We start from the raw sequence: 55,322 nt of genomic DNA, 5'->3' as shown, positions 1-55,322 counted from the left end.
CACCGCGTCGGGATCGGGTCGCTCGCCGGCGACCTCGGCGTACCCGTCGAGCAGCTCGTCGAGCGTCCCGAGGCCCGCGACCGGCAGCGGCGCGCCGAACCGCCAGCACTTCACGCACAGCCAGCCGAGGTCCTCGCGCGGGTCGCCCCGGTGCACCAGCTCCCAGTCGAGCACGGCCGCCAGCCCGGTCTCGTCGACGATGAGGTTGCCGAGCCGGAAGTCGCCGTGCACGAGGGCGTCGGCGACCGGGGCGGGCCGGTGGCGGTCGAGCCACCGCAGGGCGATGTCCACGGTCGGCAGCGGCTCGTCGAGGGCGTCGTAGGTCGTGCGGAGGTCCTCGACCGGGTCGGCGTGCGGCAGGCCCGGGACGGCGTCGAGCGGGACGGCGTGGATCCGGGCCAGCGTGCGCCCCAGCTCGGCGGCGAGGCCCGCGCGGGCCCCGGCGTACCGCTCCTCGCGCAGGATCCGCGGGCCCAGGGTCTCGCCGGCGACGTGCGCGGTGACGAGGTAGGGCGTTCCGACCGTCGCGGGGTCGCTGCCGCTGTCGACCAGCGGCGGGACACGGACGCCGGCCTGCGCCGCGGCCGCGATCGCCGCGGCCTCGAGCGCCATGCCGTCCGGCCGGTCGGCGCCGGGCGGGTCGCGGCGCAGCACGAGGTCGCGGCGGCCGCCGGCGTCGGTCGCGGTGAACGACCACGTCTCGCGGCTGGCGCCGGCGGTGAGGCGGCGCAGGCCCTCCACCGCGACGTCCCGGCCGGTGACCTCGGTGAGACGGCGCGCGAGCCGGTCGCGCAGGTCGTCGGCACTCACCGCTTGTTCGGGCCCGCGAAGCCGAAGAGGTACCCGGCGACCTTGCGCATCTGGATCTCCTCAGCGCCCTCGGTGATCCGGTAGCGGCGGTGGTGGCGGTAGATGTGCTCGAACGGGGTGTGCCGCGAGTAGCCGAGCCCGCCGTGCACCTGCATGGCACGGTCGGCGGCCTCGCAGACGAAGCGGTTGGCGCGGTAGTTGCACATCGAGACGCGGTCGCTGATCTCCATGTGCGGGCGGCGGTCGAGCTCCCAGGCCGTCTTGCGGACCAGGCCGCGGAGCATCTCGGCCTCGGTCGCCAGCTCGACCAGCGGCCACTGGATCGCCTGGCGCGTCGCCAGCGGGGCGCCGAACGTGTGCCGCTCGCGGGCGAAGTCGACGCTGCGGTCGACGCAGTACTGGCCGGCGCCGACGCCCGAGGCGGCCTGGCGGATGCGGTTCTCGTGGACGAACGTCTGCGCGACGGCGAGCCCGGCGCCCTCCTCGCCGAAGATCGCGTCGTCGGGGACCCGGACGTCGCGCAGGCTCACCTCGGCGTGGTCGGTGGGCATGTTCAGCGTCCACCAGTGGAAGTCGACCGAGAAGCCGGGCGTGTCGGTGGGGACGAAGAACGCCGTGATGCCGCGCGCGGCGCCGTCCTGCCCCGACGTGCGCGCGAATACCACGTCGTGGGTCGCCGAGTGCATCCCGGAGTTCCAGCGCTTCGCGCCGTTGATCACCCAGTCGCCGCCGTCGCGGACCGCCCGGGTCTCCATCCAGGTGGCGTCGCTGCCGTGGTCGGGCTCGGAGAGACCGAATCCGAGGCGCGCGGTGCGGGTGAGCATCGGCTCGAGGAACTCCTCGCGCTGCGCCGGGCTCCCGAACTCCAGGAGCATGTGCGCGAACGGGAAGTTGCCCACCACCGACGACTCGTTCTGCAGGTCGTTGTGCAGGCCGAGCCCGCGGTGGGCGAGGTGCTCGCGGATCACCGCCATGTCCAGGTTGGTGCCGTCGGACCCGCCCACCTCCGCCGGCAGCCCGTAGCGCAGCCAGCCCGCGGCGTCGGCGCGGCGGAACATCTCGCCGAGCAGCTCCTCCCACTCCGCGCGCGGGACGCCGCCGTTCTCGAAGTCGGTGCGGGCGTACTCGCGCCGGTGGTCGAAGAACCGCTGGTTGTCGTCCTGCTCCTCCAGCGGGCGGATCTCGGTCTCGATGAAGTCGTCGAGCGCCGCGAGCCGCCGGGTCAGCTCCGCCGGGAGTGCGAAGTCCACACCGACCTCCTCCTGAACGACCGTTCAGCGAGCATGCCAGCGGGGCGCGGCTCGCGGGAAGGACCGGCGCCCGGTGACCGGGACCGCCGGCGTCATCGGCGGCCGCCCGCCCCGGCGTGTCGCGCCGGCGAGGATGTGGCGATCCTGGCGTCAGATGCCAGCGATGCCGCATCGCTGGTACACCCCGTGCCATGAGCAACGAGGAGCGCGTGCGGGTCGAGGTCGTCGACGGGGTCGCCGACGTGCGGCTCGCGCGCCCCGACAAGCGCAACGCGCTCGATCCCGCGATGTTCGAGGGCCTCGTCGGCGCCGGCGAGCGACTGAAGGCCGACCCCGCCGTGCGGGTCGTCGTGCTCTCGGGCGAGGGTCCCGACTTCTGCGCCGGGCTGGACTTCGGCTCCTTCCGCGCGATGGCGGACGGGGAGCGGCTGTCGGCGTCGGCGCAGCTCCCGCCCTCGGACGGGCCGGCGCGCGCCACGGGGCAGCGGGCGGCGTGGGTGTGGGCGGAGCAGGAGGTCCCGGTGATCGCCGCGATCCAGGGCAACGCGCTGGGCGGCGGGCTGCAGATCGCGCTCGGCGCCGACATCCGTATCGTCGCCCCGGACGCGAGGCTCTCGGTCATGGAGGTCAAGTGGGGCCTGATCCCCGACATGACCGGCACCCAGGTGCTCCCCGAGCTCGTCGGCCGCGACGTCGCCAAGGAGCTCACGCTGACCGCGCGGATCGTCAGCGGCACCGAGGCCGCCGCGCTGGGGCTCTGCACACGCACCGACCCCGCGCCCCGCGACGCGGCGCTCGCCCTCGCCCGCGAGATCGCCGGGCGCAGCCCGCACGCCGTCCGGGCGGCCAAGCGCCTGCTCGACGTCGCCGGCCGGGTCGACCTCGCGACCGGCTTCGCCGCCGAGCAGACCGAGATCGGCGCGCTGATCGGGAGCCCGAACCAGGTCGAGGCGGTCACCTCGGGCTTCGAGAAGCGCGCCCCGGTGTTCCGCGACGCGGAGTGAGCCCTCGTGAGCGAACGTCGGGGTCATAGCCCCGGAGTTCGCTCACATCAGGCGTCCAGGACCCCCAGCAGCACCGACGCGACGTCGTCGCCGAGCTCGCGGGGCGAGCGGGGGCCGGCGGGGTCGAACCACTTGTAGGTCCAGTTCGCGGCGCCGAGGCAGGTGCTGACGTAGGTGCCGACCGACATCGGCAGGCTCCGCCCGGTCTCGCGCAGGTGGGCCTCCACGGCGTCGCGCACGACGCGCTCGAACTCGCGGCGCCGCTCGAGGATCGGCTCGGCGAGCTCGGACGGCAGCGCCGACTCCTCGTGGAAGCAGATCGTCAGCAGGTCGCGGTGCTCGCAGGTGTAGCGGACGCGCTCGACGATGAGCCGGCGCACGGCCTCCCGCGTGGTCGGCGCCTCGGCGACGATCGTGCGGGCGCTCCGGAGGCTCTCGTCGAGGACCTCCTCGTAGACCGCCACGAGGAGGTCCTGCTTGGTCCGGACGTAGTGGTAGAGCGTCGGCTTGCGCAGGCCGACCTGGTCGGCGACCTCGTTCATCGAGGCCGCCCGGTACCCGCGCCTGCTGAAGACCGCGACGGCGCCGGCGAGGATCCGCTGCCGCTGCTCGTCGGCGCGACTGCCCCCGCCGCTCCCCCGTGTCGCCATCGCCTGCCGGTCCCCCTCGCACGCCTTGACCGCACGTCTGTGATGTGGGGTACTTTCGCCCGACCGGTCGGTCGAAGCAAGGAGCAGCGTGTCCCACGACCTCGACGAGGTGCACGAGGACTTCCGGGCGACGTGCCGGGCCTTCACCGACCAGCGCGTCCGCCCCGTCGTCGCGGAGGCCGAGCGCGAGGGACGCCCGCCCGAGCGCCTGTGGAAGGAGCTCGGCGACGCGGGCCTGCTCGGGCTGCTGACCCCCGAGGAGTTCGGCGGGTCCGCGGGCCAGGGCGGCGAGGCTGATGGTCGGGCGCTGGCGGTCGCCGTGCTGTCCGAGGAGCTCTCCCGCGCCTGCGGCGGCATCGCGGTCAGCGCGCTGGTCAGCGCGTACATGGCCGCCCCGCACCTCGTCCGTCACGGCACCCCCGAGCAGCGCGAGCGCTGGGTGGCGCCGCTGGCCGCCGGCGAGGCGATCGCCGCCATCGCCGTCACCGAGCCCGGCGCGGGCTCCGACGTCGCGGGCATCACCACCCGCGCCCGGCGCACCGACACCGGCTGGGTGCTCGACGGCCGGAAGATGTACATCACCAACGCGGGCCTCGCCGACGTGCTGGTGGTCGGCGCCAAGACCGACCCCGACGGCGGCCACCGCGGCATCACGACGTTCGTGGTGCCCGCCGGCACGCCCGGGCTGTCGATGGGCGCCCCGCTGGCCAAGATGGGCTGGCACTCGTCGGACACCCGCGAGGTCGTCCTCGACGGCGTCCAGCTCGGCGAGGACGCCGTGCTGGGCGTCGAGGGCCGCGGCTTCCACCAGATCATGTCGGCGTTCCAGCTCGAGCGGGTCGCGCTCGCCGCGATGGGGATCGGCCACGCTGCCGAGGCCCTCGACACGGTCACCGAGTACGTCCGCGGGCGCGAGGTGGCGGGCGAGCCGCTGACCGCGCGCCAGGCGATCCGCCACCGCCTCGCCGCGATGGAGATCGAGCTCGAGGCGGCCCGGGTGATGACCTACAAGGCGGCCGACCGCCTCGACCGCGGCCACCCCGAGGCCGACCGCTCGGTCGCCGCGGCCAAGTACTTCGCGGCCAAGGCGGCCGCCTGGATCGTCGACGAGGCCGTCCAGCTCTTCGGGGGCGCCGGCTACCTCGAGGAGACGCCGGTCGCGCGCCACCACCGCGACGTGCGCATCCTGCGCATCGGCGGCGGCACCGACGAGATCCAGCTCGAGATCCTCGGCAAGCGCCTCGCGCCGTGACCGAGACCGAGACCGCCCGCGGCACACCTCCCGCGTGGGAGGTGTCGGCGCCCCATCCCCCCGGGGCGCCGGCACCTCCCTCGGGGGAGGACGTGCTCGCGGCCGCGCAGCGGGCCCGGCGGGGCGGGGACACCGGCCGGTGGCCGGACAAGCTGCCGGTGCGCGACCGGCTCGACGTGCTCCTCGACCCGGGCAGCTTCGTCGAGGACGGCGTGCTGGCCTCGGCAAGCACGCCGGGGATGCCCGCCGACGGCGTCGTCACCGGCGTCGGCACCGTGGACGGGCGCCCGGTCGCCGTGATCGCCCACGACTTCGGCGTCAAGGCCGGCTCGTGGGGCGAGCGGACGTGCGAGAAGCAGATCCGCATCCTCGAGCGCGCCGACCGCGACCTGCTCCCCGTCTTCTACCTCGTCGACTCCGCGGGCGGGCGGCTCACCGAGCAGATGGGCTTCTTCCCCGGCCGCCGCGGCGCCTCGAGGATCTTCCACCTGCAGGTCGCGCTGTCCGGGCGCGTGCCGCAGATCTGCTGCCTGCACGGGCCGTCGGCCGCCGGCGGGGCGTACATGCCCGCCTTCACCGACTGGGTCGGCATGGTCGACGGGCAGGCGTCGATGTACCTCGCGTCGCCGCGGGTGGCCGAGAAGGTGACCGGCGAGCGCACCACCGCCGAGGAGATGGGCGGCGCGCGCATGCACGCCGAGGTCTCCGGGTGCGGCGACGCCGTGTTCGACGAGGACTGGCAGGCGATCGCGGCGGCCCGGCTGCTGTTCTCGTACCTCCCCGCCCACTTCGACGCACCCCCGCCGAGCGCCCCGGCGCGCGAGCCCGAGGCCACCGGCTGGGACGGCCTCGTGCCCGAGGACCCGACGGTCGGCCACGACGTCACCGCGGTGATCGACCGGCTGGTCGACGGCGGCTCGTTCTTCGAGGTCAAGCCCGACTGGGCGCCCGAGATCGTCGTGGGGTTCGCGCGCCTCGAGGGGCGGGTCGTCGGGCTCGTCGCCAACCAGCCGCGGGTGCGCAGCGGCGCGATCCACGTCGACTCCGCCGACAAGGCCGCCCGGTTCATCAGCCTCTGCGACGCGTTCAACGTCCCGCTGGTGTTCCTCCAGGACGTGCCCGGCTTCATGGTCGGCGTCGACGTCGAGCGCCAGGGCATCATCCGCCACGGCGCCAAGATGATCACCGCGATGTCGTCGGCCGAGGTCCCGAAGTTCACGGTCGTGCTGCGCAAGGCCTACGCCGCGGGCTTCTACGCCATGTGTGCGCCCGGGTTCGAGCCGCGCGCGACGCTCGCGCTGCCCAGCGCGTTCATCGGCGCGATGGGCCCGGAGGCGTCGGTCAACGCGGTGTACGCGGGCAAGATCGCCGAGATCGCCGACCCGGAGGAGCGCGAGGCCTTCGTCGCCGCCCGCGTCGAGGAGCACCGCGGGGAGATCAACCTGCTGCGCATGGGCGACGAGCTCGTCGTCGACGCCGTCGTTCCCGGCGAGGAGCTGCGCGGCGAGCTGGTCACGCGCCTGCGGCACGCCGACGGCTGGACCCGCACCCGCGGGCGCCGTCACCACCCCGTCAGCCCCGTCTGATCCCGTCCCAGGAGCGACCATGGACGACCGCGACACCCTCGCCAGCCTGATCTCCGCGCCCCTGCAGCCCCTCGACGAGAGGTGGCGTTCCCCCGAGCGGGCCGCCGAGCTCGCGCAGGCCCGCGCTCTCCACGACCGCGACCCCGACGACTACTGGGTCTGGGTCGCCGAGAAGCACCGGTGGATCACCAAGTGGCAGAGCGTGCGCGCGGGCGAGCTCGGCGACTTCCGCTACTTCGAGGGCGGGCGCATCAACGTCGCCGACAACTGCGTCGACCGCTGGGCCGAGAACCCGGCGACCGCGGACCAGCCGGCCGTCGTCTGGGAGGGCGAGCCCGGCGACACGCGCACGCTGACCTACGCGGAGCTCTCCGACGAGGTCGGCCGCCTCGCCGGCGGGCTGCGCTCGCTCGGCATCGGGCACGGCGACGTGGTCGCGGTCTACATGCCCAACCTCGTCGAGGCCTTCACCGCGATCCACGCCTGCAACAAGATCGGCGCGATCTACACGGTGCTGTTCTCCGGGTTCGGGCGCGACGCCGTCGCCTCGCGGCTCGCGGCGGCGCGGGCGAAGGCCGTGGTCGTCGCCGACGCGATCTACCGGCGCGGCAGGCCGGTCGAGCTGCTCGAGACCCTGCGCGCCGCCCTGCCCGACGCGCCGACCGTCGAGAGCGTCGTGGTCGTCGACCGCACGCAGCGCGGGGTCGAGCTGGCGCCCGGCGAGGTCTCCTACGCCGCGCTGCTCGCCGAGCACCCCGACGGCGCGGCGACCGTGGCCCTCGACCCCAACGAGCCCGCGTTCCTGATCTTCACCAGCGGCACCGAGTCCCGCCCCAAGGGCGTCGTGCACTCGGTCGGCGGCTTCCTGCTCGGGACCTGGGCGAACGTGCACTGGCAGGCCGGACCCGTCGAGGGCGACGTGTACTGGGTGGCCGCCGACGTCGGCTGGCTGACCTTCCCGATCCAGGCCGTGATCGGCGGGCTGGCGCACGGCTCGACGATCGCCTGCTACGAGGGCGCGCTCGACACCCCGGGGCCGTCGCGGTTCTACGACATCTGCGAGCGGCACGGCGTCACCCAGGTGCTGTGCGCGCCGACGGTGCTGCGGATGCTGCGGAAGTTCGGTGACGACCTGGCCGCGGACCACCCGCTCCCCCGCCTGCAGCTGATCACCGTGCAGGGCGAGCCGCTCGACGGCGAGACGTTCGCCTGGGCCACCGAGACCTACGGCGTCCCGATCGTCAACGCCTACGGGCAGACCGAGACCGGGTCGACGTGGACCTATCCGGTGACCGGGGTCGACGACCTCAAGGCCGGCTCGGCAGGCACGCCGGTGCCCGGGCACGCGTTCGCGGTGGTCGACGAGGAGGGCCACGAGGTGCCGGCCGGGGTGAAGGGCAACCTCGTCATGACCCGCCCGTTCCCGACCCTCGCGCGCACCGTGTGGGACGACCACGAGCGCTACCTGTCGACCTACTTCGGGCGCTTCCCCGGCCGCTACGCCACCAACGACGAGGCCGTCGTCGACGCCGACGGGCACCTCTGGGTGCTCGGGCGCGCCGACGACGTCATCAACGTCGCCGCGCACCGGCTGTCGACGATGGAGATCGAGGCCGTCGTCACCACGCACCCGCGCGTGGTCGAGGCGGCCGTCGTCGGGATTCCGGACGCGACCAAGGGCACCGTGCCGGTCGCGTTCGTCACCGTCACCGGGGGGAGTGCCGACGAGGTCCCCGACGAGGTGCGCGCGCTGGTCGGCGACACCATCGGCGGCATCGCGCGACCCGACCGCGTGATCGTCACCGCAGCGATGCCCAAGACCCGCACCGGCAAGATCATGCGGCGGCTGATGCGCGAGGTCCTGCTGCACGGCGAGGCCCGCAGCGACACGAGCGCGCTGGAGGATCCGGGCAGTCTGGACACCCTGTCCGCCGCGGTGAAGGGATGAGCGGCGGGAGACGGAGCGAAGCGGAGCTCGACCCATGAGCGGACTGTGGTTCGAGGACCTCACCGAGGGCCTCGTCGTCGAGCACGCGACGCGGCGCACGGTCACCGAGACCGACAACGTCCTGTTCACCACGATGACCATGAACCCGGCCCCGCTGCACCTCGACCACGCGTACGCCGCGACCACCGAGTTCGGGCGGCCGCTGGTCAACAGCATGTTCACCCTGGCCCTGGTGGTCGGGCTGTCGGTGCCGGAGCTGACCCTCGGCACGATCGTCGCCCAGCTCGGGCTCGACGAGGTGGCGTTCCCGGCGCCGGTGTTCCACGGTGACACCGTGCGGGTGGAGACGGAGATCGTGTCGGCGCGGGAGTCCCGCAAGCGTCCGGACGCCGGGATCGTGGTGTTCGCCCACCGGGCGTACAACCAGCGCGACGAGCTGGTGTGCTCCTGCCGGCGGACCGGCCTGATGCACCGGAGGCCCACGTGAGGGTCCCGCGCAGCCTGCTCTTCGTGCCCGGCGCGCGGCCCGACATGGTCGCCAAGGTGCCGCGCTGGTCGCCCGACGCGGTCGCCGTCGACCTCGAGGACGCCGTCGCCGCCGCCGACAAGGAGACCGCCCGCGAGGCCACCGTGGCGGCGGTCGGCGAGCTGTCCGGCGGCGACGTCCTCGTCCTCGTCCGCGTCAACGGCCCGACGACGCCCTGGTACGCCGACGACGTCGCCGCGGTCGCGGAGTCGGCGGCGCACGGCGTCGTGCTGCCCAAGCTCGAGTCGCCCGAGCAGCTCGCCGACCTGCGCTCGCGCCTCGACCTCCCCGTGATCGGCGGGCTGGAGAGCGCGCGCGGCATCGCCCGGTGCCGCGAGATCCTCGCCGGCGGCGACCTGCTCGCCGCCTACTTCGGCGCCGAGGACTACATCGCCTCGGTCGGCGGGCGGCGCACCGCGGGGTCGCTCGAGGTGCTGCACGCGCGCAGCGAGGTCGTGCTCGCGGGCGCGCTGGGCGGGGTCGGGCTGCTCGACCAGGCCGTCGTCGCCGCGCACGACGCGGAGGCCTTCCGCGCCGACGCCGCCGCCGGCCGGGACCTCGGCTACGACGGCAAGATCTGCATCCACCCCTCGCAGGTGGCGCTGGCCCACGAGGCGTTCACGCCGACCGACGACGAGATCGCCCATGCCCGGCTCGTGATCGAGGCCGGCCGCAGCGGGGTCGGGGTCGTCGACGGCGAGATGGTCGACGACGTGCACTTGCGGATGGCGGCGGCGGTGCTCTCCCGGGCCGGGAGACGGAGCGAAGCGGAGCTCGACCCATCGACGGGACTGGAGGCGTGAGGGTCGGGCTGATGATGCCGCCCACGATGGAGCCGGGCGACGCGCAGCGGGCCGAGGAGCAGGGCTTCGACATCATCGCCGCCGGGGAGCACGTCCTGTTCGGCAGCCCGACGGCCAACGCGTTCGTCACCCTCGCCGCGGCCGCGTCGGTGACCCGCCGGGTGCGGCTGCTGTCGGCGGTCACCCTGCTGCCGCTCTACCCGCCGCCGCTGGCCGCGAAGATGGCGACGACCCTCGACCGGGTCTCGGGCGGGCGCCTCGAGCTCGGGATCGGCGTCGGCGGCGAGAACCCCGTGGAGTTCGCGGCCTGCGGCGTGCCGGTGCGCGAGCGCGGTCGGCGCACCGACGAGGGCCTCGACGTGCTCGGGCGCCTGTTCGCGGGCGAGGCGATCGACGTCGACGGCACCCCGGCGGCCCTCGACCCGCTCCCGGTGCAGCGCCCGCGCCCGCCGGTGTGGGTCGGCGGGCGCTCGGCGGCCTCGATGCGCCGCGCGGGCCGCGCCGGCGACCTCTGGATGCCCTACCTCGGCAGTCCCGACCGCGTGGCCCGCGGACTGCGCACCGCGCGCGAGGAGGCCGAGCGCCACGGCCGCGACCCCGCCGCGGTCACCGGCGCCTACTTGGCCTGGAGCTGCGTCGACACCGACGCCGCCGTCGCCCGGCGCCGCGCGCTCGACGCCCTCGCCGGGACCTACGGCCAGGACATGGAGCGGATCGTCGACACCTGCGTCCCCCACGGCACGCCCGAGCAGGTCGCCGCCCGGCTCGCCGAGTACCGCGACGCGGGCGCGGAGTCCGTCGTCGTCGCGCCCGCCGTCGCCGCCGACGACCGGGAGCGCATGCTCGACCTCCTCGCCGGCGAGGTCCTCCCCCGCCTGCGTCACGGCCGAGAGGAGCGTCCATGACCGCGGAGTTCGTCAGGGCGGACGAGACGCCCCGCAGCACGCTGCCGGGGCGCCCGGCCCCGTTCGTGCTCGCGGCCGGCGAGGGCGAGCGGGCGCACCTGTTCGACCAGCTCTTCACCGTCCTGCTCTCCGGCGACGAGACCGAGGGACAGTTCGGCGTGTTCACCATGGAGGCGCCGCGCGGCCGGGCCATCCCCGTGCACGCCCACGACGACGTCCACGAGATCTTCTACGTGCTCGACGGCCAGGTGCGGGTCGCCGTCGAGGACGCCGACGGCGCGGTCCTCGACCGGGTGCTGACAACCGGCGACTTCGGCTACGTCCCGGCCGGGCTCAAGCACTCCTTCCGCGTCGAGTCGCTGCGCGCCCGCACGCTGGGCGTCAGCACCGGCGGCTTCGAGCGCTTCTTCGCCGCGGCCGGCGAGCGCACCGAGGCGACGGCGCCGCCCGCGGTCCCGGTGATCCCGTCGGGCGGGCAGCTCGGCGAGGCGGCCCGCCGTTTCCGCAACGAGTTCCACCACGATGTCCGCCTCATCGACTGAGGTCCACGAGTACGCGGTCGTCCCGGGCTTCCGGCCGTTGCTGCTCGACCTGCACCGCCCCGCCGCGACCGGGGCGCCGCTCGTGGTGTTCCTGCACGGTGGCGGCTGGCGGGCGGGCACCCGGGCCGCGCTCGGGCCGATGTACGCGGACTGGTCGCCCTCGCCGTTCGCGCGCCTCACCGCGGCCGGGTTCGCCGTGGCCTCGCTGGACTACCGACTGTCCGGCGAGGCCCTCTTCCCCGCGCAGCTCGAGGACGTCACCGCGGGGCTGGCCTGGCTGCGCGCGCGGGCCGACGCGCTCGGCGTCGACGCGTCGCGGGTGGCCCTGTGGGGCGAGTCGGCGGGCGGGCACCTCGCGGCCCTGCTCGGGCTCGCCGACCCGGACGTACGCGCCGTCGTCGACTGGTACGGCCCCGCCGACCTCACCACGTTCGTCGCCGACGCCGCGGCCGGCGGGATCAGCGCGATCGATCCCGCCGCCCCGGACTCCCGCGAGGCCCTGCTGCTCGGCGCCACCGCGGCGGCGGACCCGGAACGTGCCCGCCGCGGGAGCCCCGTCGCCCACGTCCACGCCGGCGCGCCGCCGTTCCTCCTGCGCCACGGGACGGCCGACCGCCTGGTGCCCACCCGGCAGTCGCAGCGCCTCGCCGCGGCGCTGGAGGGCGTGGGTGCCGACGTGCGCCTGGACCTCGTGCCCGGCGCCGACCACCTCTGGCGCGGTGACCCCGACGACGCCCGCGCGGCGTTCGACGAGGCCGTCGCGTTCCTGCGCGCTCACCTCGGCGTCTGAGGCAGCGCCGGCCACCCGACGAGGACGCCGACGACGGCGAGCACCCCGAGCACCGGCCCGGACGGCCGTCGCCACGCCGCCGCCCCCGCCCCCGCCGCCATGGCCGACGAGCGTGCGCCGTCGGGGACGTGCTCTCCAGTCCGATCTCCCGGGAGAGCCGCCAGTGCTGTGCACTGACGGCTCCTTGGAGAGATCAGGATGGAGAGCTCCCCTCGACGGCGCGGGCGGGCCGGGCGAGGGTCGTGGCCTCGTCGTCGGTGATGAACGGGGCAGGACGACGCGGTCATCGCCGAGCGTTCCGGTGCACGTCCATCTAGAAGGTCTGCCCGACGCCGTCGATGTCGACCTGGCGGCGCGGCTCGGCGAGCCTTCGCTGGTGCGCTGCGGCCGCGTCTCGAGGGCCGGGTCTCACGAAGGGTGACAGCCCGGGGGGGCGAACCCACGGGAATCCGGTTCCGCTCGACGGAGTAGAGCGCACGCACTCGCCGTCAGTGCCGTGACGAGGGCCGTCGTCCCCCGACGGACCCCGCGACCGCGAGCCCACACACCGCGGCCGCCGCACCCTGGGTGAGGAAGGCGCGCGCGAAGTCGGTCGACGTGGCCGCGGCGCCGAGCACGACCGCGAGGGCGGCGACGGCGAGCGCGCCGGACACGTGGGTCGTGGTCTCGAAGACCCCGTAGGCCGCGCCGCGCTCGCCGTCGGCGCTGTCGAGGCCCGCCGCGACGTTGAGGGTCACCACCGCCAGGGCGAGCGCGGCGCCGAGGACGGTCAGCACGGGCAGCACGACCCCGGCGTACGGGGCGTCCGGCGCCAGCCCGAGCACCACGAGCGCCGCCGCCGCGACGAGCAGCCCGACGACCGCCCCGCCCCGCCAGCCACGGCGCGCGAGGACCACCATCGCGAGCCGGCTGCCCGTGATCGCGCCGATCCCGACGGGCGCGAACGCCAACCCCGCCTGCCAAGGCGAGAGGCCGCGGGCGACCTGGAACCACAGCAGGCCCACGTAGACGATCCCGTTGTAGGCGACGACCTGCCCCGGCATGCCGAGCAACGCGCCGCGCAGGCTGCGCTGCGCCACGAGTCCACGCGGGACCAGCGGCTGCGCGCGCCGCCGCTCGGTGACCACGAACCCGGCGAGGGCGAACGCCGCCACCGCGGCCGTGAGCCAGGAGCCCACGTCGCTGACGGTCAGCACCACCGACGCCGCGGTCACGACGAACCAGGCGCTCGAGGTCCACGGCAGCGACACCCCGCGGTCGCGGGCCTCGCCGGGCAGCATCGTCCACAGCCCCGCCGCGGTGGCCAGCGCGACCGGCACCGCGACCAGGAAGACCGACCGCCAGCCGAGGCCGTCGACCAGCAGGCCGCCGATCACCGCGGCGCCGGCACTGCCGCTGCTGCCCGCCACCGCGCTGGCCGCGAACACGGCGCGGCGGCGGCCCGGCGCGGGGATCGCGGCGGCGAGCGAGAACGTGTTCGGCAGGGCCAGCCCCGCGCCGAGCCCCTGGAGCACGCGGCCCGCGACCAGCACGGGGAACGTGCCCGCGAGCCCTGACGCGAGCAGACCGAGCGCGAACAGCGCCATCCCGCCGACGAAGCAAGGCCGCGGCCCGACGCGGTCACCGAGCCGGCCGCCGAGCAGCAGGGTCCCGCCCAGGGGGACCGCGAAGGCCGTGATCACCCACGACGTCGCCGACCCCGTCGTCCCGAGGGACTGCTGCAACGCCGGTAGCGCGACCGTGACGACGAGGCCGTCGAAGACGACGAGCAGGTTCAGCGCCGAGAGCGCCGTCGCGACCGTCACGAACGCGGCCGCGGACATCGTCGCCACGGCCCGTGCGGCGGCGCTGCGGGGCATGACGCGGGCTCGGCGGCGCGCCGATGCCGTCAAACCCGGATGTGGGGATGGCAGCATCGGCGCCCGTGGCGTCGACGCAGGTGCTCGTCCTCGGGCTCGATCCCCGCTCGGTGCCGGGGTACGCCCCCGAGCCGGTGGTCGCCCGGATCGAGCAGGGCCGGCGGCGCTTCGCCGAGCTCGGCCTCACCGAGCACCACGAGCTGCTGCCCTACGACGCGGACGACGCCGAGCAGGAGCGCCGGGTCGTCGCGGCCCTGGGTCGCGAGCCCTGGGCGTGCGTGGTGATCGGCGGCGGCCTGCGCACCGACGAGCCGCGCCTGGGGTTCTTCGAGCGCGTCGTCAACCTCGTCCGGCAGCACGCCCCGCAGGCCGCGATCGCCTTCAACGCCGGCGCGGGCGACAGCGCGGACGCCGCCCGGCGCTGGATCTGAGCGGCGGTCGGCGCCCGGCGAGGCGCCCCCGCGGTGTGCGCTCCGCCCGGTGACGCACCGTCGGTGTGGTGCTGACGGCCCACTCCTTTGACTGTTCCTTGGCGAGGCCTTGACCCTGGTCGGTCACCCACCGTCTCATGACGGTCACCCGACGACGCCATCGTCGACCGCCTCGACGAAGAGGAGCCCTCATGGCCAGCGCGTCCCTGCGCGTCCCCCGTCGTGTCGCCGCCGCGAGCCTGGTGGGGACGACGATCGAGTGGTTCGACTTCTTCATCTACGGGACCGCCGCGGCGCTGGTCTTCAACAAGGTCTTCTTCCCGTCGGTCGACCCGGCCGTCGGCACGATCGCCGCGCTCGGCACGTTCGCGACGGGCTTCATCGCCCGCCCGATCGGCGGCGCGGTGTTCGCGCACTTCGGCGACCGGGTCGGGCGCAAGCCGATGCTGGTGTACTCGCTGCTGCTCATGGGGGCGGCCACCGTCGGCATCGGCCTGCTCCCCGGCTACACGGCGATCGGCATCCTCGCCCCGGTGCTGCTGATCGTCCTGCGGTTCGCGCAGGGCTTCGGCGTCGGTGGTGAGTGGGGCGGCGCCGCACTCATGGCCGTCGAGAACGCCCCGGACGGCCGCCGCGGCTTCTACGGCAGCTGGCCGCAGGTCGGCGTCCCGCTGGGGCTGGTCCTGGGCACCGGGTCGTTCCTCGTGCTCGACCTGACCGTGTCCGAGGCGGCGTTCCTGTCCTGGGGCTGGCGCATCCCGTTCCTCGCGAGCGCGGTGCTCATCGCCGTCGGGATGTGGATCCGGCTGACCGTCGCCGAGAGCCCGGTGTTCAAGCGCGACCAGGAGAAGCGCGAGGCGAGCCGGATGCCCGTGCTGCAGGTGCTCCGCGAGCACCCGAAGCTGATCTTCCTGGCCGCCGGCTCGTTCGTCGCCACCAACGCGACCTTCTACATCAGCTCGGTCTGGCTGGTGTCCTACGCGACGACCCAGCTCGACTACGAGCGCAGCGCGATCCTCGGGGCGAACACGCTGCTCTCGGCGTCGGACATCCCGATGATCCTGCTGCTCGGCCTGCTCTCCGACAAGGTCGGCCGGCGCCCGATGTTCCTCGCCGGGATGGCGCTGCTGGCGCTGTTCTCGATCCCGTACTTCCTGCTCGTGCAGACCGGCGTCATCGGGCTGTTCATCCTCGGCGGGCTCGTCGTCCAGCTCTGCCGCAGCTCGGTGTACGGGCCGCAGTCCGCGTACTTCGCCGAGCTCTTCCCGACCCACCTGCGCTACAGCGGCGCGTCGCTCTCGTACCAGATCGCCTCGATCGTCGGCGGGGTCGCGCCCGCGATCTGCGGGCTGCTGGTGCTCTGGACGGGCAGCCTCATGGCCGTCGCCGGCTTCACCGTCCTGCTCGCGCTGATCTCGCTGGCCAGCAGCTGGGGCATGACCGAGACGCTGACCCGCGGCCTGGACGGGTCGATCGGGACCGAGCGGGTCACCGCCCAGGCGTGACGCCGGCCGACTTGATCGTCTTCATCGTGAGGTGCGAGTCGATCTTCGCGAGGCCGGTGGTCCGGCCGAGCCGGTCGGTCATGAACGCCTCGTAGGCCTCGAGGTCGCGGCAGGCGACCCGCATGAAGTAGTCGGGCAGGCCGAACATGCGCCTCAGCTCGATGACCTCGTCGAACGCCGCGACCTGCTCCTCGAAGGCCAGGAAGACGTCGCGGTGCTTGCTGGCGAGGTCGACGTTGACCAGGACCTCGAACGCCCGGCCCTCGAGCGCCGGGTCGATCTCGGCGCGGTAGCCGGTGATCACGCCCTCGTCCTCGAGCCGGCGCACCCGGCGCAGGCACGGTGCGGGCGTGAGCCCCACGCGGTCCGCGAGGTCGACGTTCGCGATGCGGGCGTCGACCCGCAGCACCTCGAGGATTGCGCGATCGATAGCGTCCACGCACTTATGATGCGTCACGACGCCCCTGGACGCCTTGATTCGCCATCGCGTGGCGCCCGGCCCGACCTAGCATTGCGGCGTGGACGACCAGGCGACCCTCACCGCCGACCTCCGGGACGCCGCGCGGGACGTCGGCCCGGTCGCGGCCGGCATGTTCCTGCTCGGCACCAGCTTCGGGCTGCTGGTCGTCGGGTCGGGGCTCGCGTGGTGGTGGGCGCCGGTCTTCAGCGGGATCGTCTTCGCCGGCTCGGCGGAGTTCCTGCTGGTGGCGCTCGCGGTGGTCGGCACCCCGCTGGCGACCGTCGCCGTCACCACGCTGCTGGTCAATGGCCGGCACGCGTTCTACGGGCTGTCGTTCCCGCTGCACCGGGTCCGCGGGCGGGCCGCCCGGGGCTACGCGGTGTTCGCGCTGATCGACGAGGCCTACGCGCTGGCCACGTCCCGCCCGACCGCCGACCTGACCGGGCGCCGCATCGTCACCGGCCAGGTGATCATGCACGTGTCCTGGGTCGCGGGTGGGCTCACCGGCGCGCTGGCGGGCGCGCGGTTCTCGCTGCAGGTCCCGGCGCTGGAGTTCGTGTTCACTGCGCTGTTCGTCGTGCTCGCCACCGAGGCCGTCCGCGCCGGGCGGGAGGCCACCGGTCCCCTGCTCGCCGTCGTGTGCGCGCTGGTCGCCCGCCTCGTCGCGCCCGGCGAGATGCTGCTGGTCGCGATGGGGCTGTTCCTCGGCGTGCTGCTGGTGCGCTACCGGTTCGCGATCCCGAAGGAGCCCGACCGTGCCCGGCACTAGCTACCTGGCCGCCGTCGTGGCCGTCGGCGCGGCCGTGACGTTCGCGCTGCGGGCCGCGCCGTTCGCGGTCATGCGCACGCTGCGGTCGTCGCCGCTGATGGCCTACCTCGGCCGCCACCTGCCGGCCGGCGTCATGCTCGTGCTCGTCGTCTACCTCCTGCGCGACCTGCCCGTCGACCGCCCGCTGCTCGCCGCGCGCGAGCTCGTGCCCGTCGCGGTCACCGCGGCCGTGCACCTGTGGCGGCGCAACGCGCTGCTCAGCATGGCCGCCGGCACCGCGGTGTACGCCGTCGCGCTGGCGGTGGCGCCGGGGTAGCGCCCACGCGGGCACCGGGCCCGGCAGCACCGGGGGTGCTGTCGAGAACCGGCGGTCGGCTCCGTCCCGGGGTGTCAGGCCACCGACGGCACAGGGAGCAGGTCATGGAACAGCACGAGATCGACGCGGAACTGGCGACACCCGGGGCGCAGGACCTGCTCACGACGACCGCCATGGCCCACCTCGCCTACACCGGCGCGGACGGCACGCCCCGGGTGGTGCCGGTCGGCTTCTACTGGACGGGCCGCGAGCTCGTCGTCTCGACGGCCGCCACCGCTCCGAAGGTCGCGGCGCTCAGGGCCCGCCCGGACGTCGCGGTGTCCATCGACGCCGGCGACACCCCGGACGGCGCCCGCGCCCTGTCGATCCGCGGGCGGGCCGACATCGGGATCGTCGACGGCGTCGTCGAGGAGTACCTCGCCGCGTCGAGGATCAGCATGGAGCCCGACGCCGCCGCCGCGTTCGAGCGCGACGTCCGCGGCTTCTACGACCGCATGGCGCGCATCGCGATCACCCCGACCTGGGCGCGCTTCTACGACTACGGCGCGGGCCGCGTGCCCCGCTTCCTCGCGGACCTCGCCGAGCGCGCGGGCTGGTGATCGTCTGCTCCGCTGGGGCGCGCCCCCTCAGGCGGCCGCGTCGGCCGGCGGCGCGAGGACGGCGGGCAACCGGACGACCTGCGCCGCGAACGTCAGCCCCGCACCGAACCCCATCAGCAGCGCGCCGTCGCCGGGCGCGGCGCGACCGGCGGTGAGCAGACCGTGCATGGCCAGCGGTACCGAGGCGGCCGAGGTGTTGCCGGTGTCGACGACGTTGTCGGCGACGGTCACGTGCTCGGGCAGCGCCAGCGCGCGGGCGAGCGCGTCGGTGATGCGGGCGTTGGCCTGGTGCGGGACGAACGCCGCGAGCTGCTCGACCTTGACCCCGGCGAGCTCCATCGCCTCCTGCGCGAGCGGCACCATCCTCGTCGTCGCCCACCGGAACACCGCCGGGCCCTGCATGCGCAGGCCGGGGAACGCGTCGTCCGCCCCGCGGTCGCGCCACGTCGGCTCCTGGACGATGAGGTCGGCCTGCGACCCGTCGGCGCCCCACGCCACCGGACCGATGCCCGGCTCGTCGGAGCGGCCCACGACCACCGCGCCGGCGCCGTCGCCGAAGATGAAGGCGGTCGAGCGGTCGGCGGGGTCGACGATGTCGCTCATGCGCTCGACGCCCACGACGAGGACGTGGTCGGCGGTGCCGGAGGCGATCAGCGAGGCGGCGAGCTCGAGGCAGTAGCAGAAGCCGGCGCACGCCGCGCCGACGTCCATCGCGGGGCCGTTCACCGCCCCGAGGGCGTGCGCGACCTGCGTCGCCACCTGCGGCGAGGTCGCGGTGTGGGACATGGTCGCCACGAGCGTCACGTCGACGGCGCCGGCGTCCACGTCGGCGGCTGCGAGGGCGTCGCGCCCGGCCGCGGCGGACATCGCCACCAGCGACTCGTCCTCGGCGGCGAACCGGCGGCTGCGGATGCCGGACCGGGCGAGCACCCAGTCCGGGTCCACGTCGAGCAGACGGCAGACCTCGGCGTTGCCGACCTCCCGTCGCGGCCGGTACGCGCCGAGCCCGAGCATGCGGGCTCCGCGCACGGTGTTGCGGGAGATCATCGGTGGGTGTTCCTCCGAGACATCGTGGGTGTCCTGACCACGGTGACCCCGACGTCCGGTTACTCGGAAGTCCTACTATTCGGTACGGACGTGGCTCCGATCACAGGGTCCCGACCTCCTCCCTGAGGCGGAGGCGGCCGGGCGGGATCGTCCCGCCGACCGACGCCGGGGACGGGCCGCGGTGCCACCGTGGTGTCACGGTGGGCGGACGGCTTGACCATGCCGCAACGGCACGGTGTCGACTGCTCCCCGGACATCGCCGGACAGACGGGTGGAGCAGGAGATGACTGGCGCAGGCACCGGCACGGACCGGGACGACCTCACCGGACCGGCGGACGACACGGGCCCCGAGACCACGGGTCCCGGGAAGAAGCGCTTCCGGTGGCGGAGCAAGGACTTCACGCCCGAGGAGCACGAGGAGGCGCGCGAGGCGCTGCGCAAGGTCAAGCCGTGGGACGGCCCGATGGCGCGGGCCGACAAGTTCATCGTCGTCGCGACGCTGGGGATCATCGCGCTGAACCTCGCGTCGATGCCGTTCCGGCCGTTCCTGCTCGCGTCGCACCCGATCGGTCTCGCGGCCGTGACCGGCAGCCTCTCGGCGGTCGGGGCCGGCGCCGCGTTCGCCGCCATCGGACAGGGCCCGCTCTGGCTCGTGATCGTCGCCGGGGTCTTCGGGATGATCAAGTTCGACTGGCTGTTCTGGCTGGCCGGGCGCCGGTGGGGCGCGAAGATCGTCCAGATGTGGGCGCCCGGTGACGTCGCGCAGCGCTTCGTGGGGTGGGTCCAGGGCGCTCCGCGCTGGGTGCTCGGCCTGGCCGTGATCCTCTCGGCACTGCCGGGGATCCCGGCGCCTGCGGTGTTCGCGCTGGCCGGGATGGGCCGGATGCGCCTGGTGCCGTTCCTCGTCCTCGACGCCATCGGCGCCGCGCTCATCGCGGGACTCGTCGCCGGGCTCGGCTACGGGGTCGGCCAGCACGCCGTCGACCTCGTGCTGACGATCGACAAGTACGCACTCTGGATCACCCTGGGCCTCATCGTCGTGGTGTCCGTCCGGGCGAGCATGAAGGCGCAGAAGGAGCAGAAGGCGAAGAAGGCCGGGCAGGCCGCCTCCTGAGTCATGCTCCGCGGGTGAGGCGCCCGCCGTCCCGGCGACGCACGCTGGGACCCGCGCTCCGGGGAGGTGGTCGACCGTGCTCGACGATCGCGAACGAGGCGAGCTCGAGGAGATCGAACGAGCCCTGCTCGCCGACCCCGAGCTGCAACGACGGTTGCGGGCACCCGGAGCGCGACTCCGGACGAAGCTCGCGACGCCGGCGCTGATCGCCCTCGTCGTCTTCCTCGCGGTGGCGGCGGCGGGCCTCCTCATCCTCGGCCTGCCGCTGCACGCGATCATCGTCGCGCTGATCGCGTGGTGGCCGTGGTGGGCCCTGCGCCGGCGCCTGCGTCGCGCGGGACACCGGGGCCCGGTCACGCCGTAGCCGCGACCAGCTCGTCGACACCCGCGAGGTGGTGGTCGAAGCGGTCGTCGGGCGCGGGCGGGTCGGCGCCCGGGCGGGGCAGGAACGCGGTGCGCATCCCCGCCGCCCGGGCCGCGCGCAGGTCCCACGCGTGGGCGGCGACCATGAGGATGCGCTCGGGCCGACGGCCCACACGCTCGACGGCCAGCCGGTAGACCGCCGGGTCGGGCTTGTAGCTGCGGACGGCCTCGGTGGAGATCGCGGCGTGCCAGCGCAGGCGGGCGTGGGCGCTGAGCCGCAGCAGGGTCGTGTGGTCCGCGTCGGAGAGCGCGACGACCTCGTGGCGGGCGGCAAGGCCTTCGAGCAGCCGCGCCGTGTCCGGCCAGGCGCGCAGGCGTCCGGTCACCGCGGAGGCGTCGTCGAGCGAGGCCGGCACGGGGCGGCCGGCGGCCGCGACGACCTCGCCGGCCGCCTCGCGGTCGAGCACGTCGGCGGGGACGTAGGCCCGCTCGCCGGCCACGACGCGACGGTGCTCGGCGCCCACGTACCGCTGCCAGCGCGCGACGGAGGCCTCGACGAGCTCCGGGGGCACCAGGGCAGTGAGCACCTCCCGCAGCCCGCCCTCTTGGTCCACGAGGGTGCCGAGGACGTCGAAGACCACGGTGTCGACGGTCATCGTCGGACCTCCCTTGCCGTCACCGGTCCAGGCGGTGATGGTGGACGACGCCAGCGTCACCGGTCAAGATGGTGACGTGGAGTTCGCGCTGGTGAGCGGCAACCTCGCCCTGGACCTCGCGGGGACCCTGCGCTGGCGGCGCACGGCGCCCGAGGAGGTGCTCGTCGACCCGGACACCCTGCGGTCGTGGCTCGTGGCGTCGGGCGCGGCCCCGGGGCCGGTGGACGTCGACGCGGCCGCGCTGACGAGGGCGCTCGCCCTGCGCGAGGCCGCCTACCGCCTCGCCCGCGACCGGCTCGAGGGCCGCGCGTTCGATCCGGACGCCCTCGACGTCGTGAACGCGGCGGCGGCCGGGCCCGCGATGGCGATCGCCCTGACCCCTGACGGTCTGGTGCGGCGCGGCGGCGTCGACGCGGCCCTCGGCGACGTGGCGCGCTCCCTGATCACGCTGCTCGGCGACCCGGCGGCGCCGCCGCTGAAGGAGTGCGGGCGGGACGCCTGCACCCGGCTCTACCTCGACCGTTCGCGCGGCGCGCGCCGGACCTGGTGCGGCATGGACGAGTGCGGCAACCGCGTCAAGGCCGCGGCGTACCGCGCGCGGCGGCGTGGGGCCGGCTGACGACCGTCGCCCGTCGCCGCGGGGGCTGACATCCTGGGGGCGTGGGACGGGTCGACGTCGAGAGCGCCATCACGATCCGGCGCCCCCGCGACGAGGTGGCCGCGTTCGCGAGCGACCCCGACAACGCCACGCAGTGGTACGAGAACATCGCATCCGTCGAGTGGGAGACACCTCGGCCCGTGCGGCCCGGCTCGCGGATCGCCTTCGTCGCCCACTTCCTGGGCCGGCGGCTCGCCTACGTCTACGAGGTCCGGGAGCTGGAGACGGCGCGCCGGTACGTCATGAGCACCGCCCACGGGCCGTTCCCCATGGAGACCACGTACTCCTGGGAGGACACCGCGGACGGCGGGACCCGGATGACCGTGCGCAACCGCGGGGAGCCGTCCGGGTTCGCCGGCCTCGGAGCGCCGCTCGTGTCGGCAGCGATGCGTCGAGCCACCGCGAGGGACCTGCGGGCACTCAAGGACCTCCTCGAGGCGAGGGCCACGAGGCAGGCCCGCTAGGAGCACCCGGCGACGCGCCGGGGCCGCGGTGGGGCAGGTCGGGCTCGAACCGACGACCTGACGGATGCTGCGTCAGCTCATCCGAGCCTTCACCGTCGGTACCGGACACCGCCGCTGAGCTGGGCACGAGGTCCACTCCGGACTCAGCCGCCATCCGACCACTCCTCCCCCGTTCCGGCTCTTCCGTGGGGGAATCGTGGGGGGATGATCATGCGCCCCGGCGAGCCCTACGCAGGCTGATCCCGGCGCACCCCGAGAGTGCGTCGAACCGCCACGGTGGAGTGATCGCGGCAGGCACGAAGGGTGTGCGAGACGCGGCCGGCCCTCCGCAACGCCCCCCTGAAAGCACCGGTGGTGCGCGCACGATGAGGAGAGCCGGACGCCCGGCAAGCATGGACCCCGCCGACGGGCCTGTCGATGGTCAACCCGCTCAGTGGCGACGGACCGGTCGGACGGAGAGGCGACACCCCCGCTGGTCAGGGGGGCCAAGCAGCGGAGGCGCCGCCTCAGGCGATCCGGCTCGACGCCGGACAACAACTGATTGTGCGCAAAGCCAAGTACTCGTCAAGCGGCCGGAACGACGAGTCAGGGAGCGGACAGCCCACGGTTCAGGAAGGGCGCGACCGCTACGACTCAGATCGCCTTACGGCATCGACTGCACGGTCGAGCAGGACGCGTGGATCGGGAGCGTCTGGAACATCCGAGGCGCGCAGGGTCTGGCTCGGAGAGCACCCGAAGACACGCTTGTACTCTCCGGCGAACCGCCCGGCGTTCGCGAAGTGCCATCGGCTGGCGATGTCGCCGACCGTGCACTGGTTGCTTCGGTGACCGGCGGAGAGGTCGCGACGGGCGCACTCCATGCGGACCTGGCGCAGGTAGCCCAGCGGTGTCTGCTGTCGTTGATCGCGGAACGCCTGCTGCAGCCCGCGAACGCCGATGTGAGCAGCTGCGGCGATCTCCTCGACGCCGATCTCGTGATGGGCGTTGGCGTGGATGAACGAGACCGCGCGAGTCACCGTGTGCGAGGCGGCGTTGGCGTGCTCCTCGCGTGGCCCTGTCACCAGCGCTTCGGCGAACTCCTTCACACCTCGGTCGTGGTCGCGCGCCATCGCCACCAACATCGTCGACGCCTGCTCGACGTCCCGGCGGTAGCGCTCCATGAGCACGCCGAGGGCCACGTCGATCGGATCATAGGAACCCGGCATCTCGCCCTCCTGACGTCATCCGGCCTGCACGCGCAGGAGCCGGTGACGCGAGAGCGCACAGCCGCGACACCGAAGACGAGCACCACCATCGCACGGACTACCCTCGGAACGCACGAGCTGTCGCGGCTGCGCACCGCGCTGCTGCTCCGAGCCTCCGCTCCAGGCGAGCCTCGGGTCACTCTCGTGACGTCCACTTTCACCACGCCTAGCCAGTGGCCCACCCGGTCTCCGAGGTGTCGAAGGTCCTCCGCGGGGGCGGCCTTGAACGCCGTCGTCGACAGCAGCGCGGCCGTAACGATTCGGTGGTGGCTCCATGATCCGCGCACCAACGTCGGGGCACAGCGACGAAAGGTGCCGGTCGGTGCCGCACCGGCCACCCAGGCAGGAGCAACCTCAGGCAATCTCGTGGTGGCCGTGTGCACGTTCCTCGCGACGGATCGCGAGCCACGGGCTAACGGTCGTCACGCTGGCTCTCGCTGCCTGAGGTGTGTTGACCTCGGCGGCGACGACGGCCTCGGTGCGACGCCGGAAGCCAGTGTCGGCACCGAGGCCGTTTCGCGAGGCTGCGGTGGTGAACCTCGGGCCAGCTCGGGTTGCGCACCGGCCGTCGGCTCCATGGGTGGACCGACCATCGAGGAGCCCGATTCGGGATGGTGCCCCCTTGATCAGCCTCTGCAAACGTGTTCCCCAAAGGTCGGCGAGCCGCGTCGTTCTGCGGCTCGACGCCCCAGTCGTCGTTTCGCTGAGCGACCGAACAACACCGGATCAGGAGAGGCCGGGTGCGGGCCGGGGCAGAAGCGTGCGGACGGAATCGCACAGCCCCTGCATCTCGACGATCGGCGCAGCGCCGAGCAGCTGCATGAAGTGCCGCCACTTCGCTCCGTCGACGGTGACCGCCATGCCTCCAGGTCCGGCAACCAGCGCGAGCAGGCCATCCAACCCCTCTCGGCCGCAGTGGGTGACAGCCGCCATGTTCAGATGCAGGTCCGTCTGGCCGCCCCGCTCGAGGTGCTCGCAGTAGTTGGCGAGACTGAGCATCTCGGATGCACCGATCGGACCAGCCAGGACGATCGTCCGCGGCGTGGTGGCGTCCACCGGCGGCCCCCGCTCGGGTTGGCGAAGGCTAAGCGTCCCGCTCACCCGAGGTATCCGCAAGTACACGGACTGTTTCTACTCACGCTTCTGCTGGCGATGGCGTTCGGACACCCGGGTCCGTGCGGCCGAGGTGCCCGCTGGCCAACCGTCACCCGAGCAGTGAGAAGCGGGGTCTCTCCCTCGGCGGCGCGAGCTCTGCCCTGCCAGGCCGCTCGTGCGGGTGCAAGCGCCCCGTCCATCGATGACCGGCGCTCACGCTGTCTGGTGGCGCTTGCGGCTGTGCGGGCGGTCTGGCAGCCCTCGGGCGCGTCGTCGTGGGTGAGGCCCTGCCCCGACCACCACCTCTGCCCCGAGCTCGTCGCACTCGGGGGCTCTCCTGAGGTCGGTGCCCTGGTCCAGGGCGGAGCGCCTGGCCGCCGGAGGCCGAGTCCCGTGCTGCTCCCGGTGCCCGCTGTGGTCGAGGTCGTCGCTGTCGCTGTCCGGCTGGTGGTCTGGCCCGCCCGGGTCCGCCGCCCCGCCCCCGACGCAGTCATTGGGGGTGCGGGGAGGCGTGGCCCGGCAGGGCCGGGCCACGCCGGCGCGCCAGCGCCGGCCCTGATCGCTGGTGGTGCCCGGTGAGCGAGCGGGTTCTCGGTAACTGGCGAACAGTTCTTCCGACCGGGCCGCAGGGCCACACCGCAGAGATGACCGCGGCCGTTGACCAGGCGGCGGAGTCGGTGCGGCGTGAGGGTCGCGCCTCCCGTTGGCGTCGTCGTTCGCAGGTGCAACGGATCAGCTCGATCGGCCGGGTCCGCCGGTGCGGGATGCAGCGCGACCCCGAGGCCGGGACGGTGCTGGCGATCTCGAACCGTGCGGAGGGTCGCCGTGCCGGGGTCGAGGGCATGGTCACGTGCGGGTCGGTGTGGTGTTGCCCGGTGTGCGCCGCGAAGGTCGCCGCCAAGAGGGCCGACGAGCTGGCGAGCGTGCTCGACGCGGTTCACGCCTCGGGCGGGTCGGCGTTCATGCTCACGCTGACGATCAGCCACCACGCCGGCGACCGGCTTGGGCTCTCGCGTGATGAGCGGGAGCGACGCGGTCAGCTCGACCAACGCCGGAAGTGGCGCAACCGCCTCGACAAGATCGACCAGCGCCGCATGAGCCGGGAGCTGGCCGAGGAGAAGGGCTGGGACGTCGACGAGCACCAGGCCGAGGCCGACGACATCGCCGAGACCAGCCTCCGCCGCGACATCGCCACCTCCGACCCCCAGTTCATCGCGGTCGGTCCGCAGGCCCGCGAGCAGCGCGACAGCGACACCCATGAACTCGAGGAGCTGAACGCCCGTCGAGGCTGCTGGGACGCGGTCACCGACTGCTGGCAGGCCACTACCGGCGGCCGCGACTGGGGACCCGACCAGGACGACGCCGGACTGCTCGGGTGGGCCAAGGTCACCGAGGTCACCGACGGCGGCACCCCCGCGAGCCTGGCCGGCCAGCCGGCCGGGCACGGCTACTCCGGCAATGGGTGGCACGTGCACGTCCACGTCCTGCTGTGCTTCGAGCGCGACGTGTCCGAGGAGTACGTGGCCGCGAAGATCGCGGGCGGGATGCACGCCCGGTGGGCCAGGAAGGCCCGCGCACTGGGATTCGACTCCTCCGATGAGCACGGCTGGGACCTGCGCAAGACCTACCGAGGCGCGGGCGACAACCTGCACTCGTACTTCGTCAAGCAGGCCCACGAGATCACCGGCGGCCACCGCAAGGAAGGCCGGCGACGCGGTGGCCGCACCCCGATGCAGCTCCTCGCCGAGGCGGTCGACACCTACCGCGTGGAGGACGTCGCCCGCTGGTGGGAGTGGGAAACCGCGTCCGAAGCACGCGGCCAGCTCACCTGGTCGACCGGGCGCCGATCCCTGCGCGGCTTCGCCCAGCTCGGCGTCGAGAAGGACGACCAGGAGGTCGCGGATGAGACCCTCGATGGTGAAGAGCGCCTCGGGCTCCCCGACGACACCGCCCGGTGGCTGGGCGCCAACGATCAGTACCCCACCCTGCTCGACGTCGCCGAGACAAGCGGCCTCGCCGCCGCCCGCCGCTGGCTAGCCGCTCATGACCTCGACTGGGACGACGATCCGCCGCCACGATCAGCCGCAGGCCGCGATGGCACGACCTGAGACACTCCTCTGCGGATGTCCAGATGGCCACTGTGATGAGGAAGCCTTGGGTGATCCCTCGACCCCTACGTCCTTGATGCAGTGCGCCGACTACGCTTCGGAGTTATGGCGAGCGACTCACCGAGCGAAGGGGCCGCCAGTGGACGATTTCAGCGGATGTGGCGACTCGCTCCGGGTCAGGTGACACTAGGAGCACTGTTCGTCGCTATGTGTGTTGCCATCTTCATCAGCGGTTATACCATAGCGAGCGTACGAAACTTCACGAATCTAGAGAATTTCTTCTTCCAGGTCTTCTTCGGACTGTTTGGAATCATTGGGGGATGGCTCATAGCCAGTGTTCTCTCTCGTTCTCAAGAGCGCGACAGAATGGAGCGCCAGTCCTCGTCGGCAGTTAGACGGAGCGTACACCTACTGAATGGGATGCGAGAGATACAAGAAGTCTCCGTGAGGTCGATTCAGGAACTGAAGGCCTCCGGTGCAAGTTTCGATAGAAGCTAGCAAAGTCGAGTCTTGGCTAACGGTGGTCGGCATTCACGCACAGGCACGCATCACGACCGCGGAGGACGCTATCAGCGATTGGCGCGACGTAGCACCAAGGGCTGTTGACGATGAGGTGAGTCGACTCCACGAGGAGCACGATCGAGCCAAGCGGCGAGCGAGGTAGAGACGATGATCGGTGATAGAAAGATCGAAGGGAAGGTTGCACGGGTTCTCAACGAGCGCGAGCTTGTCGTGAATCGTGGCGCCGATCACGGCGTGACCGAAGGCATGTTCCTTGAAGTAGTGGACCGTGACCCTGAAGATATCCTGGACCCCGAAACGGGAGAGGTTATCGGACAAGTTAGTCCAGTGAAGAACTACGTCAAGGTGACGGAGGTGCAGGCGAAGATGAGCGTCGCCGCCACCTACCTGTCATGGAAGACTGCGGGGGGCGCACTGAGCAGCCTGAGTGTCCTCCCGAACCTTTTCGCTCCGTCGCGAACTGAGTACGACGTGATCGAAACCGACGAACCGTCGCTCGGCGACGATCGGGATACGACCGTGCACGTTGGCGACGTTGTGCGTGAGTCGCGAGACCTCCCCAGCTAGAGGGCTGGCCCCGGTTCATGGGGACAAACCCTCCAGCTGTGGCATCGAGCTACCTAGCAGTTGACCAGCTCAGGCTTTTGATTCAGGAGCTGGGCACGGTTCGAGACGAACTCGGCGTGCTGCTCCTCGGCTCCGGGCTTGAAGACTCCGACCTTGCAGCAGTTCTGGAAGGCGAGCTTGATGCCGTAGTGCCGTTGGACGGCGCCGCGCATGGCGTCGCTACCGAGGAGGCGCAGCAGCTCGCCGCGCTCCTTCTCGGTCGGCGGCTCCTCCTCCAGTTCGGCGGTGAGGTCGTCGCCCAGGTCGCCGACGACTCGGCTCACGATTGACCAAGCGTAGGGCAGCGACGTGCGGACGCACTCGACCATCTCAGCGTCGGAGACCTCGCCGGCCTCGGCCTTGGCCTGCAGTTCAGGGGAAACGGTGAGCGACATGGCGACGACCCTGCTACCTCTGCCGTGCAGATTCAACACGATCACTCCGACGGGCTAACTATGGCCGGATGCGCATTCTTCGATGGCTATTCCGCAGGGGCGACAGTGGTGACGTTCCGCAACTTGTAGTGGCTGGAATCAAGTAGAATGTCAGCCGTTTCGAGGATTGTGCGCTCGCCGGCTCGCTCGCAGACGGTGTATCGCGTCATGACGATGACCGGCGTACCCGGCTTGATCTGTAGCTCCTCCAGCTCGGAGGGCCGGGGCATGCGAGAGGTCAGCTCCTCGATCACGGCGGTGGGCCGGCGGTTGATCGCAGTGAAGCGCTCGACGAGGCCGGCACCCATGAACGGGCCCCACTCGGGATTCTCGATCGGCGTTCCGCCCGTGATCGCTCGCGGCTCATAGGACCGGGTGATCATCATCGGGTCGTCGTTGGCGTACGACACGTAGTCGGTGTGCACGACCTCGGAGGCGGTCGGGATGTCGAGCCGGCGCGCGATGTCCTCGGAGGCCGGCTCCACCTTCGTGTCGTGGCTGTAGCGCGGGATGCGGTCCGCGGCCAGAGCCTCCTCGGCGAAGGGCAGACCAGGGTTGGAGCGGTAGTGCTTGGACGCGTCGCGCACGAGCGGCTGGTAGCGCCGGACGAACGCCCCGCCACCCTGCACACGGTCGATCAGCCCTTCGGCCTCCAAGAGGTCGAGCGCGCGGCGGACCACGATCCGTGACACGTCGAAGCGCTCGCAGAGCACGTCCTGGCTCGGCAGCCGGTCACCCCAGCCCAGGGCACCGTTCACGATCTGCTCGCGCAGCGATCCTGCGACTTCCTCGTACTTGTGCTGCTCAGCCACCGTCTTGACCTCTCCACCGCAACATCGAGTTGCGATCTGCGACGCGTCGGGCGCGAACCCTAGCGAAAGTTGGTATGGCAAATCTGGCATACCAAGTGCTAGACTTGGCATGCCAAGTCAAGCACTCGCAGTGAAGGAGCCAGTCATGGCAGAGCCGGTGTTCAGCTACAGCACCCAGGTCGTCCTCGATCACCCCGCCATCGGCACGGGTCACGTCGCAACCTGCATGGCATGGGAGGACGGACAGGACGGCAAGCGCCGCCCGGGCAGCACCCCCGAGCAGGACGAGCACGGGCGCTTCGGCCACGTGATCGACGTGCTGCTCCCCCTCGGCCGCGACGGCGCCCCGACCGTGTTCGGCGTGACGGTCTGGATGCGGGACTTCGAGGTCCCCCAGGTCACGCCCTATATGCCGGTGGAGTTCGACGGGCTGCGCGCCTTCGTGCGGGCGCACCGCTCCGGCAAGGGCGTGGACGTCACCTTCAGCGCCGACGGGATGCGGCAGGCCGACCAGTCCGGGAAGGGTCGCCGCGCCGCCGCTCCTGAGGGCGAGGCCGCGTGATGCGGCGGCGCGTGTTCGGTCTCGACTGGCAGGCACGAGCGGCGTGCCGAGATGTGGACCCGGAGCTGTTCTTCCCGGCATCGCAGGACTACACCGCGTCCCCCAACGTCCGCGCCCTGATCGCAGCCGGCGAAGTGTGCGGACGGTGCCCGGTCCGGCGGGAGTGCCTGACCTACGCGGTCGACTCCGGCCAGACCTTCGGCATCTGGGCAGGACGCTCCCCCGTCGAACTCCGCGCCATCCGCCGCGCTCGGATGGGCGGTGATCCTGACCCGGACGTCGACCGGGACCCTATGTGCCCGGGCTGCTCGCTGCTGTTCGCCCTGCCGGTAGTCGACGGCACCGCCTGTTGGCTCTGCCAGGAGCGGGGGGTCACCTGATGCCGCGTCCGCTGCGCGCCCACGGATTCCGCACCACCGGCGGCTACCACTGGTGCGCCGCCTGCCAGGGCTCCGGCCGCGCACGCTGCCCCAACTGGGGCCGACGCGGCTGGGAGTCCAGCTACGGCCGCTGCGCCATGTGTCGCGGCAAGGGCGGCCGGTTCCAGAACCACGACCCACTCGGACGCGGGAGGATGCGATGACCACCGACCACACCGGCGCGCTCGCCCCGCGCCGACCGATCTGCGACGGCGACGCCGGACGCCGCTCCGGGCTCGGCCGGCTGATCGACCGCCACCGCGCCCGGGTCGCCGAACGGCGCTACCTCGAGGAGTGCAGCCAGTACGCCGCGGCGGTCCGCTGGGAGTTCCGCGACGCCTGCGAAGCCCTCCGGGTCTGCCAGTGGATCGACACCCCCACCGGCATGTTCGTGCGTACGCCGCTGGTCAAGCACGTGACCGTCGGCCCGCCGGTGTCCTTCACCGTCGAGCTGATGCCCGGCCAGCGCTGCGCCGACATCGCCGAGCACGGCGCCCGCCTCGCTGAGTCCCTCGGCGGCGCCGGGCTGCGGGTCGAGCCCCTGGCGGGTCGCTTCGCTCGGGTGACGCTGCTCGACCGCGACCCGCTTGCCGACGGGTTCACCCTGCCCTCGATCTCTCTCGACTCCGCAGCGGACTTCCTGCTGCTGGGCCGCGACGAGGCGGCCACGACGCTCGGGCACGCACCAGGCGACGCGGTCCACATCGCGGTGCAGGGCATGACCCGCTCCGGGAAGTCCACCGCCTGCTACGGGTGGCTCTCTTCTCTCGCCGCCACACCGGACGTCCTGGTCGCCGGCGTCGACCACACTGACCTGCTGCTCGGGCGGCCGTGGGACGGCACCGTGCACCGCGCGTGGCAGTCCACCGGGACCACGCCCGACGACATAGCCGAGCACGCCGCGCACCTCGACGCCCTGGTGGCGGTCATGCGCGGGCGCCGCGACGGGATGGACAGGTACTCGGACAAGGTCGGCACCGGCCCTGGCTGCCCGGTGATCCTGTGTGTGCTGGAGGAGTACCCCCAGCTGCTCGACCTCGCCGACGCTCAGGCCAAGCAGCTCGGTCAGCGCATCCGGATGGCGGTCAAGGCGATGGTCGCCGAGGGCGGCAAGTACGGGCTGCGCGTGCTGATGCTGGCCCAGCGCTTCGAAGCCACCGCCGTCGGCGGCGGCTACGTCCGCGACCAGTTCGGGCTGCGAATCTCGTTCTCGGTGCCGACCGATTCGCTGGTGATGCTCCACGGCGACGACGCCCGCGAGCACGCCGGAACCCACGCCGTCGCCGACAAGGGCATTGCTCTGGTGTCCGGCCCCGGCCGTCCCCTCACGCGGATGCGGGTGCCCTACCTGGGTGGCTACCGCGAGTACGTCCAGCGCATCGAGACCACCGGACGGGCCGCCTGATGAGCCTCTTCGCCCTGGTCGTGATCGCAGGACTGGTCACCGCGCTGCTCGTCAAGTGCCACAAGACCGCGCCCGCCCTCGTGGCCGGCCTGGTCACCGCCGGGCTGGTGTTCGCCACCTTCCCGGCGCTCGGCCCAGCCGTCACCAGCGGCACAGCCGAGTTCGCCCACCAGCTCGGCGCCGCCACCGACCGCGCCGCTGACGTCCCGCCGGAGGTTGAGCGATGACCAACGTCGTCGCCCGCGACATCGAGCGCGCCGCCGATGCCGTCCGCAGCGCCAACCACGCGACCATGCGCGGCGCCCTCGACGGCCCCGAGACCTACGCCGTCGTCGGCAACCTCGCCGAGCTCATCCACCGGCTCCCGCAGCTCCTCGACTACCTCGCCCGAGGACTCCGGCGCGCCGCCCCCGCCCAGCACTACGACGACCGCGGCGCCGAACCGGCCGGCGCGCTCTGCCACGCCCAGGGCCACCTCACCGACGCCCGCGCCCTGGTCGACGCCCTCGGCGACCACCTCGACCACGCCCACAACCACCTCGGCCACCTCGGCCGGCTGACTCTCCGGAGGAGTGAGCCATGAACCCTCGGCTCGCGAAGCTGTGGACGGTCCAGGACCTCGCCGAGTACCTGGACGTGCCAGTGAAGACGATCTATCAGTGGCGCTGCGACGGCTACGGTCCACGCGGCCGCAAGGTGGGTCGCTGGGTGCGCTTCGACCCGGAGGACGTACGCATCTGGCTCGACTCGCTCCCCGACCGGGTGGCCTGAGCGATGGGTCGACCTCCACTGCCGGTCGGTTCGCACGGCAAGGTCCGCATCTACCCGTGGCCGGCTGGCGGGTTCCGCGCCAAGACCAAGGTCCGCGACTCGGACGGCGTCACCCGCGAGGTCGAGCGCTCGGGTCGCACCGGCGCGGCCGCCGAACGCGCCTTGAAGGCTGCTCTCCGCGAGCGCACAGCCCCGACCCGCGGCGCGGTCACCGCCGACACCACCGTCGCCGACGTGATGGCGCTGTTCCTCGAGGACGTACGCCGCCGACGCCGTGGCACCACGCACGACACGTACGCCCTGCACGCTCGCAATCACGTCGTCCCCGCCATGGGTGGTCTCCGGGTCCGTGAGGTGAATGTCGCTCGGGTCGATGCCTTCCTGCGGGCCTGCGAGGTCCGGCTGGCCGCCAACACCGTCCGCAGCGTGCGCACGGTGCTGTCCGGGGCGCTCGGCTTCGCTGCCCGCCTCGGGGCAATTCCGAGCAACCCGGTTCGGGACGCTGGCCACATCGAAGGCACGGCCTCCAACGTCCGCGCCCTGGTCCGTGCCGAGCGTGTCGACCTGCTCGCCAAGCTCGACGCCGACGAGGACGCGTACCGCCACGACATCCCGGACCTGACCCGATTCATGCTCGGGACCGGCTGCCGGATCGGCGAGGCCATCGCCGTCCAGGACGACGCGCTCGACTGGTCCGACCGCACCGTCTCGGTCGTCGCCAACATCGTCCGTGTCCGACGTGTCGGCCTGGTCCGCCACGAGGGCAAGACCTTCGCAGCGCAGCGGGTCCTGCCGCTGCCGGGCTTCCTGCTCGACTGCCTCTCCGAGCGCCGTCCCGACGACGTGATGCCTAGCTCGATGGTCTTCCCGAACTCGCGCGGTCACGCCCTCGGCCGCAAGTCCTGGCGCGACCCACAGAACACCGGAGCACGGCTCCGGGACGCTCTGGACGCAGCCGGCTACGAGTGGGTCACCAGCCACGTGTTCCGCAAGACGGCGGCCACCGTCCTCGACCAGGCGGGCCTCTCCGCCCGAGCCATCGCCGGGCACATCGGCCACGCCCGGCCCTCGATCACGCAGGACGTCTACATGGACAAGCGTGCGGACGGCCGCGACGCCGCCGACGCCTTCGACGCGGCCTTCGGATCAGCCGGCCCGACGGAAACTGTGCAATAAGTGGGGAAAGAGTGGGGATCGATCTTGCCTGAAATGATCGCGCGCGTCGCTGACCTGCGGAGATGGTGGGGCAGGTCGGGCTCGAACCGACGACCTGACGGATTATGAGTCCGCTGCTCTGACCAGCTGAGCTACTGCCCCCCGAGAGCCGTGCAGTCCCGCGGGACGTCCACGACCGGGCGAAGCGTACGACACCGCCGGACGGGCGGCCGACGCGATCGAGCTGGTCCCGAGGGCCCGGATCGCCGGCGATCCGGGCCCTTCGCGCGTCGTGGATCTGGACATCGCGCGGTCGGCGGACGACGCTGGAGGCACGTCACACCGATCTCATCCCGATCGCTCGGAGGCCGCCATGCGCCTGGGACGTCGACTCTCCGCCGGTATCGCCGAGGACCCGCCCGCGCCACCCGAGACGCCGCAGGTCGAGGAGCAGGTCGAGCGCGAGACCCGCACGGAGCACCGTGAGCCGGCCGAGCAGCTGGTCGATCGGTAGGCAGCGCCCGCGGCCGGAGGGGCCGCTCACCGGGTACAAGATCGCCTACCCGATGATCTCCGCGGACTCGCGCCGCGGAGGGTTCAACGGCGTCGCCCTCGGCCGCTCGCAGGTCTACGGGGCGGTCGCCGATGCGGTGTGCATCCAGAGCCCGCGCCACCGCTGCCCGTCCTCGTGGTGCGACTGCGGGTTCTACTGCTTCCACGCCCTGTCCGACGCCCGCGACCTCGCGTGCGACCCGCAGTACCAGCACTGCGTGCTGCTCGAGATCGCCGCGTCGGGCCGGTTCGTCCGCTACGAGCTGGGCCTGCGCTACGCGCGCCAGACCGTGCGCTCGGTGCGCCTCGGCCGGTGCGGCTGCGGGCGGCCCGCGACCGCGCTCGCCGACGGCGGCCCCGGCGTCGTCGGGTGGCGGCGCCTGCACCCGGTGTGCGGGCTCTGCGCGGGCCCGCGGCCCGTGGTCACCCCGGAGGCGTTCGGCGTGCTGTGCGGGAACGTGCCGGTGCGCGCCGAGGACACCCTGGACGGCGCCCTCGCCCCGCTGAGCGGTGTCGGTGCGGAGCTGGACGAGGCCACGCTGGTGCCGTTGCTGAGCGCCGAGGTGGCCCTGCTGCAGGCGCGGCTCGATCAGGTCCAGAGCCGCCTGGAGCAGTTGACCCACCGCTCGGACTGACGGTGGCATCCGGGCGTGGCGCGCTCCCCCGGTTCGGGTAGGCAGGACACGTGATCTCCCTGGAGCTGGGTCCCCTGCTGCGCCACGTCGGCACCACCACGGCGACGATCTGGGTCGAGACGAGCGCGTCGTGCACCGTCGAGGTGCTCGGCGCGAGCGCGCCGACGTTCGAGGTGTGCGGCCAGCACTACGCGCTCGTCGTCGTCGAGGGACTCGAACCGGGGACCTGCCGCCCCTACGAGGTGCACCTGGACGGCGAGCGGGTCTGGCCGCTCGAGGGCACCGGCACGCCGCCGAGCTACCTGCGCACGCGCGCCGGGGCCGACGACACCGGGCGCCTGCGATTCGTCTTCGGATCGTGCCGCTACCCCCCGACCGACGACCCCGAGCTCGAGGCGTCGCTGGGCATCGACGCGCTGGACGCCTTCGCCACGCGGCTGATGGACGAGGTCGCCGGGGCCGACGACCCGGTCACCGTCCTGCCCGACACGCTGTGTCTGCTCGGCGACCAGGTCTACGCCGACGAGATCACGCCGCGGACCGAGCAGTGGATCCGCGAGAACCGCGACCCCGACGACCCGGCCGGGCCCGGGCTGGAGATCGCGGACTTCGGCGAGTACTCGCACCTCTACAGCGAGTCGTGGAGCGACCGCGAGCTGCGCTGGCTGCTCTCGACGGTCCCGACGGCGATGATCTTCGACGACCACGACGTGCGCGACGACTGGAACACCTCGCAGGTCTGGCGCGACCAGATGGCGGCCAAGCCGTGGTGGCCCCAGCGCATCCGGGCCGGCCTCGCCTCGTACTGGGTCTACCAGCACCTCGGCAACCTCGACCCGGAGACGCGCGACGCCGACCCGCTCTACCGCAAGGTGCGCGAGGCCGACGGCGACGTCTACGAGCTGCTCGCCGACTTCGCCGCCCGCGCCGACGCCGAGGTCGGCCACCCCTCCGGCGTGCGCTGGAGCTACCGCTGGGACCTGGGACGGACGCGGCTGCTCATGGTCGACTCGCGCTGTGCCCGGGTGCTCAACGCCCAGGACCGCCTGATGATCAACGACCACTCCTTCGCCTGGATCGAGGAGAGCGCCGCCGACGGGCCGCTCGACCACCTGCTCATCGGCTCGTCGATCCCGTGGCTCATGCCGCCCGCCGTCAGCCACGTGCAGTCGCTGGACGAGTGGGCCGCCGCACGGGGCAGCAAGCTCGCCGAGAGCGTCCGCCAGGCCGTCGACCTCGAGCACTGGCCGGCCTTCCGCGCCTCATTCGACCGCCTGGCCGACCTCATCCGCGGGGTCGCCTCGGGACCGTCCGCGCCGGCCACCGTCTGCGTGCTCTCCGGCGACGTGCACCACAGCTACGCCGCCGAGGCGCGCTGGCCCTCCCCCACCCGCTCGCGGGTCTACCAGCTGACCTGCTCGCCGGTGCGCAACGGCGTCCCGTGGTTCATGGAGTACGTCTTCGCGCTCGGGTGGTGGCGGCGCCTCACCGGCGTGCTGGGGCGCCTGTCGCGCGCGGCGGGCATCGGCGACCTGCCCCTGGACTGGTCGACGATCGGCGGGCCGTGGTTCGGCAACGCGGTGTCGACGCTGGAGGTCACCGGCCGCGACGCGCGTCTGCGCGTGGAGCGGTCCGGGGCGCGCGGCGGGCTCGAGGAGGTCGCCGAACTCCCGCTCACCTGAGGGAACCGATCGGGGGACCGCTGCGTCGAACCCCGTGTCGCTGCCCGTCCGGGCGGCGGAACCGTTCTACGGTCGAGAGTCGAGCAGCGGAGGGAGCACCGGCGTGCGGTTCGTGCACACCGCCGACTGGCAGCTCGGCATGACGCGGCGGGTCCTGGGGGCCCGACCGCCCAAGGAGGCCGCCGGGGGGCTGACCGGCGAGGCCCAGGCCCGCTTCGCGCAGGCCCGGCTCGACGCGGTGTCCGCGCTCGGGCGCCTCGCCGACGAGCGTGGGGCGGCGTTCGTGCTGGTCTGCGGCGACGTGTTCGAGTCCAACCTCGTGGGGCCCGACGTCGTGGCCCGCGCCTGCGAGGCGCTCGCCGCGTTCCGCACGCCCGTCCTGCTCCTGCCCGGCAACCACGACCCGGCCGACGCCGCCTGCGTGCTGCGCCGGCCCGACTTCGCCCGCCGCTGCCCGCCGCACGTCACCGTGCTCGACACGCCCGGGGTGCACGAGGTCGCGCCGGGCGTCGAGGTCGTCGCGGCGCCGTGGCGCTCCAAGCACCCGCTCACCGACCTCGTCGGCGAGCAGCTCACGGCCCTCGAGCCCGCTCCGCCGGGAACGCTGCGGGTGCTGGCCGGGCACGGCGAGCTCGACGTGCTCGACCCCGACGACGACGAGCCCGCCCGCATCCGCCGCGACGGGGTGCTCGCCGCGCTGGCCGACGGCCGCGTGCACTACGTCGCGCTGGGCGACCGGCACTCCACCTGGGTCGACGCCGCCGACGACCGCATCCGCCACGCCGGCACCCCGGAGGTCACCGACTTCGACGAGGTCGACCCCGGCAACGTGCTCGTCGTCGACCTCGACGTGCACGCCGCGCGAGTCACCACCGAGCCGGTCGGCCGGTGGCGGTTCGTGCGGCACGACGCGCGCCTCGACACCGACGACGACCTCGAGGCGCTCGACGCCTGGCTCGCCGCGCAGCCCGACAAGGAGCGCGCCGCGGTCCGCCTCGCGCTGGTCGGCACGCTCTCGCTGCGCCAGCGCGGCCGGCTCGACGACCTCCTCGCCGCCCACGAGCATGCCTTCGCCGCGGTGGAGGTCCTCGCCCAGCACTCCGACCTCGCGACCGTCCCGGACGACGCCGACCTCGACGACCTCGACCTGCACGGCTTCGCCGCCGACGCCGCGACGGAGCTGTTCGCCGCGGCGCGCGGGGCCCCGGGAGAGACCCCGGACGAGGCCCGCGACGCCCTGCGCCTGCTGCACCGCCTGGTGGGGACGCCGCGATGAGGCTGCACCGCATCCGGCTGCGCGACTTCCGCGGCGTGCACGACCGCGAGGTCACCCTCGCCGAGCGCGGGGTCACGGTGCTGCAGGGCGACAACGAGGTCGGCAAGACCTCCACGGTCGCCGCGCTCGACCTGCTCTTCGACGCCGCCGACTCCTCGCGCCGCGCCGAGATCCGCGCCGCCCAGCCGGCCGGGGTCGACGCCGGTCCCGAGGTCGAGGCCGAGGTCTCCACCGGGCCCTACCGCTTCGTCTACCGCAAGCGCTGGCTGCGCCGCCCGCGCACCGAGCTGCACGTCCTCGCGCCCGTCCCCGAGCAGCTCACCGGCGCCGACGCGCACGCCCGCGTGTCGGCGATCCTCGACGAGACCATGGACCGCGTGCTCTGGCGCGGGCTGCGCGTCGAGCAGCACACCGCCGTCGGCCAGGCCGATCTCGGCGGCCAGGACGCCCTGACCCGCGCGCTCGACCGCGCCGCGACCGGTGGCTCGGCCGCCCGGCCCGACCCGAGCGCCGACGACGGGCTGGTCGAGCGGGCGGTCGAGGAGCTGCGCCGCTACCGCACCCCGAGCGGGCGGGCCACCGGCGAGCTGCGCGCCGCCGACGTGCGCCTCGCCGCCGCCGAGGCCGAGTACGACCGGTGCCGCGCTGCGCTCGAGGCGGTCGAGCGCGACGTCGCCGCCCGCGACCGTCTCGACGGCGACGCCGCCTCGGTGCGTGCGCGCCGGCGCGCGCACGCCGCCGAGGTGGCCGAGCTCGAGGACCGGTGGGCGGGCCTGCAGTCGCGGCTGCGCGAGGTCGAGACCGCCCGCGGGCGCGCCGTGCTCGCCCGCGAGCGCGCGGAGACCGCCCGCGAGCGCCGGGAGGCCCGCGACGCGCTGGTCGCCGCGGTCGAGGCCGACGCCGACCTCGCCGCCCGGGCGGCCGAGGCCCTCGCCGCCCACGAGGGCGAGCACACCGCGGCCCGCGACGAGCGCGACGCCCGCCGCTGCGCCGACGCCGCTGCCCGCGAGGCGTCCGCCACCGCGCGCCGCCGGGCCGACGACACCGCCCGCGCCGTGTCCGCCGCCCGCGACCGCGCCGAGCTGGCCGACCTCGCCGAGCGGCTGCGCCGGGTCGAGGAGGCCGAGGCGGGCCGGACGGCCGCCGAGCGGCTGCTCGCGGCCACGAGCGTCGACGCCGACGACCTCGCCGACCTCGAGGACCTCGCCCGCGACCTGCTGCGCGCCGAGGCCGCCCGCGACGCCGCCGCCGCGCGGGTCGAGCTGGTGGCGCCGGCAGCACTGACCGTCGAGGTCGACGGCGAGACGGTGGTGCTCGCGCCCGGCGAGACCCGCGTGCTGCCGGTCGCGGGGTCGCGGTCGCTGTCGGTGCCCGGCGTGCTCGACGTCCGCGTGCGCCCGGGGCTCGACGAGGCCGGCCGCGACGACGCGGTCCGCGAGCGGGCGCGCGAGCTCGCGCAGCGGTGCGACGAGCTGGGCGTCGCCGACCTCGACGCCGCCCGCGCCGCCCGGCGCCGCGCCGACGACGCCGCCCGGCGCGCCGACGAGCACCGCGCGGCGCTCGCCCGCGAGCTCGCCGGCCACGGTGACGCCGCGGCCCTGCGCGCCGCGCACGACGCGGTGCGCGAGCGGCTCGGCGACACCGGGCCCGCCGACCTCTTCAGCGTCGCCGAGCCCGTCGCGTCCCCGGTCGACGTGGCCCCGCTGCGGCGCGCCGCCGACGGCGCGCGCGAGGCCGCCGACGACGCCGCCCGGCGCGCCGACGAGGCCGCGGCCGCGTGCCGGGCCGCCGAGGACGCGGTGCGCGACGCCGACACCCGCGCCGCGGTGCTGGCCGAGCGCGCCGCCGACGCCCGCCACGCCCACGTTCGCCGGGCCGAGGAGCTGCGCGCCGCCCGCGAGGCCGAGCCCGACGCCGACCTCGCGGCCGCCGAGGACGAGCGGCGGGCACGGGCCCGCGACGCCGAGCGCGAGCACGAGGCGATGGCCGCCGCGCTCGCCGACGACGACCCCGACACCGTCGAGGCGCGCGTCGTCAACGCCCGCGCGGTCGACGAGCGCCTCGCCGCCGAGGCGGCACGCCTGGAGCGCGAGCACGCCGAGACCACCGGGCGCCTGCAGGCCGCCGGGCTCGAGGGCTGGCACGACCAGCACGCCGCCGCGGCCACCGAGCTCGAGGCCGCGGTCCGCGACCACGACGCCGTCGCCCGGCGCGCCGCCGCCGCCCAGCGCCTGCACGACACGCTCGCCCGCCACCGCGAGCGCGTGCGCCGCTCCTACGTCGCGCCGTTCCGGGCGCAGGTCGAGCGGCTGGCGCGCATCGTGTTCGGGGCCTCGCTGTCGTTGGAGATCGACGAGGACCTGCGGATCACCCACCGCACGCTCGACGGCACCACGGTGGCCTTCTCGGCGCTGTCCAGCGGGGCCCAGGAGCAGCTCGGGCTGTGCGCGCGGCTGGCGTGCGCCGCGCTCGTCGACCCCGCCGACGGGGTGCCGGTGGTCATCGACGACGCGCTGGGCCACACCGACCCCGAACGCCTCTCCCGCCTCGGCGCGGTGTTCACCGCGGCGACCGCGGCCGACGGCGCGGCCCAGGTGATCGTGCTGACCTGCACCCCCGAGCGCTACCACGGCATCGGCGCCGCGACGGTCGTCGCGCTGGCCCCGTCACGCCGGCCCGGGGAGCGCGAGCGCGACCGCGAGGCGCCGCCGCCGGTCGACGACACCCCGCTCCGGGCGCCGGGCACGGTCGTCGACCTGCCCCGCGCCCCGCGCGCCGGCTGACCGCGCGCCGATCACGAGCGGCGGCGACGCCACCACGCCCGCCACCGGGAGCGACGGTCGTCGGGCTCGGGCAGCGGCACGAGCGGCGGAGAGGGCGGCGGAGAGGGCGGCGGAGAGGGCGCCGACCTCGAGCCCCGCTCCGCACGCCACCGCGCCACGACGTCGTCGGCACGCGGCATCGACACCGAGACCTGGGGGCCGTCCGGGAAGCGCAGCCATCGGGCGACGCGGGCGGCCAGGGCGGCCACGGCGTCGCGGACCTCGCGCTCGGTCTCCATCTCGCGGACGGTCTCGGGCAGGCGGTCGATCTCGCGGCGCAGGCGCAGCGGGGTGGGCAGGAGCACGTCGTTGGGGATGCCCTCGCGCTCCAGGTAGGAGCGCAGCCACCAGTTCTCGTCGTCGGGCCGGTCCCCTCCGCGCAGCGGCCGGCCGGCGCCGCGCAGCCCGTCGAACTTGCCCTCGTCCTGGGCGTCGCGGATGCGCTGCTCGACGATCGACTCGTAGCTCTCCCACCAGGCCTCGTCGCGCATCAGGCACCCCGCGCCGGCAGCGCGATCGCCGTGATCACCAGACCGTCGCGCACCATCCAGCGCCCGTCGAACCCCGTCACCTCGGCCCCGTCGACCACCGGACCCGGCACGCGCAGGGCGGCGCGGAAGGTCCCGTCCGGCGCGGGCACGAGCTCCGCCTCCTCGAACCCCAGCCAGCGCCCGGTCAGCGGGAACCACGCCTTGTAGACGCTCTCCTTGGCGCTGAACAGGAGCTTGTCCCACCGCACCTCCGGCGAGGCCGCGGCCAACGAGGCGAGGACGGCCCGCTCGCCGGCGTCCGACACCGCCTCGAGGACGCCGTCGGGCAGGGCGACGTGCGGCTCGGCGTCGAGGCCGACGGCGCGCACGGCGTCGCGCCACGCCACCGCCGCGCCGCGGAAGCCGGCGCAGTGCGTGATCGCGCCGACGACGCCGTCGGGCCAGACCGGCGCGCGGCGCTCCCCCACCGGGATGGCCGCGGCCGGTGCGCCGAGGCGGACGAGCGCGTCGCGCGCGCACCCCCGCGCCGTCGTGAACTCCGCGCGCCGCGACGCCACGGCCCTCGCCACCGCGGGCTCCTCCTCGGCGGCGAGCACGGCCTGCGGGTCGTCGTCGGTCCGCGCCGCGGTGACCACGGCGCCGGGGAGGACGGCGTCGAGGGCCGCCACACCGGTGGTCACGTCCGCGCCCACTGCGCGCGCTGCTCGGCGGCCCAGACGGTGAACGGGTCGGGCCCGTCGCCGCCGGGCCCCGGCAGGATCTCCCGCAGCGCGCCGCGCACGAGGCCGTGGCGCTGCCACTCGCGCGGATAGCCCACCGAGACCTCCTCGCAGCGCACGCCGTCCTCGACGGTCGTGCGGGGGATGTGGAGGTGCCCGTAGACGACGACCGCCGCGTCGTGGCGGACGTGCCAGTCGGCCGTGGCCGTCGTGCCGCACCAGAGCGCGAACTCGGGGTGGCGCAGGATGCGCGTCGGGTGCGGGCTCAGCGGCCAGTGGTTGACCAGCACGGTCGGCAGGCCCGCCGGCCGCTCGGCGAGGCGCGCCTCGGTGCGGGCGAGGCGGTCGGCGCACCACGCGGCGGCACCGGGGAACGGGTCGCACGACATGAGGACCTCGTCGGTGCACACCACGCCGGCCTCGCGGGCGACCTCGAGCGCCGCGTCGTTCGACCAGTCGGCGGGGATCGAGGGCGGCCGGACGCTGTAGTCGTAGAGCACGAACATCGGGCACACGAGCGCCGGCCCGCCGGCTCCCTCCCACACCGGCCACGGGTCCTCCGGGGTGAGGACGCCCAGCCCCCGCGCCATCTCGACGAGGTGGTCGTAGCGGGCGGGGCCGACGAGGTCGACCTCGTCGCCCGGCGGCGTCCACAGCTCGTGGTTGCCCGGCACCCAGATGACCTGCGCGAAGCGCGCGGCCAGGATCTCCAGGGTCCACGCGACGGTGGCGACGCGGTCGCCGATGTCGCCGGCGACGATCAGCCAGTCGCCGGGGTGCGTCGGGTGCAGCTCGCGGACCAGGTCCTCGTTCTCCGAGCGGTTGACGTGCAGGTCGCTCGTGGCGAGCAGGCGCGGGCCGCCGGTCATGGATCCTCCCGTGTCTCCCGACCCCGCCACGGTACGCAAGGCCGGTCACGAGATGTCGGGCTCGCACCCCGCTGGCACCATGAACGACGTGCCGCCGCGACCCCGCACATCCCTGCCCATCCCGGCACGGATCCGGTCGGTGATGGCGGAGGGCGACTACGAGCGCGCCGGGCTCCTCGACGGGCTGACCGGCGACGCGCGCCGCACCCGGGTCTCGGTCCTCGAGTCGCTCGCCGCCGACGGCGTCGACTTCGAGGCCATGCGCGACGCGATCGCGCGCGACCGGCTCGGCCTGCTCCTGCTCGAGCGCACCCTGCGTCCCGAGGACGGCCACTCGCTCAACGACGTCTGCCGGATCGCCGACATCGACATCGAGGTCGTGCGGCGCTGGTTCCAGGCCCTCGGGCGCCCCCTCGCGCCCGACCCCGACGAGCCGATCTACACCGACGAGGACGTCGAGATCGCCGAGCGGATCCACCGCTACCGCAGCCTGGGCTTCTCCGACGAGGAGATGATGCCCGTCGTGCGGGCCGTCGGTCGCGGCGTGCTCAACATCGCCGACGCCCTCGGCGGGCTGCTCGGCGAGGCGCTGCTGCGGCCCGGCGAGCCGGAGCCGGAGATGGCCCTGCGCTACGCCACCGAGGCGCGCCGGATCGTCGAGGACGACTCGCTGCACCTGGTGCACCTCGTGGCCGCCGCGCTCGCCGACCGCATCCGCTCGCACGCGCTGGCCGTCGAGGAGTCGAGCGCGGGCCGGCTGCGCGGCGCGCAGGACGTCACCGTCTGCTTCGCCGACCTCGTCGGGTTCACCGACCTCGGCGAGTCGGTCTCGGCCGTCGAGCTCAGCGAGGTCGCCGAGATGCTCTCCGCCTGCGCCACCGAGGTGTCGGCGTGGCCGGTGCGCCTGGCCAAGACGATCGGCGACGCGGTCATGCTCGTCTCACCCGATCCCACCCTGCTCGTCACGGCCGCGCTCGACCTCGTCGACGTGTGGTCGAAGGAGGGGGACGGGCGCCCCGGCCTGCGCGTCGGGATCGCGAAGGGCGTCGGGGTGCCGCACGCGGGCGACTGGTTCGGCCCGCCGGTGAACCTCGCCAGCCGCGTCACCGAGACCGCGCGCCCGGACCACGTGACGATCACGGCCGCGGTCCGCGACGCGGTGGTCGCCGCGGCGCCGGACGATCCGCCGTTCCACTTCCGCGCCGCGGCACCACGCAAGTTCAAGGGTGTCCGCGGAGCACAGCGCCTGTACCGCGTCCAGCGTCGCCCGACCGGGACGGCCGGCAACGGCGCGCCCATCGATGCGGTGTAAGACCGGGACGAGCCGATGACCAGTGAGGCCGAACGGCGTGTTCCGTCGCCGCATGTCGGGGAAGGGCCGACATCGGCGCACCGACGCGACGACGACCACCGTGTCCACGCCGCCGGGTACGACCCCGACGACCCCGACGACCCCGACGACCCCGACCTGAGGACGGTGCGGGTGCGATGATGGTGGGCCGGGGGCCCGCTCCCCAGCTGCCTGGTCCGGCCCACCACCTCGCCGTCGGCGCCCCCCGGGCACCGGTTCACCGGGACTCCCTCACCGGCTCGAGGCAGAGCGTGCCCGGACGGCCTCGGCGGCACCAGAGGCCTGCGCCCAGGTTCACTCGACTCGGGTACGGGTTCACTCGACGTGGTGAAGATCAGCTGGCCGTCAGGCCACTCGCCGGCCCCGGGCGGTCACCATCGGCGACGTCGCGAGGTCGGGCAGGCGGCCGGCCCGGAGGTTCTCGAGGTGCCGGTCGACGTCGTCGGGCGACGCGACGCCGCTCTCGACGAGACGCGGGCGGATCTGCTCCACGGTCGCGATCTCCAGCGCCGTGCACGCCGGCCCGGCGATCGGGAAGAAGGCGTCGGCGACGACGTCGACGAGTCCGTGCTCGCGCAGCCGCCGGGGCAGGGTCCGGCCGAGGGCGAGGTCGGCGTCGCGGTCGGCCATCAGCGCGCGGAAGCCCCGGCGTAGGCGGTTGGCCAGCTGCTCGGCGGGGCCGCGGTCCTCCGGGCAGAGCAGGGGCTGCAGGCCGGGGTCGGCGTCCTCGACCACGAGCCACCCGCCGGGGCGCAGCGACGCCACCATCGCGGCGAGCGCGCGGTCCCGCGCCGGCACGTGGGTGAGGACGAGCCGGGCGTGCACGAGGTCGAGGTCCGTGGCGGGCGGCGCGTCGCTCCCGACGTCGTGGCGCCGGACCTCGAGCACGCCGTCCGAGGTGCCGAGCCATGACGTGTCGACGTCGGTGGCGATCACCGAGCCGTCGGGGCCGACGCGCTCGGCGAGCCCGACCGGGACGCTCCGCCCGCCCGCGCCGACCTCCCAGCACCGCCAGCCGGGCCCCACCCCGAGCGCGTCGAGGTGCCGGAACGTGGAGGCGTCGAAGAGCTCGCCGAGCGCGGTCAGCCGGTGCCCGGCCGGGGTCCGGCGGTTGTCGAGGAGGTAGCCGTCGTCGGACGTCACAGGAGGATCATCGCGCGCCACACAGAGAAAAGCCCCAGGTCAGGAGACTGACCCGGGGCTTTCGGCTCCTCCGACTGGACTCGAACCAGTAACCCTTCGATTAACAGTCGAATGCTCTGCCGATTGAGCTACGGAGGACCGCTGTGTCCGGGACGGCTCGCGTTCGGACTCCTCCACGCTACCTCACGGGCCCCACCGCCCCTCCGCACGGGGTGGGGCAGGATGGGCGCCACCAGACGTCGGGGAGGAGAAACGCATGAAGATCATTCCGTTCCTGCTGGGTGCCGGCGTGGGGTACGTCCTCGGTGCGCGGGCCGGCCGCGAGCGCTACGAGCAGATCGCCCGGGCCTACCGCCAGGTGGCCGACCACCCGAGCGTGCAGGGGGCGGCCGGTGTCGCCCGCGCGAAGGCCGGCGAGGCCGTGCAGACGGGCGTGGCGATGGCCAGGGAGAAGGTCGCGTCGTCGGGTCCGTCCGGGGGCGGGCAACCCTCCGCGCCCGGTCGGGCGGCCGCCAACGGGAACGGGCGCTGACCCCGGTCGCCCGGGACCCTCAGAGGCCCAGCACCGCGAACACCCGGCGGAACCCGAACCAGGTGACGCCGGCGTCGTCGGGCGGGTAGGCGTCGCGCAGGCGGGGTGCGAGCTCCGCCCGCAGGCGCTCCCACCCGGCGTCGTCGAGCACGTCGCGCACCGGACGCAGGGTGGTACCGGCGATCCAGTCGCCCACCGGGTCGTCCCCGGTCAGCGGGTGCAGGTACGTCGTCTCCCAGCAGTCGACGACCCCGCCGGGGCGGGCGGCCGCCAGCAGCCGGGCGTACTCCTCGGGCGTGCCGACCCCGTAGGCGGGCAGGCCTTCCGGCACGAGGTCCGTCCAGGCCGGGGTGGCCAGGAGGTCCCGGGCGATCACGTGCGAGGGCGACTGCTCGTTGCCCGGCACCTGCACCGCGAGCCAGCCGCCGGCCGGCAGCTCCGCGGCCCAGCGGGACAGGAGCTCGCGGTGCTCGGGCACCCAGTGCAGCACCGCGTTGCACACGACCACGTCGGTCTCGGCGCCGGGCGCGAAGTCGCGGACGTCGGCCTGCTCGGCGTCGACCCCGAGCTCGCGCGCCGCGGCGACCATATGCGGCGACGCGTCCGAGGCCCGCAGGCGCGCGTCCGGCCACCGCGCCGCGAGCACCCCGGTGAGGTGCCCCGGCCCGCAGCCGAGGTCGACCACCTCGCGCGGGGCCGTCGCGCCCACCCGGCCGACGAGGTCGAGGAACGGGCGCGCCCGGTGGTCGTCGTGGCGGCGGTAGAGCGCCGGGTCCCACGTGAGCGTCACGGGCGGGCGTCCCCGGTGGTCCGGCTCCGCTCCGCGTCGCGTCCGGCCCGCAGCTTCTCGCCCACCCCGGCCGCGACGGTGCGCACGACCTCCGGGTCGGTACCCGGGTCGGGGCGCACGTGCAGCACGATGCCGGCGCCGGGCACGCGGCGCTGGACGAACCACGCGCCGCCGTCCCCGAGGTCGTGGTGCTGGCTGTCCTTGACCGCCACGGTGACCCGCTGGTGCACGGTCTCGGGCACGCGGCCCGGCTCGGTCAGCGGGACGCGGCGCGGCGCCCGGTCGGCGAGCACGACCACGCCACCGGCCAGCTCCGCGACCTCGTCGGCCTCGACGACCTCGAGCGCGCCGGAGGCCCACCGGGCCCTGGTGACGAGGTGCCAGGCGACGCGGCGCGCCCCCTGCCCCGAGGCCGCCGGCGGCAGCCAGAGCCCCAGGTCGGTGGCGAGCACGATCGAGCCGCGCGGCCCGCGGCCGTCGGCGATCACCCGCTCGCCCTCGTCGAGCGCGCCCGCGAAGCCCTCGGGCACGGGCTCGCGCCCCGTGAGCAGGGCGCTGATCCGGTCGAACACCCCGCTCACAGCGACACCGCGCCCGTCGCCCGGCCGCGCAGCGCCTTCTTGTACTGCTCGAGGGCGACCAGGTCGCCGTAGAGCTCGTGGTACTCGTCGGCGTCGTTGATCGGCGACAGGCGCTGCAGCCGCGACTTGATCTCCGAGACCTGGCGCTCGACCAGCGTGCCCTGCAGCGCGCTCATCATCGAGGTGATGTAGCGGTGCTCGTCGGTCTCGCGGGTCTGCAGCGGCTCGACGGCGAGCTCGTGGACCAGCGTGCGGTAGCCGCTCGGCACCTCGCGGCCCACGGCGTCGATCCACGCCGAGCCGGACCACCCCGCCGACGTGCCCCCGGCGGCGAGCACCGCCCGGTGCACCGCGAGGTAGGCGTCGTTGTTGAACGCGTCCTCGGGCAGCGAGTCGTACAGGGGCCCGGCGAGCGCGGGCGACTGCAGCGCGGCCTTGAGCACCTCGCGCTGCACGCGCAGGCGCGGGTCGTCGCGTCCGGGCAGGGCGGGGCCGTCGGTGCCGCGCTGCGCGCCGTTCGTCGCCGCGCTGCGCCGCGGGGTGCGGCGAGCGGGGGCGTCGGCCGGGGCTCCGGCGGTCTCGCGCACCCGGCGCACCACCTGGGCCTCGTCGGTCCAGCCGACCCAGCCGGCGAGCCGGCGCGCGTAGCCGTCGCGCAGGTCCTCGCGCCGGATGCGGGCCACCTCGGGCACGGCGCGCTGCAGCGCCGCCACCTGGCCCTCGACGGTGCCGAGGTCGTGCTCGTCGAGGATCGCCCGGATGATGAACGAGAACAGCGGCGCGCGCTGGGCCACGAGATCGCGCAGCGCCACCTCGCCGCGGGCCTGCCGCAGGTCGCACGGGTCCATCGCGTCGGGCGCGACGGCGATGTAGGTCTGGGTGGCGAACTGCTGGTCGCCCTCGAACGCCTTGCGCGCCGCGGCCTGCCCGGCGGCGTCGCCGTCGAAGACGTAGATGACCTCGCCGCGGTCGAACGAGTCGTCCATGAGCAGCCGGCGCAGCACCGCGACGTGGTCGTCACCGAACGCCGTGCCGCAGCTCGCGACCGCGGTCGTCACCCCGGCGAGGTGCATGGCCATGACGTCGGTGTAGCCCTCGACGATCACGGCCTGGCGGGTCTTCGCGATCTCCCGCTTGGCCTTCTCGAGCCCGAAGAGCACCTTCGACTTGTGGTAGACGGGCGTCTCGGGGGTGTTGAGGTACTTCGCCTCGATGCGGTCGTCGTCGAACAGCCGCCGCGCACCGAACCCGACGACGTCGCCGCCGAGGTCGCGGATCGGCCAGAGCAGGCGGCGGTGGAAACGGTCCATGTAGCCGCGCTGACCCGGCCGCGAGAGCCCCGCCTTCTCGAGCTCCTCGAGCGTGTAGCCCGCGGCGAGCAGGTGCTTGGTGAGCTTGTCCCAGCCCGACGGCGCGAACCCGCAGCCGAAGTCCTCGGCCGCCGCCTGGTCGAACCCGCGCTCGGCCAGGAACTCCCGCGCCTTCTGCGCCTCCCCCGGCGCGCGCAGCTGCTCGGCGTAGAACTCGGCGGCCTGCTTGTTGGCGGCCAGCAGGCGGGCGCGGGTGCCCCGGTCACGCTGGACGCTCGACCCGCCGCCCTCGTAGGTCAGCCGGTAGCCGATGCGGTCGGCGAGCTTCTCCACGGCCTCGACGAAGCCCAGCTGCTCGATCTTCATGACGAAGTCGATGACGCTGCCGCCCTCGCCGCAGCCGAAGCAGTGGAACGTGCCGTGGGTGGGGCGGACGTTGAACGACGGCGTCTTCTCGTCGTGGAACGGGCAGAGCCCCTTGACCGACCCCGCGCTCGCGCGGCGCAGCGCCACGTACTCGCCGATGACCTCGTCGACCCGGTTGCGGTCGCGCACCTCCGCGATGTCCGCGTCCCGGATGCGCCCCGCCATGCCCCCGAGTGTAGGGACCCGCTCGGGGAGGTCCGGGCCGGATCGGCTCTGTTGCTCCCCCAGCACCGCGATCACGAGGAGGACCGCGCTGGTCCGGGGGCGGGAGCGGACCGACGAGGCCGTGGCCGGCGTCCGCGCGGAGACCGGCGGCGAGGCGAGGTCGTCGGGGTCGCAGCGAGGGCGCCCCCCGCTGCCTGCCACGCAGCCAGGGCGTCCCTCGCTCCACGATGCCCGGGGGATCGCTCGCGTCAGACCGAGAACGTCGCCCGGTCCACGACGACGCGGTCGATCTCGCCGTCGGCGACGTAGTGGCCGTCGCCGTCGATGGCGCTGACGTCGAAGGTGAGTCGGTCGCCCTCGGTGGTCAGGGTGGCGTAGACGTCGACCGCGCCGCCCACCGGCGTCGGGCGGCGGTGCCGCACCCGGATCGCGGCACCGACCGTCGTCTGCCCGTCCGCGAGGCGGGAGGCGGCCTCGGCCACCGTGGCCGCCTCGAGCCAGGCGATCAGGCGCGGCGTGCCCAGCACGGGGACGTCGCCACTGCCCAGGGCGAGCGCGGTGTCGTCGTCGGTGACCTCGTACCTCATCGCGGCGATGGTAGGTCCTCCGCGGGGGTCCGCGGGGCGTTCGCGCCGTCGTCGACCGAACGCGGCACGAACAGGACGAGCAGGCCGCCGACGAGCAGCACGACGCCGAAGGGGTAGACGCTCGAGGCGGTCGACCCGGTGAGGTCGGAGAGCCAGCCGACGAGCGAGGTGGCGACGGCGCCGCCGATGTTGCCGATCGAGTTGACCAGCGCGATGCCCGCCGCCGCGCCGGCGCCGGAGAGCAGGGCGGACAGGATGCTCCAGAACGCGGCCTGAGCGGTGGAGACGCCGGCGGCCACGAGCATCATCGCGCCCACCGCGAGCGCGGTGTTCTGCAGGAACACCGCGGTCAGCACGAGGCCCAGGGCCGTGACCACCACGCGACCATGGCGACGACCGCGACGACGTAGGGCACGGCGGTGAGCAGCCCGATGGTCAGCGTGTCGTCGACGCCGCTGTTCTTGATGATCCTCGGCAGCGTCGGGTGATCCGCGCGTAGACGCGGTCGGCCCCCGTCCCGGGGGAAGTCGATGTCATGACGATTCCTCTCGCTCCCCCGGGAACGGGGCCGATTCACATGGTCGGCGCGTCGGCGTTGCTCGGGGTCGTCTTCTGCGCGGTGATGTGGTCGACGTTGCGCAGGATGTACTCGCCCGTGCGCTGGGAGAGCGCACCGATCGTCGAGGTCGGGTTGACCGCGGCGCCGGTGGTGAGCGTGCTGCCGTCGACGACGAACAGGTTCGGCACGTCCCAGGTCTGGCACCACTTGTTGAGCACCGAGTCGTCGGGCGTGTTGCCCATCCGGCAGGTGCCCATGAGGTGCCAGCCCGGCGGCGGGTAGAGCACGCCGGTGTCGTTGGTCTCGGTCGCCCCGACCGCCCGCGTGGCCTCGAAGATCTTCTCGATGCCGTACTCCGCGAGCGCGATGTCGTTGGGGTGCAGCGCGTAGTCCACGTGCGCGGCCGGCAGCCCCGAGGAGTCCTTGACGTCCGGGTCGAGCGTGACCCGGTTCGACTCCACGGGCAGGTCCTCGCCGAACATGAAGACCATGAGGTGGTTCGCGAAGTGCCCGTCGAAGAACTCGCGGTGCTTCTCGCCCCACGGCGCCGTGTAGCCGGTGTGCGTCCCCATCGCGGCGTAGGCGGGCCCGAAACTGCGCGCGACCTGCATGCCGAAACCGTTGACGAATCCCCGGCTGACATCGGTGTGGTAGAACTCGTGCGAATACAGCGGCGCGCCGAACGAACCCTTGAATCCCTCGATCGGCTCGTCGAACCACGAGTCGCAGAACGCGAACACGTGGTGCATCAGGTACTTGCCCACGATGCCGTTGGAGTTCGCGAGTCCCTCGGGGTGGCCCTTCTGCGCGCTCTGCAGCAGCAGGCGCGGGGAGCCGATCCCGTTCGCCGCCAGCACGACGATCTTGGCGCGGATCTCGTGGCGCTCCCCGGTGACGCGGTCGAGGTACGTGGCCCCGGTGGCCTTGCCGCCGTCGGCGTTGATCGTCTCGACGCGGGCGTTGGTGCGCAGGTCGGCGCCGTGGCGGATCGCGTAGGGCCAGTGGGCGTTGGCCGGCGTGGACAGCGAGCCGGTCGGGCTGCCCGAGAGCTCGTTGCCCATGGCCTGGTCGGCCTCGCGGTTCTCGCGCGGCACGGTGATGATCGCGTTGTCCGACGGCCACCAGTGCCAGCCCAGGTCCTTGGACGCCTTGGCGTACTTGAGACCCAGCTTGCCGGGCAGCACCTCGGGGTCGCGGACGGCCTGCTTGCGGTCCGGGTAGGACGGGTCGCCGATGCGCCCGGAGATGCCGTAGATCTCGTCGTTCTCGTCGTAGAACGGCGCGAGGTCCTCGTAGGAGATCGGCCAGTCGATCGTGCCCTCGAGGCCGTGCTCGGTGCCCTTGCGGAAGTCGACCGGCTTGTAGCGCGGCCAGTGGCCCGCGTAGTGCACGGTCGAGCCGCCGACGTTGTTCATCATGTACGGCGTCGTGGTGCCGGTGACCGGATAGTCCTCGGGCAGCTGGCGGACGTTGGGGTCGTAGGCCCACCCGCGCTGCTTCTCCAGCTCCCACTCGTCGTGGTAGTGCGGGTGCTCGCTCGGCTTGACCCAGGGGCCCTGCTCCAGGCAGGTCACCTTCACGCCGGCCTTGGCCAGCTTGAGCGCGATCCCGGCCCCGCCCGGGCCCGCCCCGATGATCAGGACGTCGGTCTCCTCGTATGCGGCCATCGTTGCCTCACTTCGTCCAGGACAGCTGGGACAGGTCGACGCGCACGACGTCGTCGGTCTCGAGGTAGGAGCCGTTCTCCTGCGCCTGCGTCAGGAGGTCCTCGTCCCAGGGCTCAGTGGTCTGCAGGTAGCCGTAGGGCAGCGGCGGACCGTGGTAGTCGCGGCCGGCCGGGAGGTTCCGGTTGATCGCGAGCGTCACGACCGGGCGCGAGTAGTAGCCGTAGTAGACGAGCGCCCGCAGCTGCTCGAACAGCGGGTCCGTGCCCTCCTGCGAGGCCTTCTCGAGCGCGGCGATCGCGTCGGTCCGGCCCCGGGTGTCCGCGTCCACGAACGCCTGCCCCAGCCGGTCCAGCCCGGCCTTGAACTCGTCCTCGGTGGCGAACGGGAAGTGCTTGTTGCGGTAGCCGCTGGGCGTCACGTAGCGACCCACGAAGGTCAGGAGGTCCTGCTCGCTCGCCGTCGGCCAGTCCGGGTGCGGCGGGATGAGCGTGTCGGCGGCGGCGTCGATCACGGCCGCCTGCGTGTCGCTGAAGGTGATCGGGTTCTGCAGGCCGCCCAGGCGCGGTCGGCCGGTCTCGAAGAAGCCTCCCGCCTCGCCTGGCGTCGCCGTGGTCTCCGGTGCGCCGTGGGGCGCGGGCTTCTCCCCGAGGGCGTTGTTCACGAGGTACTCCCCTCTCCGCTGAAGGTGGGTCCGTGTGGGTGACGTGAGCGGAGTTCGGGGCTATCGCCCCGAATTCCGCTCACATCGGTCAGCGCTTCGTGTGCTCGCGCTCGTCGACGACGCGGCGGGACTTGTGCTCGGCGCGCTCGAGGGTGTTGGCGTCGACGGACTCGAAGGTCACGCGGACGCCGAGGAAGGACTGCAGCCCGGAGCCGGTGCGGCGCTCGAACTCGTCGCGCTGCCCCGCCGGCAGCGTGCACTCGGCGCGGACGATCATCTCGTCCATCGAGCCGGTGCGGCGCACGACGATCTGGTGCTCGCCGCCGTAGTCCTCGACCCCGCGCAGGTAGTTGTCGACCTCCGTCGGGTACACGTTCTCGCCGCGGATGTGGATCATGTCGTCGATCCGGCCATACACGCCGCTGGGCAGCTTCGGGTAGGTGCGCCCGCAGCCGTTGTCCTCCATCACCCAGCGCGTGAGGTCGTTGGACGCGAGCCGGATCATCGGCTGCGACGTGCGCTCGAGGTGGGTGTAGACCGGCGTGCCCTCGCTGCCGTAGGGCACCGTGCGGAACGTGGCCGGGTCGCAGACCTCGTGCCAGACGATGTCCTGCCAGAGCAGCATGCCGTCGGGCGTGCCCTCGGTGGCCGACGCCGACATGAACGGCGTCATCTCGGCCATCGTCCCGCAGTCGACCACGCGGGCGCCGAACGCGGTGGCGATCGCGTCGCGGACCGCCGGCACCGACGCCCCGGGCTCGCCGGAGAAGAACATGACCTCCAGGCCGAACTCCTTCGGGTCGATGCCCTCCTGCTCGGCGACCTCGGCGAGGCGCAGCGCGTACGACGGCGTCGCGTAGAACGCCTTCGGCCGGGTCCGGGCGAGCCAGGTGACCGCGCGGGCGGTCATGCCCTGCGCGCCGGCGCCGAACGGCAGGACGCGGCAGCGCAGGCGCTCGGCGCCCGCCATCGCGCCCCACGAGCCCAGGTACAGGCTGAACAGCGCCGCGACGAACACGGTGTCGCCGGGTCGCACGCCCATCCCCCAGAGGATGCGGGCGTGGTTGTCGGCGATGACCTCCCAGTCGCGGCGGCCGATCGCGAACGCCGTCGGCATGCCGGTGGTGCCCGACGTGCCGTGGATGTGGTGGATCTCGGAGTCGTCGACGCAGGTGTAGTCGCCGAAGGGCGGGTGCTCGTGCTGCGCGGCCCGCATCTCCTCCTTCTGGATCACCGGGACCTGCTCGAACGCCTCGAACGACGTGATGTCGGCGGGCTTGAGGTCCACGGCGTCCCACTTGCGGCGGTAGAACGGCGAGGTCGAGTACGCGTACTCCATGACCTCGCGCAGCCGCACGAGCACGGCGGCGTCCCGCTCGTCGGGGTCCATCGTCTCGCGGTGCGGGAACCAGTACGGCGACTCCGGGTCGGGCAGGTAGCCCTGGTCGTAGCTCGCCGGGAAGTGCCACTCCTCCATGGCCGTCACTGCTGCCTCCGCTCGATCTCGGCGTCGTTCCAGGGCGTGAGGGCCTGGTAGTCGGGGACGAAGCCCAGGCCCTTGTCGGCGTCGGGCGAGGGCGCGTCGCGGCTGGTGACGACGTCCACGACGGCCGGCGCGTTCTCCAGCGCGCGCCGCAGGGCGTCCGGCAGGTCGGCGGGGTCGGTGACGCGCTCGCCGTGGGCGCCCAGGCTGCGGCCCAGCGCCGCGTAGTCGGAGAACGCCAGCTCGGTGCCGACCACCAGCCCGTAGTTCTCCTGCTGGTCGTAGCGCTCGATGTTCCAGGCGGCGTTGTTCGAGACGACCACGACGATCTTCGCCCCGTGCCGGACCGCGGTGTCGATGTCGGTCGCCGAGATGCCGAACGCGCCGTCGCCGGTGACCGTGACGACCGGGCGGCCCGGGTCGGCCAGCGCCGCGGCGATCGCGAACGGGGTGCCGACGCCCAGGCAGCCGAAGGCGCCGGGGTCGAGGTAGCGCGCGCAGCGGGTGATGCCCAGCCGCGCGAACGACAGCAGGTCGCCGCCGTCAGCGATCATGACGGTCTCGCCGAGATCGAACGTGCCGCCGTCCAGGGCCGTGCCGTCCAGGGCATCGAGCGCGGCGAAGATGCGGTTGGGGTGCATGAGGCCGTCGGAGCCCGCGGGCGCCTCCGCCATCGCCGCCTTGTACTCGGCGCTGCGCTTCTCGTGCTTGGCGCGCAGCTCGTCGCGCCAGGAGGTGTCGGGCGCGTGCCCCTCGAGCGCGGTGGTCAGCGCCGCCAGCGCGGCCGCCGGGTCGGCGAGGATCTCCACCTCGCCGCGCCGGTTGTCGATGAGCTCGCTCGCGGTGTCGGCGATGCGCACGACCGTGGCGTGCCGGAACACCGCCGGCGAGCCGAAGCCGAGCTGGTAGTCGAGCTGGCGCCCGACGGTGATCAGCAGGTCGCAGTCGCGCATGACGGCCGAGCGCGCCGAGCCGACGCCCGCGGGGTGGTCGGCGGGCACGAGCCCGCGCGACTCCTGGGTGTCGAGGTAGGCGGCGCCGCTGGCGTCGAGGAAGCGCACGAGGGCTGCACTGTCGTGGTCCAGCTCCGCTGCGCTTCGTGTCCCGCCCGCGGTGACCCGCGCGCCGCGCCCCGAGATCACGGCCGGCTTGCTCGCGCCACGGACCAGGTCGGCGACGGCCGCGACGTCGTCGGGGTGGGGCTGCGGGCGCCGGCGGGGCTTGGCGCGCAGGTGCTCGTCGGTGATGAGCGCCGGCGGGACCTCCTGGCGCAGGACGTCGGTGGGGATCTCGACGTAGACCGGCCCCGGCTCGCCGCGGTCGCCGGACGCGCGCGCCCAGGCCTCGTCGAGCTCGCGCAGCACCTGGTCGTGCTGGCGCAGCGTGCGGGACAGCCGCGTGACGGGCGCGAGGATCTCGGTGTGCGGAATGTCCTGCAGCGGGCCCATGTTGGCCTGCGGGCGGGGCGGGCAGCCGCCGAAGACCAGCAGCGGCACCCGGCTGATCGAGGCGTTGGCGACGGCCGTGACCGTGTTGGTGACGCCGGGCCCGGCGGTCACGAGCGCGACGGCGGTCTCGCCG

58 protein-coding genes and 2 tRNA genes (2 of these 60 only partly in view) are annotated in these 55,322 nt (G+C 73.7%); 34 read left to right on the top strand and 26 right to left on the bottom strand.

Annotated elements, in window-relative coordinates; all coding sequences use genetic code 11:
- Window positions 1-810, bottom strand: partial view of a phosphotransferase family protein gene (locus tag PHK61_RS15380; RefSeq protein WP_274281869.1) — the 5' portion only. 543 nt of this gene lie to the left of the window's left edge; only the first 810 of its 1,353 coding nucleotides appear in the window; the start codon lies at window positions 808-810; its stop codon lies beyond the left edge, outside the window.
- On the bottom strand, window positions 807-2,060 hold the full coding sequence (locus tag PHK61_RS15375) for an acyl-CoA dehydrogenase family protein (protein WP_274281868.1): 1,254 nt from the start codon (window positions 2,058-2,060) through the stop codon (window positions 807-809). The genes PHK61_RS15380 and PHK61_RS15375 overlap by 4 nt, the downstream gene beginning before the upstream one ends.
- A 191-nt stretch (window positions 2,061-2,251) precedes the next feature.
- On the opposite strand from PHK61_RS15375, the gene PHK61_RS15370 reads away from it, so the two are divergent.
- Window positions 2,252-3,064, top strand: coding sequence for a crotonase/enoyl-CoA hydratase family protein (locus tag PHK61_RS15370; RefSeq protein WP_274281867.1), 813 nt, complete (start codon window positions 2,252-2,254; stop codon window positions 3,062-3,064).
- Between the two features lie 47 nt (window positions 3,065-3,111).
- Here the strand turns inward: PHK61_RS15370 and PHK61_RS15365 are convergent, their stop codons facing one another.
- Window positions 3,112-3,714 (bottom strand): TetR/AcrR family transcriptional regulator, encoded by a 603-nt coding sequence (locus tag PHK61_RS15365; protein ID WP_274281866.1) that lies wholly within the window; start codon window positions 3,712-3,714, stop codon window positions 3,112-3,114.
- An 88-nt stretch (window positions 3,715-3,802) separates the two neighbouring features.
- Here PHK61_RS15365 and PHK61_RS15360 point away from each other — a divergent pair, with 88 nt between their 5' ends.
- Genes PHK61_RS15360 through PHK61_RS15325 form a run of 8 tightly spaced genes read left to right on the top strand, consistent with a single transcriptional unit; the run spans window position 3,803 to window position 12,066 of the window.
- Window positions 3,803-4,966 (top strand): acyl-CoA dehydrogenase family protein, encoded by a 1,164-nt coding sequence (locus PHK61_RS15360; protein WP_274281865.1) that lies wholly within the window; start codon window positions 3,803-3,805, stop codon window positions 4,964-4,966.
- A complete protein-coding gene (locus PHK61_RS15355) occupies window positions 4,963-6,552 on the top strand; it encodes an acyl-CoA carboxylase subunit beta (RefSeq protein WP_274281864.1) in 1,590 nt (529 codons plus the stop codon). Before PHK61_RS15360 ends, PHK61_RS15355 begins: the two co-directional genes overlap by 4 nt.
- 19 nt (window positions 6,553-6,571) lie before the next feature.
- Window positions 6,572-8,500 (top strand): AMP-binding protein, encoded by a 1,929-nt coding sequence (locus PHK61_RS15350; protein ID WP_274281863.1) that lies wholly within the window; start codon window positions 6,572-6,574, stop codon window positions 8,498-8,500.
- A gap of 34 nt (window positions 8,501-8,534) precedes the next feature.
- Window positions 8,535-8,987 (top strand): MaoC family dehydratase, encoded by a 453-nt coding sequence (locus PHK61_RS15345; RefSeq protein WP_274281862.1) that lies wholly within the window; start codon window positions 8,535-8,537, stop codon window positions 8,985-8,987.
- Window positions 8,984-9,829, top strand: coding sequence for an HpcH/HpaI aldolase/citrate lyase family protein (locus PHK61_RS15340; protein ID WP_274281861.1), 846 nt, complete (start codon window positions 8,984-8,986; stop codon window positions 9,827-9,829). The genes PHK61_RS15345 and PHK61_RS15340 overlap by 4 nt, the downstream gene beginning before the upstream one ends.
- An 11-nt stretch (window positions 9,830-9,840) precedes the next feature.
- Window positions 9,841-10,734, top strand: a complete 894-nt coding sequence (locus PHK61_RS15335; protein WP_274281860.1) for an LLM class flavin-dependent oxidoreductase — start codon at window positions 9,841-9,843, stop codon at window positions 10,732-10,734.
- Entirely contained in the window at window positions 10,731-11,276 is a 546-nt protein-coding gene (locus PHK61_RS15330) for a quercetin 2,3-dioxygenase (protein ID WP_274281859.1), read from the top strand. The genes PHK61_RS15335 and PHK61_RS15330 overlap by 4 nt, the downstream gene beginning before the upstream one ends.
- On the top strand, window positions 11,257-12,066 hold the full coding sequence (locus tag PHK61_RS15325; RefSeq protein ID WP_274281858.1) for an alpha/beta hydrolase: 810 nt from the start codon (window positions 11,257-11,259) through the stop codon (window positions 12,064-12,066). Before PHK61_RS15330 ends, PHK61_RS15325 begins: the two co-directional genes overlap by 20 nt.
- 488 nt (window positions 12,067-12,554) lie before the next feature.
- On the opposite strand, the gene PHK61_RS15320 is transcribed toward PHK61_RS15325, so the two are convergent.
- Window positions 12,555-13,925, bottom strand: a complete 1,371-nt coding sequence (locus tag PHK61_RS15320) for an MFS transporter (RefSeq protein ID WP_274281857.1) — start codon at window positions 13,923-13,925, stop codon at window positions 12,555-12,557.
- A 65-nt stretch (window positions 13,926-13,990) separates the two neighbouring features.
- Between PHK61_RS15320 and PHK61_RS15315 the strand changes: the two genes are divergently transcribed.
- Window positions 13,991-14,356: a hypothetical protein gene (locus tag PHK61_RS15315; protein ID WP_274281856.1), complete on the top strand. Its 366-nt coding sequence runs from the start codon at window positions 13,991-13,993 to the stop codon at window positions 14,354-14,356.
- A gap of 191 nt (window positions 14,357-14,547) precedes the next feature.
- Entirely contained in the window at window positions 14,548-15,861 is a 1,314-nt protein-coding gene (locus PHK61_RS15310; RefSeq protein ID WP_274281855.1) for an MFS transporter, read from the top strand.
- Here PHK61_RS15310 and PHK61_RS15305 read toward each other — a convergent pair.
- The gene (locus tag PHK61_RS15305) at window positions 15,845-16,300 is read right to left on the bottom strand and encodes an Lrp/AsnC family transcriptional regulator (protein ID WP_274281854.1); all 456 of its coding nucleotides are present in this window, start codon (window positions 16,298-16,300) and stop codon (window positions 15,845-15,847) included. The two genes, PHK61_RS15310 and PHK61_RS15305, sit on opposite strands and share 17 nt — an antisense overlap.
- A 79-nt stretch (window positions 16,301-16,379) precedes the next feature.
- On the opposite strand from PHK61_RS15305, the gene PHK61_RS15300 reads away from it, so the two are divergent.
- From PHK61_RS15300 to PHK61_RS15290, 3 genes are all read left to right on the top strand, one after another.
- A complete protein-coding gene (locus tag PHK61_RS15300; protein WP_274281853.1) occupies window positions 16,380-17,090 on the top strand; it encodes an AzlC family ABC transporter permease in 711 nt (236 codons plus the stop codon).
- Window positions 17,077-17,406, top strand: coding sequence for a branched-chain amino acid transporter permease (locus PHK61_RS15295; RefSeq protein ID WP_274281852.1), 330 nt, complete (start codon window positions 17,077-17,079; stop codon window positions 17,404-17,406). The genes PHK61_RS15300 and PHK61_RS15295 overlap by 14 nt, the downstream gene beginning before the upstream one ends.
- Window positions 17,407-17,510: 104 nt before the next feature.
- Window positions 17,511-18,005, top strand: coding sequence for a pyridoxamine 5'-phosphate oxidase family protein (locus tag PHK61_RS15290; RefSeq protein WP_274281851.1), 495 nt, complete (start codon window positions 17,511-17,513; stop codon window positions 18,003-18,005).
- A 27-nt stretch (window positions 18,006-18,032) separates the two neighbouring features.
- Here the strand turns inward: PHK61_RS15290 and PHK61_RS15285 are convergent, their stop codons facing one another.
- The gene (locus PHK61_RS15285) at window positions 18,033-19,052 is read right to left on the bottom strand and encodes a beta-ketoacyl-ACP synthase 3 (protein ID WP_274281850.1); all 1,020 of its coding nucleotides are present in this window, start codon (window positions 19,050-19,052) and stop codon (window positions 18,033-18,035) included.
- Between the two features lie 283 nt (window positions 19,053-19,335).
- Here PHK61_RS15285 and PHK61_RS15280 point away from each other — a divergent pair, with 283 nt between their 5' ends.
- Window positions 19,336-20,166 (top strand): DedA family protein, encoded by an 831-nt coding sequence (locus tag PHK61_RS15280; RefSeq protein WP_274281849.1) that lies wholly within the window; start codon window positions 19,336-19,338, stop codon window positions 20,164-20,166.
- A 76-nt stretch (window positions 20,167-20,242) separates the two neighbouring features.
- The gene (locus PHK61_RS15275; protein ID WP_274281848.1) at window positions 20,243-20,530 is read left to right on the top strand and encodes a DUF3040 domain-containing protein; all 288 of its coding nucleotides are present in this window, start codon (window positions 20,243-20,245) and stop codon (window positions 20,528-20,530) included.
- Here the strand turns inward: PHK61_RS15275 and PHK61_RS15270 are convergent.
- Entirely contained in the window at window positions 20,520-21,245 is a 726-nt protein-coding gene (locus PHK61_RS15270) for a haloacid dehalogenase type II (RefSeq protein ID WP_337993965.1), read from the bottom strand. The genes PHK61_RS15275 and PHK61_RS15270 overlap by 11 nt on opposite strands.
- A gap of 16 nt (window positions 21,246-21,261) precedes the next feature.
- Between PHK61_RS15270 and PHK61_RS15265 the strand changes: the two genes are divergently transcribed.
- Entirely contained in the window at window positions 21,262-21,804 is a 543-nt protein-coding gene (locus PHK61_RS15265; RefSeq protein WP_274281847.1) for a CGNR zinc finger domain-containing protein, read from the top strand.
- 41 nt (window positions 21,805-21,845) lie between these two features.
- Window positions 21,846-22,307, top strand: a complete 462-nt coding sequence (locus tag PHK61_RS15260) for an SRPBCC family protein (RefSeq protein ID WP_274281846.1) — start codon at window positions 21,846-21,848, stop codon at window positions 22,305-22,307.
- 626 nt (window positions 22,308-22,933) lie between these two features.
- On the opposite strand, the gene PHK61_RS15255 is transcribed toward PHK61_RS15260, so the two are convergent.
- Both PHK61_RS15255 and PHK61_RS15250 read right to left on the bottom strand, forming a co-directional pair.
- Window positions 22,934-23,512, bottom strand: coding sequence for a helix-turn-helix domain-containing protein (locus tag PHK61_RS15255; RefSeq protein ID WP_274281845.1), 579 nt, complete (start codon window positions 23,510-23,512; stop codon window positions 22,934-22,936).
- Window positions 23,513-24,277: 765 nt separating this feature from the next.
- A complete protein-coding gene (locus tag PHK61_RS15250; protein WP_274281844.1) occupies window positions 24,278-24,607 on the bottom strand; it encodes a hypothetical protein in 330 nt (109 codons plus the stop codon).
- 761 nt (window positions 24,608-25,368) lie between these two features.
- Here PHK61_RS15250 and PHK61_RS15245 point away from each other — a divergent pair.
- Window positions 25,369-26,754, top strand: a complete 1,386-nt coding sequence (locus PHK61_RS15245) for a hypothetical protein (protein ID WP_274281843.1) — start codon at window positions 25,369-25,371, stop codon at window positions 26,752-26,754.
- A gap of 669 nt (window positions 26,755-27,423) precedes the next feature.
- Window positions 27,424-27,843, top strand: a complete 420-nt coding sequence (locus tag PHK61_RS15240) for a hypothetical protein (RefSeq protein ID WP_274281842.1) — start codon at window positions 27,424-27,426, stop codon at window positions 27,841-27,843.
- Window positions 27,844-27,896: 53 nt separating this feature from the next.
- On the opposite strand, the gene PHK61_RS15235 is transcribed toward PHK61_RS15240, so the two are convergent.
- Window positions 27,897-28,277 carry an SCO5389 family protein gene (locus tag PHK61_RS15235; RefSeq protein WP_274281841.1) on the bottom strand — a complete coding sequence of 127 codons (381 nt, stop codon included), beginning with the start codon at window positions 28,275-28,277 and terminating at the stop codon, window positions 27,897-27,899.
- 86 nt (window positions 28,278-28,363) lie between these two features.
- Complete coding sequence (locus PHK61_RS15230; protein WP_274281840.1) at window positions 28,364-29,128, bottom strand: GntR family transcriptional regulator; 765 nt, start codon at window positions 29,126-29,128, stop codon at window positions 28,364-28,366.
- A gap of 145 nt (window positions 29,129-29,273) precedes the next feature.
- Here PHK61_RS15230 and PHK61_RS15225 point away from each other — a divergent pair, with 145 nt between their 5' ends.
- The 7 genes from PHK61_RS15225 to PHK61_RS15195 all read left to right on the top strand — a co-directional run bounded on the left by PHK61_RS15225 (window position 29,274) and on the right by PHK61_RS15195 (window position 33,461).
- On the top strand, window positions 29,274-29,690 hold the full coding sequence (locus PHK61_RS15225) for a hypothetical protein (RefSeq protein WP_274281839.1): 417 nt from the start codon (window positions 29,274-29,276) through the stop codon (window positions 29,688-29,690).
- An 11-nt stretch (window positions 29,691-29,701) separates the two neighbouring features.
- Window positions 29,702-30,070: a WhiB family transcriptional regulator gene (locus PHK61_RS15220; protein WP_337993964.1), complete on the top strand. Its 369-nt coding sequence runs from the start codon at window positions 29,702-29,704 to the stop codon at window positions 30,068-30,070.
- Between the two features lie 199 nt (window positions 30,071-30,269).
- On the top strand, window positions 30,270-31,514 hold the full coding sequence (locus PHK61_RS15215; protein ID WP_274281838.1) for a hypothetical protein: 1,245 nt from the start codon (window positions 30,270-30,272) through the stop codon (window positions 31,512-31,514).
- On the top strand, window positions 31,514-31,741 hold the full coding sequence (locus tag PHK61_RS15210) for a hypothetical protein (RefSeq protein WP_274281837.1): 228 nt from the start codon (window positions 31,514-31,516) through the stop codon (window positions 31,739-31,741). The genes PHK61_RS15215 and PHK61_RS15210 overlap by 1 nt, the downstream gene beginning before the upstream one ends.
- Window positions 31,738-32,097, top strand: a complete 360-nt coding sequence (locus PHK61_RS15205) for a hypothetical protein (protein ID WP_274281836.1) — start codon at window positions 31,738-31,740, stop codon at window positions 32,095-32,097. Before PHK61_RS15210 ends, PHK61_RS15205 begins: the two co-directional genes overlap by 4 nt.
- Entirely contained in the window at window positions 32,094-32,285 is a 192-nt protein-coding gene (locus PHK61_RS15200) for a helix-turn-helix transcriptional regulator (protein ID WP_274281835.1), read from the top strand. Before PHK61_RS15205 ends, PHK61_RS15200 begins: the two co-directional genes overlap by 4 nt.
- Window positions 32,286-32,288: 3 nt before the next feature.
- On the top strand, window positions 32,289-33,461 hold the full coding sequence (locus tag PHK61_RS15195) for a site-specific integrase (RefSeq protein WP_274281834.1): 1,173 nt from the start codon (window positions 32,289-32,291) through the stop codon (window positions 33,459-33,461).
- Window positions 33,462-33,524: 63 nt separating this feature from the next.
- Here PHK61_RS15195 and PHK61_RS15190 read toward each other — a convergent pair.
- Window positions 33,525-33,602 (bottom strand) — tRNA-Ile (locus PHK61_RS15190).
- 211 nt (window positions 33,603-33,813) lie between these two features.
- On the opposite strand from PHK61_RS15190, the gene PHK61_RS15185 reads away from it, so the two are divergent.
- The 5 genes from PHK61_RS15185 to PHK61_RS15165 all read left to right on the top strand — a co-directional run bounded on the left by PHK61_RS15185 (window position 33,814) and on the right by PHK61_RS15165 (window position 40,368).
- Entirely contained in the window at window positions 33,814-33,954 is a 141-nt protein-coding gene (locus PHK61_RS15185; RefSeq protein WP_274281833.1) for a hypothetical protein, read from the top strand.
- Complete coding sequence (locus PHK61_RS15180) at window positions 33,923-34,627, top strand: hypothetical protein (protein ID WP_274281832.1); 705 nt, start codon at window positions 33,923-33,925, stop codon at window positions 34,625-34,627. The genes PHK61_RS15185 and PHK61_RS15180 overlap by 32 nt, the downstream gene beginning before the upstream one ends.
- A 50-nt stretch (window positions 34,628-34,677) precedes the next feature.
- The gene (locus tag PHK61_RS15175; protein ID WP_274281831.1) at window positions 34,678-36,309 is read left to right on the top strand and encodes an alkaline phosphatase D family protein; all 1,632 of its coding nucleotides are present in this window, start codon (window positions 34,678-34,680) and stop codon (window positions 36,307-36,309) included.
- 103 nt (window positions 36,310-36,412) lie between these two features.
- Window positions 36,413-37,585, top strand: coding sequence for a metallophosphoesterase family protein (locus tag PHK61_RS15170; RefSeq protein ID WP_274281830.1), 1,173 nt, complete (start codon window positions 36,413-36,415; stop codon window positions 37,583-37,585).
- A complete protein-coding gene (locus PHK61_RS15165; protein WP_274281829.1) occupies window positions 37,582-40,368 on the top strand; it encodes an AAA family ATPase in 2,787 nt (928 codons plus the stop codon). Before PHK61_RS15170 ends, PHK61_RS15165 begins: the two co-directional genes overlap by 4 nt.
- Before the next feature lie 11 nt (window positions 40,369-40,379).
- On the opposite strand, the gene PHK61_RS15160 is transcribed toward PHK61_RS15165, so the two are convergent.
- Genes PHK61_RS15160 through PHK61_RS15150 form a run of 3 tightly spaced genes read right to left on the bottom strand, consistent with a single transcriptional unit; the run spans window position 40,380 to window position 42,486 of the window.
- A complete protein-coding gene (locus PHK61_RS15160) occupies window positions 40,380-40,898 on the bottom strand; it encodes a DnaJ family domain-containing protein (RefSeq protein WP_274281828.1) in 519 nt (172 codons plus the stop codon).
- Window positions 40,898-41,578 (bottom strand): 4'-phosphopantetheinyl transferase family protein, encoded by a 681-nt coding sequence (locus PHK61_RS15155; protein WP_274281827.1) that lies wholly within the window; start codon window positions 41,576-41,578, stop codon window positions 40,898-40,900. The genes PHK61_RS15160 and PHK61_RS15155 overlap by 1 nt, the downstream gene beginning before the upstream one ends.
- Window positions 41,575-42,486, bottom strand: coding sequence for a metallophosphoesterase family protein (locus PHK61_RS15150; protein ID WP_274281826.1), 912 nt, complete (start codon window positions 42,484-42,486; stop codon window positions 41,575-41,577). Before PHK61_RS15150 ends, PHK61_RS15155 begins: the two co-directional genes overlap by 4 nt.
- Window positions 42,487-42,574: 88 nt before the next feature.
- Between PHK61_RS15150 and PHK61_RS15145 the strand changes: the two genes are divergently transcribed.
- Entirely contained in the window at window positions 42,575-43,798 is a 1,224-nt protein-coding gene (locus PHK61_RS15145; protein ID WP_274281825.1) for an adenylate/guanylate cyclase domain-containing protein, read from the top strand.
- A gap of 384 nt (window positions 43,799-44,182) precedes the next feature.
- Here PHK61_RS15145 and PHK61_RS15140 read toward each other — a convergent pair whose 3' ends face one another.
- Together PHK61_RS15140 and PHK61_RS15135 are read right to left on the bottom strand one after the other, a co-directional pair.
- Window positions 44,183-44,980 (bottom strand): methyltransferase domain-containing protein, encoded by a 798-nt coding sequence (locus PHK61_RS15140; RefSeq protein WP_274281824.1) that lies wholly within the window; start codon window positions 44,978-44,980, stop codon window positions 44,183-44,185.
- A gap of 65 nt (window positions 44,981-45,045) precedes the next feature.
- Window positions 45,046-45,118, bottom strand: a tRNA-Asn gene (locus PHK61_RS15135).
- A 124-nt stretch (window positions 45,119-45,242) separates the two neighbouring features.
- Here PHK61_RS15135 and PHK61_RS15130 point away from each other — a divergent pair.
- Complete coding sequence (locus tag PHK61_RS15130; RefSeq protein WP_420791394.1) at window positions 45,243-45,512, top strand: hypothetical protein; 270 nt, start codon at window positions 45,243-45,245, stop codon at window positions 45,510-45,512.
- Between the two features lie 19 nt (window positions 45,513-45,531).
- Here the strand turns inward: PHK61_RS15130 and PHK61_RS15125 are convergent, their stop codons facing one another.
- From PHK61_RS15125 to PHK61_RS15085, 9 genes are all read right to left on the bottom strand, one after another.
- Window positions 45,532-46,302, bottom strand: coding sequence for a trans-aconitate 2-methyltransferase (locus PHK61_RS15125; protein WP_274281822.1), 771 nt, complete (start codon window positions 46,300-46,302; stop codon window positions 45,532-45,534).
- Window positions 46,299-46,883, bottom strand: a complete 585-nt coding sequence (locus PHK61_RS15120; RefSeq protein ID WP_274281821.1) for a hypothetical protein — start codon at window positions 46,881-46,883, stop codon at window positions 46,299-46,301. The genes PHK61_RS15125 and PHK61_RS15120 overlap by 4 nt, the downstream gene beginning before the upstream one ends.
- Window positions 46,880-48,784: a DNA primase gene (gene dnaG / locus PHK61_RS15115; RefSeq protein WP_274281820.1), complete on the bottom strand. Its 1,905-nt coding sequence runs from the start codon at window positions 48,782-48,784 to the stop codon at window positions 46,880-46,882. The genes PHK61_RS15120 and dnaG overlap by 4 nt, the downstream gene beginning before the upstream one ends.
- A 248-nt stretch (window positions 48,785-49,032) precedes the next feature.
- Complete coding sequence (locus tag PHK61_RS15110) at window positions 49,033-49,371, bottom strand: thioesterase family protein (protein WP_274281819.1); 339 nt, start codon at window positions 49,369-49,371, stop codon at window positions 49,033-49,035.
- Window positions 49,368-49,751 (bottom strand): MFS transporter, encoded by a 384-nt coding sequence (locus PHK61_RS15105; protein WP_274281818.1) that lies wholly within the window; start codon window positions 49,749-49,751, stop codon window positions 49,368-49,370. Before PHK61_RS15105 ends, PHK61_RS15110 begins: the two co-directional genes overlap by 4 nt.
- 193 nt (window positions 49,752-49,944) lie before the next feature.
- Window positions 49,945-51,597, bottom strand: a complete 1,653-nt coding sequence (locus PHK61_RS15100; protein WP_274281817.1) for a GMC family oxidoreductase — start codon at window positions 51,595-51,597, stop codon at window positions 49,945-49,947.
- Between the two features lie 7 nt (window positions 51,598-51,604).
- On the bottom strand, window positions 51,605-52,258 hold the full coding sequence (locus tag PHK61_RS15095; protein ID WP_274281816.1) for a gluconate 2-dehydrogenase subunit 3 family protein: 654 nt from the start codon (window positions 52,256-52,258) through the stop codon (window positions 51,605-51,607).
- Window positions 52,259-52,346: 88 nt separating this feature from the next.
- A complete protein-coding gene (locus PHK61_RS15090) occupies window positions 52,347-53,735 on the bottom strand; it encodes a phenylacetate--CoA ligase family protein (RefSeq protein WP_274281888.1) in 1,389 nt (462 codons plus the stop codon).
- 5 nt (window positions 53,736-53,740) lie between these two features.
- On the bottom strand, window positions 53,741-55,322 hold the 3' portion of the coding sequence (locus PHK61_RS15085; RefSeq protein ID WP_274281815.1) for a thiamine pyrophosphate-binding protein. The gene runs 215 nt beyond the window's last position; only the last 1,582 of its 1,797 coding nucleotides appear in the window; its start codon lies off the right edge, out of view; the stop codon is at window positions 53,741-53,743.

Origin of the sequence: Actinomycetospora lutea (assembly GCF_028737205.1) — a bacterium.
In the GTDB taxonomy this organism is placed as follows: Bacteria; Actinomycetota; Actinomycetes; order Mycobacteriales; family Pseudonocardiaceae; genus Actinomycetospora; species Actinomycetospora lutea.
The sequence above is the reverse complement of the archived record's forward strand: the minus strand, read 5'-3'. Positions and strand labels throughout refer to the sequence as shown.

What these genes read in the sequence shown, in the direction of transcription:
- PHK61_RS15165 (WP_274281829.1), top strand. Translation starts at nt 37,582, where the DNA reads ATGAGGCTGCACCGCATCCGGCTGCGCGACTTCCGCGGCGTGCACGAC.
- PHK61_RS15330 (WP_274281859.1), top strand. Translation starts at nt 10,731, where the DNA reads ATGACCGCGGAGTTCGTCAGGGCGGACGAGACGCCCCGCAGCACGCTG.
- PHK61_RS15215 (WP_274281838.1), top strand. Translation starts at nt 30,270, where the DNA reads ATGACCACCGACCACACCGGCGCGCTCGCCCCGCGCCGACCGATCTGC.
- PHK61_RS15090 (WP_274281888.1), bottom strand. Translation starts at nt 53,735, where the DNA reads ATGGAGGAGTGGCACTTCCCGGCGAGCTACGACCAGGGCTACCTGCCC.
- PHK61_RS15160 (WP_274281828.1), bottom strand. Translation starts at nt 40,898, where the DNA reads ATGCGCGACGAGGCCTGGTGGGAGAGCTACGAGTCGATCGTCGAGCAG.
- PHK61_RS15285 (WP_274281850.1), bottom strand. Translation starts at nt 19,052, where the DNA reads ATGATCTCCCGCAACACCGTGCGCGGAGCCCGCATGCTCGGGCTCGGC.
- PHK61_RS15350 (WP_274281863.1), top strand. Translation starts at nt 6,572, where the DNA reads ATGGACGACCGCGACACCCTCGCCAGCCTGATCTCCGCGCCCCTGCAG.
- PHK61_RS15280 (WP_274281849.1), top strand. Translation starts at nt 19,336, where the DNA reads ATGACTGGCGCAGGCACCGGCACGGACCGGGACGACCTCACCGGACCG.
- PHK61_RS15195 (WP_274281834.1), top strand. Translation starts at nt 32,289, where the DNA reads ATGGGTCGACCTCCACTGCCGGTCGGTTCGCACGGCAAGGTCCGCATC.
- dnaG (WP_274281820.1), bottom strand. Translation starts at nt 48,784, where the DNA reads ATGGCGGGGCGCATCCGGGACGCGGACATCGCGGAGGTGCGCGACCGC.
- PHK61_RS15210 (WP_274281837.1), top strand. Translation starts at nt 31,514, where the DNA reads ATGAGCCTCTTCGCCCTGGTCGTGATCGCAGGACTGGTCACCGCGCTG.
- PHK61_RS15255 (WP_274281845.1), bottom strand. Translation starts at nt 23,512, where the DNA reads ATGCCGGGTTCCTATGATCCGATCGACGTGGCCCTCGGCGTGCTCATG.
- PHK61_RS15320 (WP_274281857.1), bottom strand. Translation starts at nt 13,925, where the DNA reads ATGCCCCGCAGCGCCGCCGCACGGGCCGTGGCGACGATGTCCGCGGCC.
- PHK61_RS15100 (WP_274281817.1), bottom strand. Translation starts at nt 51,597, where the DNA reads ATGGCCGCATACGAGGAGACCGACGTCCTGATCATCGGGGCGGGCCCG.
- PHK61_RS15200 (WP_274281835.1), top strand. Translation starts at nt 32,094, where the DNA reads ATGAACCCTCGGCTCGCGAAGCTGTGGACGGTCCAGGACCTCGCCGAG.
- PHK61_RS15235 (WP_274281841.1), bottom strand. Translation starts at nt 28,277, where the DNA reads ATGTCGCTCACCGTTTCCCCTGAACTGCAGGCCAAGGCCGAGGCCGGC.
- PHK61_RS15325 (WP_274281858.1), top strand. Translation starts at nt 11,257, where the DNA reads ATGTCCGCCTCATCGACTGAGGTCCACGAGTACGCGGTCGTCCCGGGC.
- PHK61_RS15185 (WP_274281833.1), top strand. Translation starts at nt 33,814, where the DNA reads ATGCGCCTGGGACGTCGACTCTCCGCCGGTATCGCCGAGGACCCGCCC.
- PHK61_RS15335 (WP_274281860.1), top strand. Translation starts at nt 9,841, where the DNA reads ATGATGCCGCCCACGATGGAGCCGGGCGACGCGCAGCGGGCCGAGGAG.
- PHK61_RS15310 (WP_274281855.1), top strand. Translation starts at nt 14,548, where the DNA reads ATGGCCAGCGCGTCCCTGCGCGTCCCCCGTCGTGTCGCCGCCGCGAGC.
- PHK61_RS15370 (WP_274281867.1), top strand. Translation starts at nt 2,252, where the DNA reads ATGAGCAACGAGGAGCGCGTGCGGGTCGAGGTCGTCGACGGGGTCGCC.
- PHK61_RS15240 (WP_274281842.1), top strand. Translation starts at nt 27,424, where the DNA reads ATGATCGGTGATAGAAAGATCGAAGGGAAGGTTGCACGGGTTCTCAAC.
- PHK61_RS15290 (WP_274281851.1), top strand. Translation starts at nt 17,511, where the DNA reads ATGGAACAGCACGAGATCGACGCGGAACTGGCGACACCCGGGGCGCAG.
- PHK61_RS15345 (WP_274281862.1), top strand. Translation starts at nt 8,535, where the DNA reads ATGAGCGGACTGTGGTTCGAGGACCTCACCGAGGGCCTCGTCGTCGAG.
- PHK61_RS15150 (WP_274281826.1), bottom strand. Translation starts at nt 42,486, where the DNA reads ATGACCGGCGGCCCGCGCCTGCTCGCCACGAGCGACCTGCACGTCAAC.
- PHK61_RS15110 (WP_274281819.1), bottom strand. Translation starts at nt 49,371, where the DNA reads ATGAGGTACGAGGTCACCGACGACGACACCGCGCTCGCCCTGGGCAGT.
- PHK61_RS15205 (WP_274281836.1), top strand. Translation starts at nt 31,738, where the DNA reads ATGACCAACGTCGTCGCCCGCGACATCGAGCGCGCCGCCGATGCCGTC.
- PHK61_RS15225 (WP_274281839.1), top strand. Translation starts at nt 29,274, where the DNA reads ATGGCAGAGCCGGTGTTCAGCTACAGCACCCAGGTCGTCCTCGATCAC.
- PHK61_RS15365 (WP_274281866.1), bottom strand. Translation starts at nt 3,714, where the DNA reads ATGGCGACACGGGGGAGCGGCGGGGGCAGTCGCGCCGACGAGCAGCGG.